Origin of the sequence: Streptomyces sp. NPDC088246 (assembly GCF_044741025.1) — a bacterium.
Lineage (GTDB): Bacteria > Actinomycetota > Actinomycetes > Streptomycetales > Streptomycetaceae > Streptomyces.
In genome coordinates this window covers 1-52,493 of sequence record NZ_JBIURV010000041.1, presented here as the reverse complement: position 1 = coordinate 52,493, position 52,493 = coordinate 1, and the positions used below count along the sequence as shown (strand labels likewise).

Below are 52,493 nucleotides of genomic sequence, written 5' to 3'. Positions count from 1 at the left end.
GGGGGGGGGGGGGGTTCCCCACGGGGCCGCCCCTCGGGGGGGGCCGGCCCCCCCCCCCCCCCCCCGGCCGCGGGGGGGGGGGGGGCCCCGGGGGGGGGGGGGGGCCCCCCCCCCCCCCGGGCGCCGTAGGTCACGTCAGTGGCACGGCAGCCGCCGAGTGCGGCTGCCGAGGCCCCCCATTCACGCCGGCTGGAGGACGTTCTCGTGTCGTTGATGTTGACCGTGGTCGAGGAGGGCGGTGACGCGTTCGACGTCCACCTCGACGCCGATCCCGACACGCCTGTGCGCGCTGTCGCGGAGGCGCTGGCCGGGGCGGGGGGCGTCCACCGGCCCCCGGAGGGCCTCGGCCTGTACGCCGGCGACCGGCTGCTGCCCGCCGATATGCGGCTGCGGGACGCGCCGCTGCACCACGCGGCCATCGTGGGCCTGGGCCGCCCGGCGGGCACCGTGTCGGCCGAACCGGACGGGCTGGTGGAGGTCCGTGCGGTCGGCGGGACCGGCGCGGGCACCGTGCACCGGCTCGACATGGGCGAGTACCGGATCGGGCTGGCCCACGACGGGACCGCCCAGGTGCTGCGCGCCGTACCGGACCGTCCGTTCGCCGTCCTGGCGGTGGGCCCCCAAGGACGCTGCCGTATCGCGCCCGACGCCTCCGCACCGGGCGGCGGCACCCTGCAACTGGACCGCGAGGACCTCGCCGAGGCGACCGCCTGGCCGGCCGGCGCACAGCTCCTCGTCGGAGACAGCCTGCTCGAACTCGCCCTCCCGCAGAAGCCGGACGCGGCCGTGCAGCCGTCGGAGGACGGCACCGGCTGGGACTACAACCGGCCGCCGCGGCTGCGGCCGGCCGAGAACGCCACCCGCTTCACCCTGCCCTCCCCGCCCGCCCCGCCCGCCGCCCGGCCGCTCCCGTGGATCACCGCGGCGGCCCCGCTGGTGATGGCGGGGGCCGGGGCGCTGATATTCGACCGTATGTCGATGCTGCTGTTCGGGCTGCTCTCCCCGGTCGCGATCCTCGGCAACTATCTGATGAGCCGGCGCACCGGGCGCCAGACCCACTCCGGCAGTGTCGCCGCCTACGAGGAGAAGAAGGCACGCATCGAGGGCGACGCGGCGAAGGCCCTGGCGGCCGAACGCACCGCCCGGCGCCGCGGTTTCCCGGACCCGGCCGAGGTCCTCCTGACCGCCGTCGGCCCCCGGCGCCGCCTGTGGGAACGCCGTACCTCCGACGCCGACTTCCTCGAACTGCGCATCGGAACCGCCGATCTGGCCTCCGACGTGGTGCTCCAGGACCCGACGAAGGACGAACACCGCCGCGAGGACCCGCGGACCGCGTACGACGTCCCGGTGACCGTTCCGCTGCGGGAGCACGACGTCCTGGGCATCGCCGGCGAGGGCCCGGCCGCGCGCGCCGTGGCGCGCTGGGCGGTCGCCCAGGCCGCTGTCCTGCACAGCCCCCGTGACCTCCAGATCCATCTGCTGACGACCGGCGAACGGGGCCGGGACGGCTGGTCCTGGCTGCGCTGGCTGCCGCATGTGCGCAAGAAGTCCGGCGACACCCCGGCCAGCATCGGCTACGGCACGGAGACCTGCGCCCGGCGGGTCGCCGAACTCACCGCGCTGATCGTCGAGCGCGCCGGACGGCAGGACCGGCGGAGCCGGCCCGCCGGGCCCGACGTGCTCGTCATCCTCGACGGAGCCCGCAGGCTGCGTTCGCTGCCCGGCGTGGCGCAGATCCTGCGCGACGGACCGGCCGTCGGCGTCCGCGCGGTCTGCCTGGACGCCGAGGAGCGGCTGCTGCCCGAGGAGTGCCACGCCGTCGTCGCCGAGGAGCCCGGCGGAACCGTACGGGTGGGACGCTCCGGGAGGGGCACCGTCGGGGGCATCCGGCCCGACGCGGTGTCCCTGGACTGGTGCCGTTCGCTGGCCCGCGCGATGGGCCCGCTGCGGGACCCGGGCGGGGCCGACGAGGAGGCCGCGGTGCTTCCCGGCTCCGCGCGACTGCTCGACGTCCTCGCCCTCGACCCGCCGCAGGCCGCCGGCATCCGGGCGCGCTGGACGGCCGGGGGCCGCTCGACCCGGGCGGCCGTCGGCGTCTCCCTGGACGGTCCGTTCTACCTGGACCTGCGGCGCGACGGCCCGCACGGGCTGGTCGCCGGCACCACCGGCTCCGGCAAGTCCGAACTCCTCCAGACGCTGGTCGCCTCGCTCGCGGTGGCGAACCGTCCGGACGCGATGACGTTCGTCCTGGTCGACTACAAGGGCGGCTCCGCGTTCAAGGACTGCGTCGACCTGCCGCACACCGTCGGCATGGTCACCGACCTCGACGCCCACCTCGTCGAACGGGCCCTGGTGTCGCTGACGGCGGAACTCACCCGGCGCGAGCACATCCTCGCCGCGGCCGGCGCCAAGGACATCGAGGACTACGTCGAACTGCTGGAGCGCAACCCGGCGGGCCGCGCGCCGATGCCCCGGCTGCTCATCGTCATCGACGAGTTCGCCTCGATGGTGCGCGACCTGCCGGACTTCGTGAAGGGTCTGGTCAACATCGCCCAGCGGGGCCGCAGCCTCGGCATCCACCTGATCCTGGCGACGCAGCGCCCCAGCGGCGTCGTCTCCTCGGAGATCCGCGCCAACACCAACCTGCGCATCGCGCTCCGGGTGACGGACGCCGGCGAGAGCCAGGACGTCCTCAACTCCGCCGAGGCCGCCGGGATCTCGCAGGGCACCCCCGGTCGTGCCTATGTGCGCCTGGGCCAGAACTCCCTCGTGCCGTTCCAGTCCGGACGGGTCGGAGGCCGTCGGCCCGGTGCCGCGGCGACCTCGCTGCCGGCACCCTGGGCGGTGACGGTCGGCTGGGAACGGCTCGGCGAGCCGCTCCCGGCGCGGCCCCGCGACGCGGCCGTACCCGCCGAGGTGGAGACCGACCTCACCGGGCTCGTCACGGCGATCCGCGAAGCGGACCGGGAGATGGGCATCCCCGCGCAGCACAGCCCCTGGCTCCCGCCGCTGCCCGAGGTCCTGGTCACCGGCGAACTGCCGGCGCCCCCGCCCTCGGACTACGACCTCGCGCCCGTCGCGTACGGCGTGGTGGACCTGCCCGCACAACAGGCCCGGCTGCCTCTGGTGATCGACCCGGCGACGCTCGGGCACCTGCACATCATCGGCTCGCCCCGGCAGGGCAGGTCGCAGACACTGCGCACCATCGCCGGCACCCTGGCCTCCGCCCATTCCCCGGACCGGCTGCACATGTACGGCATCGACTGCGGCAACGGCGCGCTGCTGCCCATCGAGGGGCTGCCGCACTGCGGGGCCATCACCCAGCGCACCCAGCCCGACCGGGTGGCCCGGCTGCTCGCCCGGCTGTCCGGGGAGCTGACCCGGCGCCAGGAGATGCTCGCCGCCCGCGGCAGCGCCGACCTTCCGGAGCTCCGCCGCGCCCTGCCGGAGGCCGAACGGCCGCCGCACATCGTGCTGTTCATCGACCGGTGGGAGGTCTTCGACAAGCAGCTCGGCGAGTACGACTCCGGGAACCTGCTGAGCTCCGTGCTGACCCTGCTCCGGGACGGCGCGAGCGTCGGCATCCACCTGGTGATGACCGGTGACCGGGCGCTGTTCTCCAGCCGGGTCAACGGCTCCACCGAGGACAAGCTCGTGCTGAAGCTGAACGAGAAGTCCGAGTACGGGATGATCGGCATCACCCAGCGCAACGTGCCCGACGAGATCCCGCCGGGCCGCGCGTTCCGTGCCGCCGACAAGGCGGAGGTGCAGATCGCGCTCCTCACGGACAACCCGGAAGGCCAGGCGCAGGCCGTGGCGCTCCAGCAGATCGCCGAGTACTGCCGCGAGCGGGCGGCCCAGCTGCCTGACTCCACCCGGCCGTTCCGCGTCGACACCCTGCCCGACCGGCTCACCTGGGAGGAGGCGATCCGGTACGTGCCGCAGCCGCTGCCGTCCGCACGGTGGGCCCTGTCCGGTGTCGGCGGCGACGAACTCATCGCGTCCGGGCCGGACTTCGCCATCACGTCGACCTTCCTCGTCGCCGGGCCCGCCCGCTCCGGCCGCAGCACCGTCCTGGCGACTCTGGCGCTGTCGCTGCTGTCGACCGGGATGCCGATCGTCGTCGGCGCGCCCTCCAGGTCGCAGCTGCGCCAACTCGCCGGACGGCCCGGTGTGCTCGCGGTCTTCGACGAGTCCGACATCGACCCCACCGCGCTGGAGGAGGCGCTGGCGTCCTCGCCGCAGGGGGCCGTGGTGATCCTGGACGACGCCGACCTGCTGCTGAAGACGAAGGCCGAGCCCGTCCTCACCCAGATCGCCAAGTCCGGTGCCGAGAACGGCCGGGGCCTGGTGATCTCCGGGCAGACCGACCGGCTCTCCTCCGGCTTCTCCGGCTGGCACACCGAGGCCCGCCGCAACCGGTGCGGTCTGCTGCTGAAGCCGCAGAACATGAGCGACGGCGAACTGATCGGCGTCAAGGTGCCCCGCAGCCGCCTGGGCGCGACCCGCCCGGGGCGGGCGATCCTGCACCTGGGCGACGGCGTGCTGCGCACCGTCCAGGTCCCGGAGACGGTGCTTCCGCCGGCCGGGAGCTGAGCGCCTGTGCGAGGGTTCCGACACCGGCTGTGAGGTCTCACGGCAGAGGGCTCCCGCCCCGGCGACGGCCGGGGCGGGAGCCCTCACGCATGACGGGACGCGGCCCGGCTCAGGTCGATCCCTCCACGTAGCTGGGGTCGTGCTTGATCGTGCTCGTCGTCCCGTTGGGGACGGCGCCGTTGATCGCCCAGGCGAGGCCGGCCAGTCCGATGAGGTTCGAGCTCTGGTCGATCCACCCCGCCGTCTTCGTCCAGATGTTGGTGATGCCCGGCAGCTGCTTCAGGATGTCCGGTGTCTTCCACACGCCACCGGGGATGTTCTTCAGCAGGTTCGCGACCAGGTCGCCCGGGTTCTTGAACCCGGTGAACGACTTGATGGTGGGGATCACGGTCTTGATGTTGATCTGGATCGCCTTGAGATCGCTCGTGACGGTCTTGAGGGTGTTCGCGATCCCGCCCAGATTGGCGATCTTGATCAGGCCGATGCCGCCGAGCACCAGCCCCAGGCCGCTGAGGACCATGTCGAGCACATCCCACTCGCCCGACTGAATACTGTCGACGATGTTCATGATGAAGGGGATGGCAGCGGTGACCAGACTGGCGATCGTCAGGATGAGCCCCAGGCCCTGCAATCCGGGGATGAGCATGGCGATGATGCCCAGGGCGGCGCTGATGAAGCCGAGCACCTTCTTGAAGATGTCTTTGATCTTCTCCCACAGGCTCTTGCCCGGGACCGCCTCGCTCGTCGCGTCGTCCAGGGCGCGGGCCGCCGTCGAGGCGTCCGTCTCGCGCAGCTCCCGCGCGTCCTCGGCGAGCATGCGGGCGGCGTCGAGATCCCGCTGGGCGCTGTCGGCGTCCCCCTGCGCCGCGGACTGGTCGTTCCGGGCATTCTCCATGGCCTGGCGCGCACTGCGCCGGGCCGCCTCGTCGTCCGGCGGGGGCGGGTCCGCCGCGTCCAGGCCGCTGATCACGGACCCCGCCGCGGCGGCGGCATCGGTGGCCCGCTGCAACCGCTCCTTGGCGTCCCGTCCGTCGACCAGGGCGTTGTCGGCCTTGCGCTGATGGTCCCCCAGCTGGTCGGCATAGGTGTCCAGCGCGCGGGCCGCCTTGTCGTACGAACTGTGCAGCTTCTCCACCTGATTGGCCAGGTCCCCGAGCTTGTGCCGGAGTTTGTCCATGGCCTTGCCCTCGCCGAGCTGGCTGTTCTTCAGGCCGCGGACGATGGGGAGCGCCTGGTCCGCGTCGCCGGCGACGGACCGGTACTGGCCCGCGAGCTTCCCGAGCATCTCCGCATCGCCCGGCGTCGGGTCGTCCGAGAACCCGAAGACCGTCTCCCAGTCGGACACCGCTGGCCGCGCCATTGCCGCGCCCTCACTTTCCGTTCTCGTCCGTGCCCTGCGGGCTCTGTGCGGCCGGCACAGCCGTGCCCTTGCTCTTGACTTCCACGAAGCGCAGCGTCCCCGCGATGGCGTCGAACACCTCGAAGAACTGGTCCTTGAGCTCCACATTGGGCGTGGAGCTGGAGACCAGCAGGTATTCCCGGCGGTCCGGGATCGGGAACAGCGTGTGCAGCAGCGCCGTACGCACCGGCGTGCCCTTGTAGTCGATGTCCTCGATCGAGGCGATCCGCCCGACCGGTCCGACGCCCGGAAGCTCCAGCAGATCCACCTCGCGCGGCGGGTACCCGCTGCTCTGCGGGTCCCCGGCCTGCATGCTCGCCCCGAACAGCACCTCGGCCAGATCCGCCGACTGGTCCTCCGGCACGGGCATCCGCAGCACGACGGACGTGGCGCTGAGCATCGCGTCCCCGCCGGGGAACCTGACCATCCCCGCCGCCTGGAGCGCCCCTCGGGCGTAGGCCTCGCGGGCGGTCCGGCGGGTGTCGCGGATCAGGCCGTCGAGCCGCTCGCGGGAGAGCTGCGGAACCCCCTTCGCCTGGTGCTCGATACGGCGGCGGATGGACGCGTCCCGGGTGCTCGGGTCGAGGTCCAGATACCACCAGGAGCCGGGGTAGCGCAGCTTGTAGTGCGCGGGCGCCCCCGTAGCCCGGTCCGTGACCGGATGCGTCATGACGCATGTCCCTTCTGCCAGCAGGCTTCTCGTCAGGTCTTCTTGGAGTCGTCCAGCGTCTTGACGGTCTCGTCGTCCGTCTGCGTGAAGGCGTCGGAGATCTTCTTCGTGTTCTCGGAGAAGACCTTCACGTTGTCCTGCACCTTCTCGTGGCCCTTGCCCCATGCGTCGTCGAAGTCGGCGAGGGAGTCGGCGAGCGTCGAATCGCCCACATCGTCCTTCGATCCGACGTCGCTGAGCCGCGCGGTGTTGTTGATCCGCTCCCCGATGTCCTCAAGTGACTTGACCGTCTCGTTCAGGTCCTCAAGGGGGACGCTGATGCGGGTCATCGGTTCCTCCTCTCCGGCCGCCGTCCGGTCCCGCCGCAGAAGGGCGGGACCGGACACAAGGGCACGTCAGCCGATGGAGCCGGACGTCTGGTCGTCGGTGTCGACGAACGCGTCGGCGACCTGCTTGATGAACTCGCTGACGCCCTGCAGGCCCTCGATCGCCTTATCGGTGCCGTTCTTGTACTCCTCCCAGAACGGACGGAACTTGGTCTCGGAGCCCGGCGTCGCGTAGGCCGCCTCGACCATCTCGTCCATCTTGGTGTTGGCCTCGTGGAGGCTCTGCTGCATCAGTTCCTTCTGGTGCTGCAGCCAGATCGACGCCTCCCGCATCTCTTCCGGGCTGATCTTGATGTTGCCGCCGGGCATGTCGGTTCCTTCTCTCGTTTCGGGTCGCCGCGGTCGCTGAGCCGCGCACACCGGGCTGTACGGGGCACCCGGCGGGGCGGTTCATGCCTGTTGCGGAACAGTGACGAAAGTGGCGGGCCGACGCCCTGATCAGGCCTGCGACCAGACCCCCATGGCCCGCAACAGCCCGTCCCGGCGCCGGAGTGACGTTCCCTCACCGAACCACGAGGGGCTGCGCGCCGATCTGCGGGCCGAGCGGGACCTGCTGAGCGGCGGGCTCGCCGAGGCCGGTTTCGAGGTCTACCGCCCGTCCGGGACGTACTTCGTCACCACCGACATCCGCCCCCTCGGCGAGAGCGACGGCTTCGCCTTCTGCCGGGCGCTGCCGGAGCGGTGCGGGGTCGTCGCCATCCCGAACGCGGTCTTCCACGACCACCGGGAGCAGGGCGCGCCGTTCGTACGGTTCGCCTTCTGCAAGCGTGACGACGTGCTGGCCGAGGCGGTGTCCCGGCTCAAGCGGCTGTAGCCCAAGGGCCGCCCCGCCGTGAAAAAACCCGGCCCGGGGCGGCGGTCATGGAGACCGCCGCCCCGGGCCGGGCTGTCACTGCCGTGCGGGACTCAGGCGTCCGGAGCGGCCTGCTCCGTGCCGTCCGTCTTCTCCTCGGCCGGCGTCAGGCCCAGACGCTCCTGCAGCCACTTGTCGAACTCGATCGAGGCGCGCACCCAGCTGACCGTCGACGAGACGAAGTGCTCCAGGCTGACGCCCGTACCGATGAGCATCTGCGCCTCACCGATGAGACGGACCGAGACCTCGGTCTCCTCCGAGCCCTCCTCGGGCTCGTGGGTGTGCGTGTAGACCTTGGGCCACAGGGTGCGGCGGTTCCAGTCGTCGATCGCGTCGAGGAGGACCGGACGCTGGTCCGCGGCGTGCGGGCGGTCGTAGAACGTACGGACCGAGAAGACCTGCTGCTCGTCCTCGCCGCGGAACATGAAGTACGTGCGGAAGTCCTCCCACGGCGCCGCGAGGTCGCCCTCGTCGTCGACGACGTACTTCAGCTCCATCTGCTCGAGGAGCTGCTTGACGAGGTCCTGGTCAGGGACAACGGGGCCCTCGGCTCCTGCCGCCTGCGGTTCGGGCTGGCCCCCGAAATTAGGAATCGAGGAAGGATCGATAGACATCGCTGGGTACTCCTGTGGATCGCACGTGGTTTCCTTCCGTCGACCCTAGCCGCGTTTGACGGCCAGTAGGTCTACGCCCTCCGGGGAATCGTCCCCGCATCGGCTTCCCGCGCCCGCGACCAGGCAACGGCGACAGGGATCGCACACAGCACTCCGAGGAGTCCGGACGCACCGATGGTGTCAGCCGACGACCCGGACAGCTCCGCTGCCAGGCCACCCAGGGCGACACCGATCCCCTGCATGGCGATCAGCCCCGACCTGGCGAGCCCCAGCGCCTGGCCACGCTGGCCGGCCGGGGTCAGGAGCACGAAGGTGGCTCCGGCGGTGATCTGATAGGCGGAGCACACCCCCGACGCCATCAACACGAGCACGGCCACACCTACGCCGGGACCGAGCCAGTAGATGAGCAGCGGCAGATTCGCGCCGACCGCCAACGGCCCGAGCAGGCGGCGCCGCCACTCGTCCCCGACCCGAGCCCGCCCCAGAAGAGCCGCACCCAGCACCATTCCCGCCGGATGCGCGGCGAGCAGGAGTCCCACCGAGGCGGCGCCCCCGCCGACCTCGTCCGCGAAGGGGGCGGCCAGCCCCTCCGGCAGGACGACGAACCCCGCGAGCCACCCCAGCGCGACCAGCGACCGCAGCCTGCGATCCGACCAGATCAGTGCGGCCGCACTCCCGACCTGAGCCCCGAGCCGCGGCTTCCGCTCGTCGGCACCTGCCGCGGGACGGGCCTTTACGCCGAACCTGACCAGGGTCGCCGAGAGAAGGAAAGTCACCGCGTTCACACCCAGGGACAGGTGACTGCCCAGCCATACGACCAGCACACCCCCACCGGCGAAACCGACCAGCTGTCCGGCCTGGTGAGTGATCAGCATGACTCGCTGGCCCCGCTCGTATCTCTGCTCGCCGAGCACGGTCGGCAGCAGTGCGCCCTGCGCAGCGCCGAAGGGTGCCTCGGCCAGCTGCGCCAGCACCAGCAGCCCGGCCAGCAGCGGCAACGGCGTCCCGGGCAGGGCCATCAGCGCGACCAGCACCGTCCGCACCAGGTCGCATCCGATCATGACCGTACGCCGGGGGAAACGGTCCGCCAGGCCAGACAGGAGCACCCCGGACAGCAGAGCGGGCAAGGTGGTCAGCGCATACGTTGCCGCGGTCCATCCGGGCGAGTCGGTGCGTTCGAACACCAGCAACGACAGGGCCACGCGTGCCAGCTGGTCGCCCAGGATCGACTGGGCATAAGCGGCCCAGAGGGTACGAAATTCGCTGAGGTGAATGAGATTGTCGCGTCTGGGCTTTTTCGGACCCGGACCTATCTCATCGCTTATCCGCTCGACCATGCGGGCACGCTACCGGCTGCCGAATTCGGTCTCTAATCCTCCTTGTGAGCAGGTCACGAAAGGCGGCCCGAGGTGTCCTGATTATTCGCGCGACCCCGGGCGGGCGCTGCGGGCGCCCGAGCGGGAGTCCCGTGTCAGGGGCGGGCGGTGCGGCCTGGGCGGAGCAGGGTGACGTGATCCCGCACCTCGACGCGGCGTGGGACGTTTGGCTCAATATCGATGTTGAACACCGGACCACCCATGACGACGGAGGATTTTCCGTTCTCCGGAAATCACCGCAATTCTTCCTCAATTGCACTGCGGCGCAGACGACGAGTCCCCGGCCGGGACGTGTGGTCTTCCGGCCGGGGACATGACGTCGAACAGGTCGTACGCCGTCCGCAGGGTCTACAAGGTCTTCCCCGAGGTCGCGGGGCCGACGAGCAGGCCGTCCCCGATCCGGTCCACCCGGACGGTGTCCCCGTCCTTGACCTCGCCCGCGAGGATCTCCTTCGCGAGCCGGTCGCCGATCGCCGTCTGGATGAGGCGGCGCAGCGGCCGTGCTCCATAGGCCGGGTCATTGCCCTCCTCGGCCAGCCAGGCCAGGGCCTCCGGCGTGACGTCCAGGGTGAGCCTGCGCTCGGCCAGACGCCCCGCGAGCCGGTCGATCTGAAGCTTCGCGATGTGCGAGAGCTCGTCGCCGGACAGGGCGGAGAAGACCACCAGGTCGTCGAGCCGGTTGAGGAACTCCGGCTTGAACGAGGCCCGTACGACCTCCAGGACCTGTTCCTTCTTCACCTCGGGCTCCGTCAGCGGGTCCATCAGGAACTGGCTGCCGAGGTTGGAGGTCAGGATCAGGATGGTGTTGCGGAAGTCCACCGTCCGGCCCTGTCCGTCGGTGAGCCGGCCGTCGTCGAGGACCTGGAGCAGGATGTCGAAGACCTCGGGGTGGGCCTTCTCGACCTCGTCCAGCAGGACGACGCTGTACGGGCGGCGGCGGACCGCCTCCGTGAGCTGGCCGCCCTCCTCGTAGCCGACGTAGCCGGGCGGGGCGCCGACGAGACGCGCCACGCTGTGCTTCTCGCTGTACTCGCTCATGTCGATGCGGACCATGGCCCGCTCGTCGTCGAACAGGAAGTCGGCGAGCGCCTTCGCGAGCTCCGTCTTGCCGACACCGGTCGGGCCGAGGAAGAGGAACGAGCCGGTGGGCCGGTCGGGGTCGGCGATTCCGGCGCGGGTACGGCGTACCGCGTCCGACACCGCCCGTACGGCCTCGGTCTGACCGATGAGGCGCTTGCCGAGCTCGTCCTCCATGCGGAGCAGCTTCTGGGTCTCGCCCTCCAGCAGCCGGCCGGCCGGGATGCCGGTCCACGATCCGACGACGTCGGCGATGTCGTCCGGGCCGACCTCCTCCTTCACCATCGTGTCCTTGGCGGCCTCCTGCTCGGCCTCGGACGCCTCCGCCAGCTCCCGCTCCAGGCCGGGGATCTCCCCGTACAGCAGCTTGGAAGCGGTGTCGAAGTCGCCGTCGCGCTGGGCGCGTTCGGCCTGGCCGTGCAGTTCGTCGAGGCGTTCCTTCAGTTCGCCGACGCGGTTGAGGCCCTGCTTCTCCTTCTCCCAGCGGGCGGTGAGGCCGCGCAGCTCCTCCTCCTTGTCGGCGAGGTCGCGGCGGAGCTTCTCCAGGCGCTGCCTGGAGCCGGGGTCGGTCTCGTTCTTGAGGGCCAGCTCCTCCATGTGGAGGCGGTCGACGGCGCGCTGGAGTTCGTCGATCTCGACGGGCGAGGAGTCGATCTCCATGCGCAGCCGGGACGCCGACTCGTCGACCAGGTCGATGGCCTTGTCGGGGAGGAAGCGGGAGGTGATGTAGCGGTCGGACAGGGTCGCGGCGGCCACCAGCGCGGAGTCCGCGATGGAGACCTTGTGGTGGGCCTCGTAACGGCCCTTGAGGCCGCGCAGGATCGCGATGGTGTCCTCGACGCTCGGCTCCGCCACCAGCACCTGCTGGAAGCGGCGTTCCAGGGCGGCGTCCTTCTCGATCCGCTCGCGGTACTCGTCGAGCGTCGTCGCGCCGACCATGCGGAGCTCGCCGCGGGCCAGCATCGGCTTGAGCATGTTGCCCGCGTCCATGGCGGAGTCGCCGCCGGCGCCCGCGCCGACGACGGTGTGCAGCTCGTCGATGAAGGTGATGATCTGCCCGTCGCTCTCCTTGATCTCGGAGAGGACGGTCTTCAGCCGTTCCTCGAACTCGCCGCGGTACTTGGCACCCGCGACCATCGCGCCGAGGTCGAGCGAGACGAGCCGCTTGTTCCGCAGGGACTCGGGGACGTCGCCCTTGACGATGCGCTGGGCGAGCCCCTCGACGACGGCCGTCTTGCCGACGCCGGGCTCGCCGATGAGTACGGGGTTGTTCTTCGTACGCCGCGACAGCACCTGGACGACACGCCGGATCTCCTGGTCACGTCCGATGACCGGGTCGAGCTTGCCTTCCCTGGCGGCGGCCGTGAAGTCCGTACCGAACTTCTCCAGGGCCTTGTACTGACCCTCCGGGTCGGGTGTGGTCACCCGGCGCCCTCCCCTGCTCTTCTCGAACGCGTCCAGCAGCCTCTTCGCACTGGCCCCCTGAGCGCTCAGGATCTCACCGGCGCGGCCGCCCTCGGCAGCGATCCCGATCAGCAGGTGCTCGGTGGAGAGGTAGTCGTCGCCGAGCTCCTTCGCGCGCTGCGCGGCGTCCGCGATGACGGCGAGCAGCTCGCGGTTGGGCTGCGGAGGGGCGACGGTCGACCCGGTGACGCTGGGCTCCGCGCCCAGGAGCCGCTCCGTCTCGGTGCGTACGGCGATCTGGTCGGCCTCGACGGCGGCGAGCAGGTCGATGATGTTCGCGTTGTCCTCGCCCGCGAGCAGCGCGAGCAGCAGATGCCCCGGGGTCAGATCGGGGTGTCCGTCCTTCACGGCCCTGCTGGTGGCCGCGTTGATGGCGTCCCGGCTCTTGTTGGTCAGCTCGGCGTCCACGTGCGCTCTCTCCTCCTTGCGGTGACTGATCTCTCCACAACACTGACTCAGTGAACGTGCATAAAGTTGAGTCTATTCCACTCAACCCCGATTCGGGACCGATCCACGGGCTCCAGCTCTCCTGTTCCGATGCTCCGAGTGAACCGGCCGGAGTGGACCTCCGCCACCGCAGGGGCGGTCGCGGTTCCGTGCTCCCTACCCTGTTCCCCATGGCAGTCGACGTGACGAATCCGAGCCCCGAGTACCTTGCGTTCTGGCGCGAGTACCACCTGTGCACCTTGACCACTCCCCGCTCCGACGGCACGCCGCATGTGGTGCCGGTGGGTGTGACGTACGACCCCGGGGCCGGGCTCGCCCGCATCATCACCAACAAGGGCAGCCAGAAGGTCACCAACATCCTGGCCGCGGGCCCGGACGGCGCCCGGGTCGCGGTCTGCCAGGTCGACCGGGGCCGCTGGGCAACACTGGAGGGCCGCGCCACGGTGCGCACCGAGGCGGACGTGATCGCTGACGCGGTAAGCCGCTACGCGGAACGCTACGAACGCACGCCGGCGCCCAACCCGGACCGCGTCGTCATCGAGATCGCCCTGGACCGGGCGCTCGGCAGGGCGTGAGGGAAACCGCGGACTTCCCGGGACTTCGCGGGCAGCACAACGGCGCCATCGTGTTCAGGTCACGATGGCGCCGTTGTGTGGGGGAGTGACTGAGCGACATATAACGACGGGGGATCGCTCAGGCACTGCGGGGGGTGGCGGAAATAGTCTCTGGCTCGAACAGCTGGTGGTCCCGCCGGTCGAGGTTGACGAAAATCATGTCGTACCGAATCGCGCAGCGAACGGGCTGCGGGGCTCCACGCGGCTTGCGGAGGCACCGGTAGGCACGTACTTCGTCGTCTTCTTCACGTGCGACAACAATGGGGTCGCCGAACAGAGTGACCATCAGCGAGTCGCCACAGCGGGGGATGGCAGTGACGAGATCGATGAAATGCCAGCCTGATCGGTAGGCCGTGGCCATTTCCCGCCGGAAGGTCCGGTCGTCCGGCGGGATGGTCATGCGCCCTGACGAGTCGGTTCGGACCAGGCGATGTCACCGGGCTCGGCTGCCGCGTCGACGCTCCATGCGATGTCGCCCGGCGCCGATGCCTGGGTGGACCAGGCAATGTCGCCCGGCGCAGACGCCTGGATGGACCACGCGATGTCACCCGGCACCGACGCCTGAGTGGACCAGGCAATGTCACCCGGCGCAGACGCCTGGATGGACCACGCGATGTCACCCGGCACCGACGCCTGAGTGGACCACGCGATGTCACCCGGCGCAGACGCCTGAGTGGACCAGGCAATGTCACCCGGCGAGGATGCTGCCTCGCTGCTCCAGGCGATGTCGCTGCCGCTCAGTACCCCGAGCCCCAGGGCCGCGACGAACGAGGCGGCAAGCGCCGAGCGAAGCATTCGCTTATACATAGTCGGCTTCGTCCTCACTTGTGGATTCTTCTCCCCCGCACCTAAGACGATGTCTCACCTGGGCACACGAACACCACCGAGTCGATGCATCATGTTCCTGCATGTTCAGGAACCTGGGGGGTGGAGAATATGGTCATAAGCGATACAAAGCCGACACATCCTCATGGGATCACCGAACTATGCGAAGCGGGAGTCCGTCTCTACGCCGGCGCTTTGCGCTCAGGACGTATCGCCCGAAGCGAGGTGGAACCGGCGCCCTGCCTCATGGACTTCGCCCTGCTGCACCCCGACCCCGACGACCCCGACTGGCTGCGGCCCGTCCCACCGTCCGCCGCTCTGGCGAAGCGCCTGCACCCCATAGAACGCGAGATCCAGGAGCGCCGACGGCATTCGGTCCTGCTTGCCGAGTCCTTCGAGCCGTTCATGGACATCAGCGCACAGGACCCGCCGACCACCCACGCGATCACCGTGCTGGAGGGCGTCAACCGGATCAACGCGGCGCTCGATCTTGCCACGGCGGAGTGCCGCTCCGAAGTCCTCACCGTCCAGCCCGGCGGTGGCCGTAGCGAAGACCGCCTCAGCGAAGCCCTGGAAAGGGGCCTCTCCGTGGTGGACCGCGGTGTCAGCATTCGCACTCTCTATCAGCACACCGTACGTCACAGCCCCGGCACCCTGGCCTACGCCGAGCGGATGGCCGACAGCAACGTGGAGATCCGGACGCTTGAGGAGCTCATAGAGCGACTCATCGTCTTCGACCGCACGGTCGCGTTCATACCCGCCCAGGACGACCGCCAAGTCGCCCTGGAACTACGCCATCCCGGGCTGGTCGAGTATCTCGTCAGGGTATTCGAGCAGCTCTGGACCCGTGCGGCTCCACTCCTGGAAGAGGTCAAGTACGACCCGACCCCCAAGGGAATCAGTGGCGTCCAGCGCTCCATCGCACAACTCCTCGTAGAAGGACATGTCGACGACTCGATCGCCCGGCGCCTCGGCATGAACGTCCGCACCTGCCGCGCGCACGTCGCCAAGCTGTCCGCCGTCCTCGGCAGCAACAGCCGGGCCCAACTCGGCTACCTGATAGCCCGGTCGGGGATTCTTGAACAGGATCCGTGCTGAACGGGCCGCAATCGCAATACGGGGGAGAGCGACCGCGGCCCCGCGCCGGTGTGTGCGTGAACCGGACATGACGAGCAGACCCTCAACGCGTCCAGCCGAACTCAACTCGGTGCCCTCATCGTCCAGTCGGGCATAACGAAACACGCCGCAACATGAACGGGACACCCGCGCCCGCACCCGGTAGGCGGGTCCATGTCCCCCGCCGCCCCGTCCCGCTCAGTCGTCGCCGATGGTCCGCACCGAGGTGAACAGATAAACGAACAACGGCAGCAGAAGGCCCGCGATACTCAACAGCTCTTCCACGGCGTTTGGTTCCGCGCCCATGAGCCGCGGACGCCGGGCCCGGGAACCACACCGCGCCTGTACGCGCCTTGACCCAGCCCTCGGAGGGCGAGTCGAGTGAGAGCCCGAGTACGTCGCCCCCGCCCATCCCGGCATCCGCCTTGCGCAGATCGACGCCGGGCCGAGGCACTCAACGCCTCCGGGCGGAGCCATCAGCTGACCCATGTCGTGGAATTCCGGCCAACCGGAGCTCGCCCTCTCACCCGTCGTCACCGCGTTCTCTCGATGGTCGGCTGCGCGGCCGGTGCGGCATCAGGTCGCGGACAGCCGCGTCACCTGCCCCCACGATCGGCAGCGGATGCGGCTGCGGCTGCTCACCTTCACCCGGCTGGGCCGGGAACTGGATCAGCCGGCCCTGCTGGACGGAGAAGTCTCCGGTAGAGGGGTGGCTCGACGCCTCGGGGCCTTGCGGGTCGGCCGCGCGGGCATGTTCTTCCCAGCCTCTGCGGTACCAGCGCACCTGATCCTCCTCGACCTCCTCATCGGTAAGGATGCGGACGCGATCAATACCCGCCTCCTGGACCTTGTGGCCGAGTTCGATCAATAAGGCACCCAGCAGCTTTGCCACACGCGCCTCTTCGGCCGGACCACTGCCGCCGCCCCCCTCGTTCTCCATTCGCGCACTCCCTCACGCCCCCCCACAGGGCTGCTGATCCCCTAACTACCTTCCGACAGGAACTGCGTCGCGACTTTCACAAACATCTCCCGCAGCTCAGGGGGCACCCCCATTCTCAGGGCGGCCTCCTCCGGCGTCAGACGCGGGGAGTCCTCTCCGCACGCCGCCCGGCGCCCGGCGGTGACCGGAAGATCGTCCTCGGACAGCCGCCCGGACCGAATCAGCATGTCCCGCAGCGGCACGCCAAGTACCCCTGCGAGGCGCCGCATTGTTTCCAGATCGGGCATGCTCTGCCGCTGCAGCAACCGGCTCACCGCAGCCCGGTGCACCCCCGCGTCGTCGGCCAGCTTCGACTTGCCACCTCCGCGCGGACTGTCGATGTCGTACCCCCGGCGGCGCATCAACCCCTCGACCCAGCCGGCAAACTCCTCCAGACCGTCCGCACGGCTGCGGACATCGTGTCCACGGTGGCTCTGGTCCTTGCGGGCACCTGCCCACGAGTTTGATCCCATCGTGTCGCTCTCCCCTCGTCGCGGGAACAGCGTACCGATCGCGCGCGCACCCATACGTGTGCGCGCTCGCGCGTAGTTGTGGAGATCCCGTCAATAGGCCTCAATCAGCCAGCACTTGAGACATGTCGGCCCTCCCCCTCGACAGACCGTAGTCGCTTGCGCACGCGCTCGCACCATGCAACTCTGATCACGCATTCGCAATTGTCGAACGTATGTTCCCATGAGCGGGGAGGGCTTGCACGTGCCTGCATCGACGACAGCGTTCATAACGACCTTGACCTTGGGTTTCTCTCACGCGAGCGATGAGCTCGACTGGCGCAGAGCGGCCGCCTGTGCACATCTTCCACAGCGCTTCGTGTTCACACGGTCCCTTTCCGAAGCCGAACCTGTATTGCGAGCCTGCAATCACTGCCCGATACAGCAGGAGTGCGAGGCTGTCGTAGACCCCGCGCACACCTGGTTCGACGGAGTCAGCGGCGGTCGCCTCTGGCGCAACGGCCGCGAGATAGCGAGGGCCGCGAGATGACCGCAGGCAGTGCACTGTGGATCTCCTCGCTGATACGGCGCTTTCCCGAACTTCTGCAGGAACTCACCCCCAGCACCGGCGGTGGCCTGCGGGAGCGGCGCGGCGGCGGACAGACCGCCGGGACGGTCGCCCCCATGCGGCTCTACGTGTCGGACGCCATCCGCGACATCACCGACGGAGTGGTGGAGTTGGAGGAAGCCGTACGGGACCGTCTCGGTCTGCGCCGCCTCGCCGCGGCACCCGTGCCCGTACGACTCCGGCGGATCGCCGAACTTCTGGAACAGATCGGTCTCCACCCGGACCTGGCGGCGCATGTGGAGGACGAGACCCGCCGGATGGCGAGGCGTTGCGCCCGGGCCCTCGGGGATCCCGAGCAACTGGTCCGGGTCGCGGGACGGTGCCCCGCCTGCGACTGCGTATCACTGCGGGCGTTTCCGGAGCGGGGGACGGTGATGTGTGTGAACCCTGCCTGCCGTCACACCTTGGAGGAGGCGTCCGCTTCGTGAGCGCGACACTGATCTCGGGGGACCTCGCCGCGACCGAGGTGGAGGTGTCGCCCGCGACCATCCGCAAGTGGGTCCAGCTGGGTCACCTCGTGGCGGCAGGGCGGCAGGGCCGGCGGCTGCTGTACCGGCTGGAGGACGTCTTCGCGGCCGAGCGGGCCGTGCACCGCAGGGAAGGGAGCGGCTGAGAGCGCACGGCAACTAGGGTTCGCAGGGGTTCACCAGGCACTGGTGAACCCCTCTCCTGTTGTCCAGCCACTCTCAACTTCCTTTGTATTTCGCTGAGTTGCGGGATCCCATGCCTTCGATCACACTTGGAGCAGCGGCAGAGCTGCGCCCCTTCACAGGGGCGACGGCCTGCCGCTTCGTGTTGCCCGGAATCCCACTCCCCTGGGTCGCGACCGGTCACGCACGGACACCCGCCCATCCGCCCCTCCCGAAGGGAGCGTCCATGTGAGCATTCTGAGCTTTCCCGACGTGGAACGGCTCGTCGTCGATTTCCTCAAGGACCGGACCGAACTGGCCGGCACCGTGGTCGACAACCGCCCGCCCACCGGGTTCGACGGCACCCAGAAGGCCGTCCTGATCTCCCGCGTCGGCGGTGCCTGGGTCGACGACCTCCATCTCGACCAGCCACTGATCGACCTGGAGGTGTACGGGCCGGACAAGACCACCGCGCACGGTGTCGCGCTCGCCGCCCGCGCCTGCGTCCTGGAGCTGATCGGCACGTCGTACGGCACGGCCGTGGTCACCGATGTCAGGGAGGCCGACGGGCCCCGCTGGCTGCCCGACTACAACCGGCCGGCCGGCCATCGCTATCTCGCCACGGTCCGGCTGTCGATCCGACCCGCCTGAGCACCACCGCTCAACCCACCGTACGAGCCCTGTCCACGCGGCAGGGCTCACTCATGTCCCACCGATCGAGGAGTACATATGTCTGGCTTCAAGAACAGCGAGGTCCGCATCGCGGGCGCCGGTTCCGTCTGGGTGGCCCCGGCGGGCACCACAGTGACCGACACCCTCGCGGCGTCGATGACAACTCCGTGGGTCAACCTCGGCTTCACGTCCTCGGACGGCGTGAAGTTCAACAAGAAGGACAAGAACGACCCGATCGACACCTGGCAGTCGACGGCACCGGCGCGCTTCATCCTGACCGACCGCGACGTGACGCTGAAGTTCCAGCTGCTCCAGATGAGCAAGGACACGTTCCAGTTCTACATGGGCACGGGCAGCACGTCGCTCGTCACAGCGGGAAGCACGGCCGAGGCGAATGCCAAGAAGCTCGAACTGACCGGTGCCCCCGGCGGCCAGGACCAGCGGGCGATCGCCATCGACTTCAAGGACAACAACGGCACCACCGATCTCCGGTACCGCCTCGTCGTCCCGTACGCAGCCGTGTCCGACGTCGAGGAACTCTCCCTGGCCCGGACCAGCGCCATCAAGCTCGGTGTCACTGTCACCGCGCTGTCCGGCGACAAGCCGAGCGACCCGATAGCCACCTGGCTGGTGAGCGACCAGGCGCTCGCCTAACCACTCCCACGGTGCCCGGCGTGCGTGTCTCGAAGCACGCCGGGCACCGCCCTCCTCACCACATGCGAACTGGAGCCCCACATGGCTGGATTCAACGTCAACGCCGCCCGCGCCCAGCGCCTCGAAGCGCTCGGCCGGGCCTGGACCTTCGACCTCGACTCGGACTCGTTCGAACTGCCGACCGAGCTGTCCCGGGCCACCGCCCGCGGGCTGCGCGACCTCGACGACAACGACGTCGACGGCCTGCTCCGACTCCTGCTCGGGGAGCAGCAGTTCACCCGCTTCGAGCGGCATGACATCACGATGCAGGACATCGCGGCGATCCTTGAGGCGTACGGCAAGGAGACCGGGCTCGGCCTGGGGGAAGACTGAGCCTCGGCGAGCTCGTCGAAGAGCACGCCGAGGCGCTTGAGGCGGATCTGCTCCGCCACTATGGCGTCGACCTGCTCGACTGGCACCGCGGCCGGCTCTCCTCCCGCCGACTCGCGGTGCTCGTCCAGCACCTGCCTCGCGACAGCGCCCTCGTCCGCGGGACCCACGGCGAGGCCGCCGAATGGTCGGTGACCGACCACCTCCTGGCGAACGCCGTCGACCACCTCACGGTGGCGAACTGGATGTTCGCCACCGTCAACCGCGACGAGGACTCCGAAGCCCTCGACTATCCGGAACCGACCCCCCGGCCCGGCACCACCTCGGACGCCGATTCCACCGCCCCGCAAGACACCATCGTCACGGAGAACGGCATGCCCACACCGGCAGAACTCAGCGCCTTCTTCTCCTGACCGCCCGACGCCCCCGTCTCCGTTGCGGGCGGAACCCAGTCCGGCACCGCCCGCGCTCAGCCCGTGGGCGTCCGCTTCTGCCAACGCGTCACAGCACGGCGAATGCGGCGGCCCGTGCGCCACTTGGTGAATGCGGACCAGTCCCTTGTCTTCACGATGACGAAATTGTCCGGGTCACCGGGCTCCGATCCGAGCGTGTCCACAGCACCGAGGTGGACCAGAGGTTTGACGGACGGCCCGGTTCCGATGAAGACCCAAAAGACTGGATACCTGGCGGCCCTCCGTACCGTTCGTATGAAGTCAGCGCCATCGTGCGGCGGGCCGGTCAGAATCACCATGGCCAGTGTGTGGCCGCTGAGCCCGCTGGAAGACTTGGCGATCCTGTTCAGTACGGGCGCCAGATCATCCGTACCGGAGAAGAGCCGACCGTCTCCCCTCAATCGCGCGAGGCCGTTGTCCTTCTCCTCCCCTCTCGACAACTCGTGGAATGTTTCGAGGGTCAGCCATTCATTCGCCCAATTTCCTGTCTTCCCAGCCTCTGGGACAGGTATACCCACCGGCCTATTGGTGAACATCCATACACCCACATTAGGCCCACCAAAATATCGCTCGGATAATTCAATAGCGAAACATGCCGCCCCCTTCTCCACAGCAGGAATCCCCACCGTCGTACCGAAGGCTGATATTCCGATCGCAACGTTCACAACGCACCCCGCCCCTGATCGCCTGACCGAAATTCGCTCCGAGTCTTCCACCTGACGGCGTCGTGCGCAATGGGCCACGATGAAGTCCCGCACCTGAAAGCGAGCCCGCCATGGCCGGCACCGGAAAGCCAGGACCCGATTCACCGCATGCCTGGGATTGGGACACCCCAGATTTCGCTCGCCTGTACTTCAGGAAGGAAGAAGCGAACACTCTGGTGATGAAGGTCGCAGCCCTGAACCATACAACGGACCTCATGAAGGTCGCATTGGCCGGCGTGGCCACGGGACTGACCGTGATCAAGGCAGACTTCTCCCTCTTCAAGGTCGACGAGAAGGGGTTCTCCATCCTGGGAAATCCTCGCTACACCTTCCCTTGGGCAGAAGAGGGGGACAACTGGTTCTGGAAGAAAGCCGTAGGAAAGAAGAAGATCCAGGAACTGAAGGAACTGGAAGAAGATGCGCTGAAAGAGAAGGAGGAGCACAAGGAGCTGAAGAAGAAACCGGAAGAGCTCCGGAAATACATGGACAAGACTTTCTACAGGATGTCGCGTGCGGGCGGACTGAACAAGCGCATCAACCTCGCCCAGAACTCGGCGGACCGGGCAAACAAGGAAATTGCGGGGCTGCAGGCACGCCTTCGCGCTGCCGGAGATTCGAGCAGGTCAACGGTGAGCGCACGCAATCAGAATTTCACAACCACGCGAGATTCCATCAATAAACTCAGCCAGGCGCTCGCAGGGATCTGATCCGTCCTTCCGCGCCGCAAGGGGTGCACATGAATCTCAAACAAGCTGTCACCCAAGCGAACTCTGCCCTCAGTGGTCTCAAGAGTTCCCTGGACAGGACAGGTAGCGGTCTCGACAGACTTCAGAAGAGCACAGGAGCCGGCACGGCTGCCCTGACCCGGGTGAAGAGCACGTCGGACCGCCTTTCCACGTCGATGAGCAAGATGAAGACCTCTGTTGCCCAGGGCAGCAAGACATTCGACGGCATCAAGACCGCCGCTCGCGGAACCGACACCGCGCTGGGCAGGTCAAGAACCACCACTGACAAGTTCAAGTCCTCCCTCGACAAGCTCAAGTCCTCCGCCGACAAGACCAAGAAGGCCCTCCAGGACGTCAAGAAGCAGGCCGACGCGGTCGAGAAGTCCGTCGGGAAGGCCGGCAAGAACGCCGACAAGGGCGGGAAGTCCATGGGGAACCTGGGCAAGGGGCTCAAGGGCGCGTCCCTCGCGCAGAAGGGGCTCAACCTCACGATGGCGGCCAGCCCCTTCGGGCTCGTCATGACCCTCCTCGCCCCACTCATCTCGCAGTTCGTCAACATGGACAAGGTCGCGGCCCTGGTCAGGAAGGGTCTCACCGCCGCGTGGAGCGGCATCCGCAGTGCCTCGTCCTCCGCCGCCAAGTTCCTCGGTCCGCTCTTCAAGGGCGTCGTCAACGCCTTCCTGCTCCCCACCCGGATGCTCGTCCGCGGGCTCAACGCCCTGATCGGCGGCCTCAACCACGTCAAGTTCAAGGTCCCCGACTGGGTTCCCGTCATCGGCGGCAAGGGCTTCGCGTTCAACCTCCCCCGCATCCCCGTACCGCAGCTCGCCGACGGCGGCATCGTCCAGGCCCGCTCCGGCGGCCGGCTCGCGATCGTCGGTGAAGGCGGCGAGGCCGAAGCCGTCATCCCGCTCTCCAAGCTGGAACGCATGCTCGGCCACCACCCCGGCGGCGGCGCCGCCCTCCACCGGCTCGCCCAAGCCGTCGAAAGGCTCGCCGAGCGGCCCGTCCACATCGAGGTGGACTCGCAGACCATCGCCCGCGCGGTCCTCGTCGGACAGCGCAAGCTCGCCCGGAGGTGAGGCACTCGTGGCCAGAAATCTGTGGATAGGCAAGCCGGGACTGCTGCGGGAAATCCCGCAGGCAGCCCGGAGCTGGGATCGCAGTGCCGAACTCAACGTCACCGAGTTCAAGTCGCTGGACGGACAGATCACCGCCATCGCGCCCGCCCGTACCGCACGCAGGCTGAAGTTCTCCTGGGAGTGGCTGGAGCCCGCCGACGCCGATCATCTGGTGCGGCTCGCGCGGCGCGTGAACGGCCCTGGAATGCTGGGCCGCAATGTGTACGCGGGGCGGACCGTCGCCGTGCTCGATCCCGCCTCCGTCAATCTGCTCGATCCCTATCAGGCCGCCGCTCAGAGCACCCACCCCAGCGGCGCCGATCACTGGTTCACCGTGCAAGGGGCGATCACCATCAGCCCGTTCACCGACGATGTCGTGCTGGGGAGCTGCGAGGACGCCGCCACCCGGATCGGCTGGCGGCACAGTGTCTGGCCCGGCTGGCCCGTGATGCCCGGCATGAAGGTCTCCTGGCTGCTCCCGCCCGACTGGATCGCCGGACTGTCCACGGCCCAGCTGGACTGGAAGGACGTGGACGGGGGGTACCTCGCGACCGAGTCCGCGCCCGGTTCGACGGTCACCGGTACGGCTCCCGAGGGCGCCGCCTTCGTCACCCCGGTCGGCGGCCCCGGCGCCACCGGAATGACCGGACTGGCCGGCGCCTGCCTGACCATCGGTGAGGCACCCGTGGCGCTGGCACTCGGCGAGGGCTGCCCGGCCATGGCGGTGACCGGCTGCACCGACGTCCCCTCACCCCGTCTCCCGTACCGGAACATCGGCATCGACCTCGTGGAGGTGGCAGGTGCAGCCCTCTGACGACCGGCTCGACGCGGCTCTCGCCGCGCCGGAACGTACCCCGGTCCACTCCACCCGCCTCGGCGGCAAGGAGTTCGGGGAGCAGGTCCAGTCCTGGAAGGTCGAGCGCGCCTACACCACCGACCTCCCGGAAGCCATGCGGGCCTTCAGCGGCAGCGCATCGGCCCAGTTCGAGGCCCAGATCGCCGGCCGGGACGGCGAAGCCGCCCCGCGCCTGTACTCGGCATGGGCCGACCGCTCGACCGGTGACGCCGTGCGCCCCAGCCAGTCCGTCGTCCACGCCGCCGGCGTCAACGGCCGTACGCTGCCCGCCTTCCGGGGCACCGTCCGCTCCCGTTCCGCGATGTCGGGCAGCGACACCGTCACCGTTCAGGCCCTGGACGGTGCGGAGCGCCTGCGCGGACCGGCTTCGCTGCCACGTCCGTACCACGGTGTCCTGACCGGCCGGCGCATCGCCTCGGAGGTCTGGTGCGTGGACGAGCTGTTGCGCCAGGGCGGCATCCACACCTGTCCACCGCCCCGGGCGCCGCTGGCCGACAGTCTCGACACCGACCCTTTCACCGTGCTGTACGCCTCCCTGCACGGCGGGGTCAACGCGACGTACGGACAGCCCGAGAGCGTCCCGTTGATCGGCGACTACGACTGGGTCCGCGATGGCGCCCCCTTCGAGATGGCGCTGATGCCGAAGGCGGCCGGGCTCACGGCCTCCTGGATGCCACGTTCCCGGTTCACCGTCCCGGGCAAGGTCTTCCTGATGGAGTGCTGGGTCAACACCGCCCTGGCCAGAGGCAGCAGGATCGAGATCAAGGCGGTGCTCGACCGCAGCGGTGGCGCCTTCGGCTATCTGAGCGGAGTCGTCGACATCGCAGCCGGAACCATCAGGATCACCTCCGGTACGCAGGGTGGCAGCTACTGGTATTTCGAGTGGACGTCCAGCAAGCTGGCCGCGCTGCGGGGAAAGTGGCACCTCGGTTTCGTCTTCGACACCAGGGCATCGGGAGCCACCGCGCTGCCGACCGTACAGCCGCGCCTGACGGGTCCGGACGGCTCGTACTTCACCGGGTCCGCCGCCACGTACTCCGATCCGTCGGGCGCCCAACCGCGCTCCGAGCTCTACCGCATCGACCTGACCACCGACATGGCGGTGGAATGTCTCCAGGTGACCGACCGGGTCTGGACCGACACCCCTGCCTTCCCCCGCGACGTGTGGGATCAGAAGGGTGCGTGGGTCAAGGGCGCGGTGCTCGACGATCCCGGGCTGCCGCTCTACAACATGCCCAAGGTGTCGGGATCGCAGTGGGACGTGATCACCGAGATCGCCCGCGCGAGCATGTCCACCGCCGAATTCGACGAACAGGGTGTCTTCCAGTGGCGGGGTCCCGCCCGCTTCGGCAAGGTGCCCACCCAGCCCGATCTCACGGTCACCACCCGCAGGGACATCTCCTCGCTCACCGTCAGCGAGGAGATCGACGCCTGCCGCAACCACTGCGAGCAGCCGTACCAGGACTGGGGCGGCATCAGCAGCGTCGCGGGGAGCACGGTCGACGACACGGTGGTACGGAAGATCGACCCCGGCACTTCGGTGGAGGTCTCCTACGCCGTCGCCGAGGACGAGTTCGACATCGGGCCACTCGTCGTCCTCGACGACTCGGTGGTGAGCGACTGGCACCGGGTGCGCTTCGGCACGCTGGCGACCGGTGGCACAGCGGTCAAGGGAGTCGTCACGGTCAGCTGCCGCCGCGAAGGCCCGACATACATCGCGCGCTTCACCAACACCGGTACCGCGCCCGTGTGGACGGTCACCAAGGACGGCAAGCCGTCGGTACGCATCACCTCGCAGAAGGCGACCGCCGAGCCGAAACAGCGCCAGGCGGCTTGGTGGAGTCCGCCGAGCCAGCAACACTACGGCAGGCAGCAGTACACGGCCGCCGCCTCCGAATGGGTGCAGAACGGAAGCGCGGCAAGCACCCTGGCACTGACCATGCTCAACGCCGGCCGCTATCCGGTACCCGTCCTCGGCGAGGTCGAGGTGCTGCACGATCCGCGCATTCAACTCGGCGATGCCGTAAGGGTGGTGGACACCACGGGCGCGCAGCTCGACACCCTGGCATGGGTGGTGGGCACACGCACCACGTTCACCGCCGGAAGCGCGCCGCAGCAGACCCTCACCCTGCGCGGCACCTCGTACAACGGAGTCCCTCTGGACACCGGGCTGAATCCCGACGGGGCACTCGATCCGGCATACGGCACACAGCGTACGTACGCCGTGGTCACCGCCCAGTACGGGACGCTCGCCGACCTCCGGGCCGGCGAGGCCGACTACCGGGCCCTGCTCCGTGTGCCGGTGGGTGCGGTATGAGCGAGCAGCCCACCGAACCGCCCGTGGAGTCCGGCGGCGGTCAGGTCCCGGCCGACGGCACGGCGCCCGTGCCGATCGACAGCCCCGCCGCACGTGCGGGTGACGAGTCCACCGGGACGGCATTCCTGCCGCCGTCCCTCGACGGCTAGAGCTCTCCACGCGGCCCTGACCAGTGTTGCCGACCACCAGGAGGTCAACCTCATGTCCCTGCTCACCCCCCTCGGGGGTCTGCCTTACCCGCAGGCCACCGACACAGCCAACGTCCCACTCCACATGCAGTCCCTGGCCGAGGCGGTCGACGGCCGCACCGTGCTGCGTTTCGCCGATGCCGCCACCCGTGACGCCAAGGTGACCGCGCCGGTCGCGGGCATGCTGGCCTGGCTCACGAGCCCCGGCCGGCTCTTCCACCACACCGGAACCCAGTGGCACCCGGTCGTGCCCGGCCCTGTCCACAAGGCCAACTCGACGACGGGGAACACCGCTTCCGCCACCTATGTGGAAACGCTGGCGGCCTCGACCGGCGACCCCACCGCTGTCACGTTCACCGCTCCCCCCTCCGGTTCCGTTCTCGTCCAGCTCGGGGCGCGCATCAGCAGCAACGGCGCGGCGTCCGGTCTGATGTCGGCCAACATTCGTACCGGCACCACGCTGACCCTGGCCGCGGCCGATACACGGGCGGCGATCGTCAGCGGTACGAACCAGAGTTCCGCCTCCACCCAGTTCCAGGTCAGCGGGCTCGCGGCCGGTGCCGTCTGCACCGCGACCGCCGCCTACAAGTCGTCCACCACCGCGAACACCGCGACGTTCGTCTACCGCTTCCTGACAGTGACCCCGCTGACCTGACCCGGCCCGCGCCGGCCTGACGCGAGGAGCCCGCCCGTGGCCGCACCCCTCTCCCCCGCCGCCCTCGTCCGCGCCCTGCGCAGCGAGGGCGTCCGCATCGCCGTGCACGGCGACTGGCAGACCCACAACCGCAACCACAAGGGCCCCTGGGGCCCGGTGCACGGCGTCATGCTGCACCACACCGCAGGCCGCGACAGCCTCGCACTCTGCCGCGCCGGCACACCGGACCTCCCCGGTCCGCTCTGCATCGGTCTGCTCGCCAAGGACGGGACCGTCCACCTCGTCGGATACGGACGTACCAACCACGCGGGCAGTGGCTCGGCAGCCGTCCTCGAAGCCGTACGCACCGAAGCGGCTCTGCCCAACCCCGGCCCGGACGCCGTGGACGGGAATGCCCGCTTCTACGGCTTCGAGATCGAGAACCTCGGCAACGGCCGTGACCCCTACCCCGCCGCTCAGCTCGACGCCGCCGAACGCCTGGCCGCCGCACTGTGCCGGGCGCACGGCTGGTCGGCGAGGAGCCTGATCGCCCACAAGGAGTGGACCCGGCGCAAGATCGACCCGTCGTTCTCGATGACCTCGATGCGGAACCGGATCGCGGCCCGCCTCGGTTCGCTGCCCGCCGAGCCTGCCCCTCCCCGCTACGAAACCTTCCCGGGCGCCGCCTTCTTCGCACCGGGCAGGAACAGCCCGCTGGTGACCGCGGTCGGCAGGCGGCTGGTCGCCGAGGGGTGCGGACGGTACGCGGTCGGGCCCGGACCGGTGTGGGGCGAGGCCGACCGGCGCTCGTACGCCGCCTGGCAGCGCAGGCTCGGCTACAGCGGCGGCTCGGCCGACGGCATCCCGGGACGCGCCAGCTGGGACCGGCTGCGCGTCCCCTGTATGTGAGGAGACCCGCGATGACGCAGTCCGAGGCCGAGAACATCGCTCTGGAACTGGAGCGGCTGCACCGCTCCGTCGACGTCGGATTCGCCACCACACGGGGCGACTTGGCACTGCTGCTGCAACGCGTCGATCAGACCGACAAAGCACTCGGGGAACACGAGGAACGCCTCGACACGCTTGAAAGGGCCCGCTGGCCGCTGCCCTCGCTGGCCGCGGTCACCTCGTGCGCCGCGCTGGCTCTCACGCTCTGGCAGTCCTCGGGGAAGTGACCTCCCCGGACGCCGGGGAGATTGCCCTCCCCTGCAAAGAAAGGATACGGAAAGGTCAGGGCCCGTCCCCCGTGCGCTTCACGGGAGACGGGCCCTTTTCCTCGTACGTACGGTGCGGGTACGCCGGACCCGCTCAGCCCTTCGGCCGCTTCGGCCGCCAGACCACCAACGCACTCGTCTGCTGCACATCCTGATACGGCACCAGATCGCGCCGGTACGAGGCATGCACCTGGGCCTCACGCTGCTGCATCGCCACCGCCGCGCCGTCCACCGCCGCCGAGAGCTCGGCAACGCGCTGCTGGAGGGCGGCGACCTGGTTCTCCAGTTCGATGATGCGCTTGATGCCGGCGAGGTTGATGCCCTCGTCCTGCGACAGCTGCTGCACGGTGCGCAGCAGCTCGATGTCGCGGGCCGAGTAACGCCTGCCGCGCCCGGCCGTACGGTCGGGGGAGACCAGGCCGAGGCGGTCGTACTGGCGCAGCGTCTGCGGATGCAGGCCCGAGAGCTGGGCCGCGATCGAGATCACGTACACCGGTGATTCATCGGTCAGTTCGTACGGATTGCGTCGTCGGCCGTCCACCTCAAGCTCCCTTCGCAGCCTGGAACAGCTCCGCCCGCGGGTCGTGGCCCGCGGTCGCCTTCCGGTAGGCCTCCAGCGCGTCCCTGGCCTCGGTGCTGAGGTCCTTGGGCACCGTCACCTCGACGGTGACCAGCAGGTCGCCCCGGGTGCCGTCCTTGCGTACGGCGCCCTTGCCGCGGGCACGCATCGTACGCCCGTTGGGGGTGCCGGCCGGCAGCTTCAGGGTGACCGGCGGACCGCCGAGCGTGGGCACCTTCACCTCGCCGCCGAGCGCCGCCTCCGTGAAGTCGACGGGCACGGTGACCGTGAGGTTGTCGCCCTTGCGGCCGAAGACCGGGTGGGCGTCGACATGGACCACGACGTAGAGATCGCCGGCCGGTCCACCGCGCTCGCCCGGGCCGCCCTTGCCGCGCAGCCGGATCCGCTGGCTGTCCGAGACGCCCGCCGGAATCCTGACCTGCATGGTCCGGGAGGACTTCGCCCGTCCGCTGCCCTTGCAGACATCGCAGGGGTCCTGGGCGATGAGGCCCCGTCCCTTGCAGTCCACGCAGGGGTCGGTGAGCGAGAAGCCGCCGCCGGTGCCGCGCGACACCTGGCCGGTGCCGAGACAGGTCGGGCAGACCCTGGGGGTGCCGTTCTTGTCACCGGTGCCGGAACACGCCTTGCAGGGCGCCTGGCTGGACATCCGCAACGGGACCGTGGCCCCTTCGACCGCCTCGATGAAGCTGAGCGTCACCTCGGACTCGATGTCCTGGCCGCGGCGCGGCTGCACCCGTGTCCCCGTACCGCCCCGGTTGAACAGGCCGCCGAAGACATCACCCAGGCCGCCGCCGCCGAAACCGCCGGCTCCGCCGCCCGCGCCCCCGCCCTGGGTGCCTCCGAAGAGGTCGCCCAGGTCGAAGTTGAAGTTGCCCCCGGCGCCTCCGGGTCCGGCCCTGAAGCCGCCGTTGCCGAAGAGGGCGCGCGCCTCGTCGTACTCCTTGCGCTTCTTGCTGTCGCCGAGGATGTCGTTCGCCTCGGAGATCTCCTTGAAGCGCTCCTCCGCCTTGTCATCGCCCTTGTTGGCGTCCGGGTGGAACTCGCGGGCGAGCTTCCGGTACGCCTTCTTGATCTCGGCGTCGGTGGCGTCCTTGGGGACGCCGAGGACCTTGTAGTAGTCCTTCTCGACGAAGTCCTTCGTGCTCATCGACGTCCCTCCTTCCGGACGATCGGCCATGCGGCCGGCCCGTTGGCCGGTCGCATGGCCGGGCGGTGGGCCACGAGGTGGTCAGACGGGATGTCAGACCTCCTCGGTGCCACCGCTCTCCTCGTCGGTTGCCTTCTCTTCCTTGGCTGCCGCGCCCGGCTGCGGTTCGGCCACCGCCACCCGCGCGGGGCGGATGGTGCGCTCGCCGATCCGATACCCCGGCTGCAGGATCGCCACGCAGGTCGTCTCGGTGACATCCGGCGCGTACGAGTGCATCAGGGCCTCGTGGATCGTCGGGTCGAAGGGCTCGCCCTCCTTGCCGAACTGCTGCAGGCCCAGCTTGGCGACGACCGTCTCCAGTGATTCGGCCACCGACTTGAACCCGCCCACGAGCTCGCCGTGCTCACGGGCCCGGCCGACGTCGTCGAGCACGGGCAGGAGCTCGGACAGGAGACCCGCGACTGCGATCTCCTTGACCGTGGCCCGGTCCCGCTCGACGCGGCGACGGTAGTTCTGGTATTCGGCCTGGAGCCGCTGGAGGTCGCCCGTGCGCTCGTTGAGCGCGGTGCGGACCTGGTCCAGCTGGGCCGTCAGACCGACTGTCTGTACTGCGTCCCCGGCCGGGGGCGCCTCCTCCTCGGATGAGGAAGGGGCGTCCTTCGGCTCAGCTCCGTCAGGGGTGGCGCCGGAGGGGACGTCGGGCTTCTCCTCGAAACCCGGAGTCTCCTCGGTCACACCGCACCGCCCTTCGCGTCCTTCTCGTCGTCCACGATCTCGGCGTCGACGACGTCGTCGTCGGCCTTGGCCTGCTGGGCGCCCGGCTGCGGGTCACCCTGCGGACCGCCCTCGGCCTGGGCGTTGGCGTACATCGCCTGGCCCAGCTTCTGGGAGACGGCCGCGACCTTCTCGGTGGCGGTACGGATCTCGGCGGTGTCCTCGCCCTTGAGCTTCTCCTTCAGCTCGGTGAGCGCGGTCTCCACCTCCGTCTTCACGTCACCGGGGACCTTGTCCTCGTTGTCCTTGAGGAACTTCTCCGTCTGGTAGACGAGCTGCTCGCCCTGGTTGCGGGACTCGGCGGCCTCGCGACGGCGGTGGTCCTCCTCCGCGTACTGCTCGGCCTCCTCACGCATCCGGTTGACCTCGTCCTTCGGCAGCGAGGAGCCGCCGGTGACGGTCATCTTCTGCTCCTTGCCGGTGCCGAGGTCCTTGGCGGCGACGTGCATGATGCCGTTCGCGTCGATGTCGAACGCGACCTCGATCTGCGGGACGCCACGCGGGGCCGGCGGCAGGCCGGTCAGCTCGAACATTCCGAGCTTCTTGTTGTACGCCGCGATCTCGCGCTCGCCCTGGTAGACCTGGATCTGCACGGACGGCTGGTTGTCCTCGGCCGTCGTGAAGATCTCGGAGCGCTTGGTCGGGATCGTGGTGTTGCGCTCGATGAGCTTCGTCATGATGCCGCCCTTGGTCTCGATACCGAGGGACAGCGGGGTGACGTCGAGCAGCAGGACGTCCTTGACCTCACCCTTGAGGACACCGGCCTGGAGCGAGGCGCCGATGGCGACGACCTCGTCCGGGTTCACACCCTTGTTGGCCTCCTGGCCACCGGTCAGCTCCTTGACGAGCTCGGCGACGGCCGGCATACGGGTGGAGCCACCGACGAGAACGACGTGGTCGATCTCGGAGAGCTGGATGCCCGCGTCCTTGATGACGTTGTGGAACGGGCTCTTGCAGCGGTCCAGGAGGTCGGCGGTGAGCTGCTGGAACTGCGAGCGCGTGAGCTTCTCGTCCAGGTGCAGCGGGCCCTCGGCGGACGCCGTGATGTAGGGCAGGTTGATCGAGGTCTCGGTCGAGGACGAGAGCTCGATCTTCGCCTTCTCCGCAGCCTCGCGCAGACGCTGGAGAGCCATCTTGTCCTTGGACAGGTCCACGCCGTGACCGTTGGCGAACTGCTTCACCAGGTAGTCGACGACGCGCTGGTCCCAGTCGTCACCACCGAGGTGGTTGTCACCGTTGGTGGCCTTCACCTCGACGACGCCGTCGCCGATCTCCAGCAGCGATACGTCGAAGGTGCCGCCACCGAGGTCGAAGACGAGGATCGTCTGGTCGTCCTTGTCGAGCCCGTACGCCAGCGCGGCGGCCGTCGGCTCGTTGACGATACGCAGGACGTTCAGGCCCGCGATCTCGCCGGCCTCCTTCGTCGCCTGACGCTCGGAGTCGTTGAAGTACGCGGGGACCGTGATGACCGCGTCGGTCACCTTCTCGCCCAGGTACGACTCGGCGTCCCGCTTCAGCTTCTGCAGGATGAAGGCGCTCATCTGCTGCGGGTTGAAGCTCTTGCCGTCCAGGTCGATCTTCCAGTCAGTGCCCATGTGGCGCTTGACGGAGCGGATGGTCCTGTCGACGTTGGTCACTGCCTGACGCTTGGCGACCTCGCCGACCAGCACCTCGCCGTTCTTCGCGAAGGCGACGACGGACGGCGTGGTCCTGGCGCCCTCTGCGTTGGTGATGACGGTGGGCTCGCCGCCTTCGAGAACGCTGACGACGGAGTTAGTCGTGCCCAGGTCGATGCCGACCGCACGTGCCATTTCAATTCCTCCAGCTTGACTACTTGAGTGGAACTGACTCAAGGATGCACGACAGGCGCCCCAGTGTCAACAGAGTTGAGTCCAGCCGACTCAACTATCGTGCACGCACCTCACGCGCACAAGGAAATCAAGGGCGACACCCGCCCGCCCCGCGGGCCACGCAGGCCGCCCCATCATCGCGTCATGGGATCGTTCTGTCACAAAATGCCGTGAGTCACGCAAAACCGGCACCAGATCCGCCCGACCCCCAGGCAGGTGCGAACGATGCAGAGGCAGAGACAGAGGCAGGGGCAGAGGCCGGGCCGCATGCCGGGCCGCGCACCGATCCATATGCCGGGCCGCGTGCCGATCCGTATGCGGGCACAGCCGCGGGAGTGGTCATGGGAGTGGCTACGGGAATGGAGGCAGGCGTGGCCGTCGGCCAAGCGCGTACTGGACCTGACCCTCGGTTCGGTCCTGCTGGCCCTGGCCGCCCCCCTGCTCGCCGCGGGCGCCCTCGCCCTCGCGGCGCGGCGGCTCCCCGGTGGCGTGCTGACCCGCTCACCCCGGATCGGCCTGGGCGGCCACCTCTTCGTACTGCACTCGCTGCGCACCCGGCGACTGCGGCTGGATCTGCTCTCCCGGCTGCCGCACGTCGTACGGGGAGACCTCTCCCTGGTCGGCCCGGAGCCCCTGGCACCGGACGACGAGCGGGCCCGGGCCCCCGGAGTCGAAACCCATACCCCCGAAACCGCCACCACCGCCGCCGCGAGACACTGGCGGCAGGAACTGAAACCGGGCCTCACCGGCCTGGCGCAGGTACGCTCCCGCTCCGGAATGCCGTGGGACGAGCCGGCCCTGCTCGACCAGCACTACGCCGAGCACCACTGGGTGGGACTCGACCTGGCCATCCTGGCGAGAGCCGTACACGCTCCGCTGCGCAGGGCGATCCGCGGACTCACCCGGCACGGCAAGGCACACCTGAGCGACACAGATCACCGCCGGTGCGGCTACAGCGCGGCGGAATAAGTGGATAGTGTCAGCACAGACTGATTAAGTTACTGCTTAGTAATCGCCAGTATTCGCTTGTAGACGCTGGATCCCACCCTCGCAGGCCCGAGGAGCCCCCAAATGCAACTCGCCGCGATCATCGTGTCGCTGGTGCTGACTGTGGTCGGCGTTGCGCTCATCGCCCGAGCCGTCGCGCAGATCTACCGGTTCGTCAAGCTCGGACAGCCGGTCCCGGCAGGCAGCCGCACCGACAACCCGAAACAGCGCACGATCACCCTGGTCAAGGAGTTCCTCGGCCATACCCGGATGAACCGGTGGGGGATCGTCGGCTTCGCGCACTGGTTCGTCGCCATCGGCTTCCTGACGCTGCCGCCGACGCTGCTCCAGGCGTACGGGCAGCTCTTCAAGGCCGACTGGGTCCTGCCGGTCATCGGCAACTGGCTGCCGTTCGAGATGTACACCGAGTTCATCGGCCTGATGACGACGGTCGGCATCCTCGTGCTGATCGCCATCCGGCTGCTGAACCTGCCGTCCCGGGCCGGCCGCAAGTCCCGTTTCGCGGGCTCCAAGGCCTGGCAGGCGTACTTCGTCGAGTACGTCATCCTCGGCATCGGTCTGGCGATCCTGACCCTGCGCGGCCTTGAGGGCGCGATCCACCACGTCGAGGGCTACGACGCCGCGTACTTCATCTCGTACCCCTTGGTCCTCGCGTTCAAGGGGCTCGCGCTCGGCACGCTGCAGAACCTCATCTACTTCACCGCGATGATGAAGATCGGCATCTCGCTGATCTGGATGATCACGGTCTCGCTGAACACGAACATGGGTGTTGCCTGGCACCGCTTCCTCGCCTTCCCCAACATCTGGTTCAAGCGGAACGCGGACGGCGCGGTCGCGCTCGGCGCGCTGCAGCCGATGACGTCGGGCGGCAAGGAGATCGACTTCGAGGACCCGGGCGAGGACGACGTCTTCGGTGTCTCCCAGGTCGAGCAGTTCTCCTGGAAGGGCATCCTCGACTTCTCCACGTGTACGGAGTGCGGTCGCTGCCAGTCGCAGTGCCCGGCCTGGAACACGGGCAAGCCGCTCTCCCCGAAGCTCCTGATCATGTCCCTGCGCGACCACGCGCACGCCAAGGCCCCGTATCTGCTGGCCGGTGGCGGCAAGGACATGGAGGGCAACGAGAAGGCGTCCGAGGAGCAGCTGAAGGACGTCCCGGCCGCGGCTCTCGCGGAGGCCGAGCGCCCGCTGATCGGCACGGCCGAGGAGAACGGCGTCATCGATCCGGACGTGCTCTGGTCCTGCACCACCTGCGGTGCGTGCGTGGAGCAGTGCCCGGTCGACATCGAGCACATCGACCACATCGTCGACATGCGCCGCTACCAGGTGATGATCGAGTCCGCGTTCCCGTCCGAGGCGGGCACGATGCTCAAGAACCTGGAGAAGAAGGGCAACCCCTGGGGGCTCGCCAAGAAGCAGCGCGTCGAGTGGACCAAGGAGGTCGACTTCGAGGTCCCGATCGTCGGCAAGGACGTCGAGGACCTGTCCGAGGTCGACTACCTGTACTGGGTCGGCTGCGCGGGCGCTCTCGAAGACCGGGCCAAGAAGACCACCAAGGCCTTCGCGGAGCTCCTCCACATCGCGGACGTCAAGTTCGCGATCATGGGCGGCGACGAGAAGTGCACCGGTGACTCGGCCCGCCGCCTGGGCAACGAGCCGCTGTTCCAGCAGCTCGGCCAGGAGAACGTCGCGATGCTGAACATGGCGTTCGGCGAGTCCCTCGACGAGGACGGCGGGGTCGACCCGGAGACGAAGAAGCCGAAGTCGTCGAAGAAGATCGTCGCGACCTGCCCGCACTGCTTCAACACCATCGCGAACGAGTACCCGCAGCTCGGCGGCGAGTACGAGGTCATCCACCACACCCAGCTGCTCCAGCACCTCATCGACGAGGGCAAGCTGATCCCGGTGACCCCGGTCGAGGGCCTGATCACGTACCACGACCCGTGCTACCTGGGCCGTCACAACAAGATCTACACCCCGCCGCGCGAGATCATCGCGAAGGTCCCGGGCCTCAGGAACGAGGAGATGCACCGCCACAAGGAGCGCGGCTTCTGCTGCGGTGCCGGTGGTGCCCGGATGTGGATGGAGGAGCGGATCGGCAAGCGCATCAACAACGAGCGCGTCGACGAAGCCCTCTCCCTCAACCCGGACATCGTCTCCACCGCCTGCCCGTTCTGCCTCGTCATGCTGACCGACTCGGTCAACGGCAAGAAGAACGACGGCAAGGCGAAGGAGTCGGTCCAGGTGGTCGACGTATCGCAGCTGCTGCTGGACTCCGTGAAGACCCCGGCCGACCCGGCCGGCGAGGCGGAGCCGGTGGACGCACCGGAGCCCGAGCCGGTGAAGTAGCCAGGGCTGTCGTGCGACAGAAGCGGCCGGACCTGCCTCGGGGGCAGGACCGGCCGCTTCTGTATTCCCGCACGGCTACGCATGGGGCCGACCCCCCAGGGTTCCCCTAGGGGATGTCACAGCTCGGCCGCAATGGCGGGCAGGTTCCCCAGGCCCTCTCACCGCACCCGCGCAGACCAGGTACGTTCGATGACGTGGCTGGATTCAGGATCGGACGCGGCCGGGACAACCGCACCCCGCAGCAAGCGCAACAGCAACCGCGGCAGCAGCCGTACGGCACACAGGCACCACCGCCGTACGCCCGGCAGCCATGGCCGCCGACGGGAGGCAACGGCGCCCCGCCCCCGTACAACAACGGCGGGCACGGTGGAAACAACGGGCCCGGCGAGCACAACGGCGGCTACGGCAACGGCTACAACAGTGGCGGCCACGGCGAGCCGGAGTATTTCGGCGACCCGTACCAGCAGCCCCACCACCCCCACGGGTCCCCCCAGCACGGCGACCCGTACGCCAACTCCCCCGGCCATACCCAGGCGTTCAGCATCGGCGAGGACCCCTACGGCGACGGCAACACCTACCGCGCCGGCCAGGCCCCCGCCCAGCCCGCGGGCCCGCGGCTGCCGTGGAAGGACCTGCTCACCGGCATCGTGCTGCGCCCGGGACCGACGTTCTGGCAGATGCGCGACTACCCGGTCTGGGGCCCGGCGCTCGTCGTCACGTTCCTTTACGGCCTGCTCGCCCTCTTCGGCTTCGACCAGGCCCGGGACGACGCGATCCACGCGACGATCTCCACAGCGGTCCCCTACGTCGTCATCACGGGCATCGGCTTCGTCATCGGCGGCCTGGTCCTGGGTGCGGTCACGCACACGCTCGCCCGCCAGCTCGGCGGCGACGGCTCCTGGCAGCCGACCGTGGGCCTCTCCATGCTGATCATGTCGATCACGGACGCCCCCCGCCTGATATTCGCGGTCTTCCTCGGCGGCGAGAACTCCCTGGTCCAGGTCCTCGGCTGGATCACCTGGCTGGCCTCGGCCGCGCTCTTCACCTCGATGGTGAGCAAGTCGCACGACCTGCCGTGGCCGAAGGCGCTGGGCGCATCCGCGATCCAGCTGATCGCGCTGCTGTCGATCATCAAGCTGGGCACGATCTGACGGCATCCGACCATCTGAGGAAGAGCCCCCGACACACCGCGTCGGGGGCTCTTCCTCGTGCGGGTGCGACTGCTCGCGGATGACCGTGCCGCGCATCTCGGCCACGTGTCCACTCGGCGGTCATGTACAGGCAGTCGTCCCACCCGGAGCAGGGCTCACCCATCGGCATCGGATTCCACGCCATGGCGGCGTGGCCGACGCCGCACGACCAACCACCGGCCGCAGGCCGCCGGCTCTACGCGTCGAGAACCTGCCCGCTACGCGGCACGACGGGCTTGTCCACGCTCCACGGGAAGTTGATCCAGCGATCGGTCTTCTTCCACACGTACTCGCACTTCACGAGCGAATGCGGCTTCTCGTAGATGACCGCACTGCGCACCTCGGCAACGTGATCGATACAAAAATCGCGCACCAGCTTCAGCGTCTTCCCGGTATCGGCGACGTCGTCGGCGATCAGAACCTTCTTGTCCGAGAAGTCGATCACATTCGGAACGGGCGCCAGCATGACCGGCATTTCCAGGGTGGTACCCACCCCGGTATAGAACTCCACATTCACCAGATGAATGTTCTTGCAGTCCAGGGCATAAGCGAGCCCACCCGCGACGAATACCCCGCCCCGCGCGATGCTCAGCACGACATCGGGCTCGAATCCGTCGTCGGCCACGGTCTGCGCCAGCTCACGCACGGCATGACCGAACCCCTCGTACGTCAGGTTCTCCCGCACATCAGCGTTCATCCCGGCATCACACCTGGGTCCGGTGGAAATTCATGAACGACCGCGACGCGGTCGGCCCGCGCTGGCCCTGATACCGCGATCCGTACCGCTCGGAGCCGTACGGGAACTCCGAAGGCGAACTCAGCCGGAACATACAGAGCTGCCCGATCTTCATCCCCGGCCACAGTTTGATCGGCAACGTGGCGAGATTCGACAGCTCCAGGGTCACGTGCCCGGAGAATCCGGGGTCGATGAATCCGGCGGTCGAATGCGTCACAAGACCGAGCCGCCCCAGCGAACTCTTGCCCTCCAGCCGCGACGCGAGATCGTCGGGCAGCGAGATGACCTCGTACGTCGAAGCGAGCACGAATTCACCGGGGTGCAGGATGAACGCCTCGTCCCCGTCCGGCTCGACCATGCGCGTCAGATCGGCCTGCTCGACGGCTGGATCAATATGTGGATAGCGGTGGTTCTCGAACACCCGGAAGTAGCGGTCGAGCCGCACATCGATGCTCGAGGGCTGCACCATCGACGCGTCGAATGGATCAATGCGTACACGTCCGGCGTCGATCTCGGCCCGGATGTCCTTATCTGAGAGAAGCACGCCCCGAGGATACGCAGAACGCGCGGGCCCGCCCCAATCCGGGACCGCCCCGCGCGCCTGTGACCACTCCTAGCGCTCCTCGAACACCACAGGCACGGCATGCCGAAGCCGCGCACAACGAGGACAGCGAATGAGCCGCCCGGGACCGATCCGCCCGGACCCGAGCTGCTGCATCGGGAACGAAGCGGTAGCGAAAACGTGCCCTTCGGCACAGCGGACGACGGTGCGCTCCATGGAGTCCATCAAGTCCCTTCCCCAACAAGCCTTGGACGAGAAAGCCACATTAGGGGATGAACGGGACGCCACTCCAGGCGGCACTCCGACCACCCACGCTACGCCCCCAACTCCCGCCCACGGCACCCGCATCCACCCTCCCTGGCAACGAAAAGGCCCCACGGCTCAAACGCCGGGGACCTGGCATGGGGTACAGTATGGAACCATGTGGAGCCGATCAAACGGCTCGCTTCGCGGGTGTAGTTTAATGGTAGAACATGAGCTTCCCAAGCTCAGAGCGCGAGTTCGATTCTCGTCACCCGCTCCATGAAAAAGCCCCAGGCCAGCGGCCGGGGGCTTCTTTGTTGTCTGGACCAGTTCAAGCGTCCCGCACCAGCTCTGCACCGGAGGGCTCCTCGCTAGTCTTCGCTCAGGCGGGGAGCAACAGCAGACTCGGCAGCGGCCTCGATCAGCAGGCGACCTCCTGGTCGCTCGCCGGAGTCGCGGCGGTCACACCTCGTCACCCCTGCCTCGCGGGCGTAAACCTGGCGACAAGACGTCAGCTCCTTCCCGCCGCAGCACCCGTCGGCAGGCCCATCAGTCCCGAAAGGTCTTGGTAAGGCGGCCGAAGAGTGAGATCGTGTTCGCATGCGCATTCAGTGAACGCGAGTTTGTCCGGGGGGATTTCGTGCCGTGGCTGTAACTGTGCCCGACTGGGCCGACACCTTACTTGACGTCATTGGTGTCAATTGGCCGAACGTCGATGAAGACGCGTATCGGGACATGGCTGACGCCCTCCGGGAGTTCGCAGAGGATGTGGAGGATGACGGCTACCTCGCCAATCAGCATGTACAACGTTTGCTGTCGTCTGGCTACGGCGAAGCTCTCGACGCGCTCGGCGGCCACTGGGGCAAGGTCAAGAACAAGCATGTGAAGGATCTGGCCGACGGCGCTCGCACGATCGCGGGTGCCCTGGACAACGCGGCAACGGCGATCGAAGCCATGAAGTATGCGGCTCTCGTCCATCTGGGGGTGCTGGCCGGTAAGGCGGGCATCTCCATGGCCCTGATACCGGTGACCGGCGGCCTGTCCATGCTCATCGGCGGGGGAGCGATCGCGGTGGCCCAGCAGGCCATCCGCCGGATCATCAAGGAGTGCCTGGAAGAGGTCGTCAGCTATATCGTCTCCGCTCTGACCGAACCGGCCGTCGCCGCGCTGGAGGGCATGGCCGCGGATCTGGCGGTACAGGTCGGCGCCACCATGCTCGGTCTGCAGGACGGCGTCGACATGAGCCAGGTGGGCCAGTCGGGCAAGGAGGGCTTCAACGAAGGTGTCGCGGGGGCCAAGGACTCGTTCCACCTCGCTTCAGCCGGTGGTCCCGGGGCCGCGCCCGGCAAGGGTGTGCACATCGAGCACTCGGAGCACGAGCGAGCCGGCACCAACCTGAGTCTGGTCAGCGTCGACGTTCACGGCAAAACCGCGGGCAGGCTGGCCAAGGCCGGGACGCATCATGGACGGACCCGGGGCAAGGACGACATCGCCAACGCCCTTGACCCCGTGATCGACAAGGCGATGAAAGCTCTCGGCAAGGCCAACAAGGCGGTGGGCGACCACCTCGGCGAGGGGCTACCGAAAGCGGTCAGGGAGATATCCGAGGCCCAGAAGAAGATCGATCTGGATATCAAGGACAGGCTCAACAAGGTACGCCGGGACGACGGAGAGACCGTCCCGCCCCCTGCCAAGGCACGCCGGGAGTCCGCTCACACCAAGGCGGACGCGCTGAAGAGTGCCGGGACGAGCCGCGCCGCAACAGCATCTCACTGGACAAGAAGACCTGCGAGAACGACCCGGTGGACGTCGCCACCGGCGAGATGACCCTGCCGCAGACGGATGTGGCCCTGCCCGGAGTCCTTCCGCTCGTCCTGCGCCGGACACATCTCTCCGACTACCGCTACGGCCAGTGGTTCGGCCGCAGCTGGGCCTCCACGCTGGACGAACGGATCGAGCTCGACCCGCTCGGCGCGGGTGCGGTGTGGTCACGGGACGACGGTTCGCTCCTCGTCTATCCGCGACTGCCGCTACCCGGGGACGACGACGGTGTCCTGCCCCTTGAAGGTGCCCGGCTTCCTCTGGTGCACGGCGGACACGACAACGGAGAGACCACCTATCTCATCACCGATCCGTACACAGGTCTGGCGCGCTCGTTCCGAGGCAGTCCGTACAACGCGTCGCCGGCCTACTGGCTTGGGGAGGTCGAGGACCGCAACCTCAACCGGATCTCCTTCTCACGCGCTGGTGACGGCAGCCCGACAACGGTCACTCACTCCGGCGGCTACCGGATCGATCTGGCCGTCCAGGACGCCCGGGTTCGGGAGATGTCCCTGCGTACGCCTGACGGACCGATCACCATCATGCGCTACGACTACGACCCTCTGGGCAACCTTGACGGAGTCGTCAACTCCTCAGGAATTCCCCTTCGTTTCACGTACGACGTGGATGCTCGGATCACGTCCTGGACCGACCGCAACGACTCCACGTTCCGCTATGTGTACGACGACGCGGGCCGGGTGGTCAGCACGATCGGCCCAGACGGCTATCTCTCCTCCACGTTCGCGTACGACACTCACCCGGAGACTGACGACCGCGCCACCCGGTACACGAACTCCCTCGGTGCGACCAAGGTGCACTACTTCAACTCCCGTCTCCAGGCGGTCGCTGAGACCGATGCGCTGGGCGGCGTCACCCGCCACAGTTTCGACCGCTACGACCGGCTACTCTCCCGGACCGATCCGCTCGGCCGCACTACCACCTACACCTACGACGAACGCGGAAACCCGGCACGGGTCGAACACCCTGACGGCAGCTCCGCCGAGATCGAGTACAACGAGCTGAACCAGCTCGCCGCAGTCACCGGACCCGACGGTGCAACGTCGCGGCAGGAGTACGACGACCAGGGCAACCCGACGCTCTTCACCCGGCCGAACGGCACGACGACCCGTCTCACTCATGGCCCAAACGGTCAGCTCACCGGAGTCGACGACTCCCTCGGCGCACTGGACCGGCTGCACTGCGACATGGCCGGCCTGCCGCTGGCGGTCCGCGGTCGGCTCGGCACGGTCACCCGCTACACCCGTGACGCGTTCGGGCGTGCGGTACGGATCACCGACCCACAGGGCCGCACGACCGCACTGGAATGGACCGTCGAGGGCAAGCTCGCCCGGCGGACGGATCCCGACGGCTCGCAGCAGTCCTGGACATACGACGGCGAGGGCAACTGCCTCGTCCACACCGACGCGGCGGGCGGCGAGACCCGCTACGAGCACACCCACTTCGACCTGGTCTCCGCCCGCACCACACCGGACGGAGCACGCCAGGAGTTCACCCACGACACCGAGCTGCGTCTGACCCGTGTCACCAACCCACAGGGCCTGACCTGGGACTACACCTACGACCCAGCCGGCCACACCAGCGCGGAGACCGACTACGACGGCCGCACACTCAGCTATGTTCACGACTCCTGCGGCCAACTCGTCTCCCGCACCAACGGCCTCGGACAGACCGTCCGCTACGAGCGCGACCTGACAGGCCGCGTCACCGCCAAGGACGCCGACGGCGCGGTCACCCATTTCACCTACGACATCCACGGCCGGCTCGCCTCAGCGACGGGACCCGACACCGAACTGTCGTACGTACGTGACAACTCGGGCAGGGTCCTGAGCGAGATCTGCGACGGTCGCGAACTGACCAACACATACGACGAGACCGGACGGCGCGTCCGCCGTGTCACCCCGTCCGGGGCGGTCAGCACATGGTCATTCCCAGCCGGCCTGCAGGCCGAGCTGAACGCCTCAGGCCATCAGGTCGTCTTCGCCTTCGACGAAACCGGCCGCGAGACAACCCGCCGGATCGGCAACGCACTGACCGTCGAGCACACCTACAACCCGGTAGGCCGCCTGACCGACCAGCACGTCCGCGCACCCGGCGACCGGACCCTCCAGCGCCGCTCGTACACTTACCGCGCCGACGGCCACCTCACCTCGGTCGACGAACTGACCAGCGGACACAAACAGCTGGAGGTGACCCGGGCGGGCCGGGTCACGGGCGTCACCGCGGACAACTGGTCGGAACGCTACGCGTACGACGAGTCCGGAAACCAGACCACCGCGACCTGGCCCGGCACGGACGACGCCACCGGACCGCGCGAGTACACCGGCACCCGCATCACCCGTGCGGGGCACGTCCGTTACGAACACGACGCGCAGGGGCGCGTGGTCCTGCGCCAGAAGGCCCGCCTCTCCCGCAAGCCCGACACCTGGCACTACGACTGGGACGCCGAGGACCGCCTGGTCTCCGTCACCACACCGGACGGGACCCGCTGGCGCTACCACTACGACGCCCTCGGCCGCCGCACGACGAAACAGCGCCTGTCGCCGGACGGGGCGTCGGTCGCCGAAGAGGTGACCTTCACCTGGGACGGCGACACCCTCTGCGAACAGACCACCTCCCTCGCGGGATCCCCGGACTCCGTCGCCCTCACCTGGGACCACGACGGGGTGAAGCCGGTCACCCAGGTGGAACGCCGGCTCCTTCACCGGGCGGAGGTCGACCGCCGCTTCTTCGCGATCACCACCGATCTCGTCGGTACACCCCGCGAACTCGTCGACGAACAGGGCGAGGTGGCATGGCACACCCGCGCCACCCTGTGGGGAGCCACCTCGTGGAACCGCCGCGCCGACGCCTACACCCCGCTGCGCTTCCCGGGACAGTACTTCGACCCGGAATCGGGCCTCCACTACAACCGCCACCGCCACTACGACCCCGAATCAGGCCGCTACCTCTCCCCTGACCCGCTCGGCCTGATCCCGGCCCCGAACGCGGTCACCTACGTCGACAACCCCACACGGTGGATCGACCCGCTAGGACTGGCGCAGTGCCCGCATCGTGGCGGGGAGGACCGCCACAGTGTGGTGCTGGGGGTCAACCGTCCTGGTGGGCATTCCAACAACCTCGCCGCGTACCTGCGCGATAATGGAGATCCCGGGGCCCACACATACAATGACAGCAACTACGGTGACGAAGAGCCCGGCGGTCCCGTATGGATGACCAACGTCGCCTCCGCCGTGAATGACCGCGAGACGACACTTTCTATAACCCTGGACGGAATGCCTAATCGGGCCGGAGATTCCGGAAATTGGAATACACCGGAAACCATTATCGAAGCATTCAGAGTAGCCGTAGAGCGTGGTGATAATTTCGGCCTGGGGAACAGAGACCGATGGCCCGACGCAGGTAACGGCACGGCATGGGAGATGAGTGTGGTGGCCCGTGCGGTTCGAGCCTACGAAACCGATGTGGCCGATGGTTACGCCACCCCGGACGGGCGCCCATGGGAAGAAATATCCTGGTACTCGGAAAATGAGCGAATCCACATCGATAAACCAGACATCATGGAATTGAATCCCGAGTACCTCCGACTCAAGAGAGAGCAAGCAAATGGCGGCTGAGACTGATGCCAGCGTCCCCGAATCAGTTGTCAGGGAGTGGCGAAGCGTACTGTCGGAACCATCAGGTGTGATCGATCCGACCCTTTCGCAAGCGGCTTATGCGAATCAAAAATTGCGTTCACTCTTCCCGCTCATCAGTCACGGATCTCTTCAGTTCAGCCGCTGCACGCGGTACCCGTGGTCCCGGGACGTCCCTTCCCTCTTCAGGCGGCGCGACGGGCGCTACTCCGTCATTCGCATGTGGGAGACGGGTGAGTCCGGCCTTCGCGAAGTAGGCGTGGCGGACACAGCATCGGAGGCAGTCGCGCTACTTGCCGCGACCCTGCCCGAAGACTGGGGGCCTGCAACCGAAGGCACGGCTGACGACCTGTGAGCCCAGCCTCCGTACGTCAATATGGGCAGTTCATGACGAGCAATGAGGAAACCCGGAACGGCGCTGAGATTGTGGCTGCGGAGTGGTCTGCTGTGCTGGCTTACGGCCCTGATCGCATCGATCTGGCCGTTCCCTAAACTGCTTACGCCACCCGCCGTTGCGGCAGCTCTACCCCATGGTCGGCCACGGCGTTCTGTACCTGGGCCGGTGCACCCAATGGCCGTGGACCCGGGACGTCGGTACGGCCTATCCCCTGGTCAAAGGTGGTTACCGAGTCCGTCGAGAGTCTGATGACACTCTCCTCGGCGAGGTCGACACCGTCGAAGAGACCTATGAGTTGATCGCCGCCAATCTTCCCGACGGCTGCGGCCCGGCGGTCGACGGCTCCCCGGACGACGTGTGATCGCAGCGCCTCACCACAACCCTCGTGGAGGTCAGCCACTCTCGCTCTCGGCGTCGCTTGAATCCTGGTTCTGGATCACTTTTGGTGCAGGGCTGACGGACGGTCACCGCCGATACTCGCGCCAGCATTCCGCGCATCAACCGGTCCCACTGGACCTCGGTCACCACCAGCTGACGGCGGTATCGCTTCAACTCGCTGGGTCGCCAAGGCCACAACAGCGACGGCCATCGGTGCGCACCGCGGGGGACATCCGCTTCATCCTCGCCGCTCGTGCCCCATCCGTGCCCAGCCGAACAGACAACAGCGGTGAACAACGGCACTGCGAGACCACACCAGGCGAGCCCTCAGAGCGGCGTATTACCAGGTCAGTCCCCCTGTTCCCTTCGGGTGCGCCTTGCCGGCGTGAAAACATGGCTGCGGCGCCTGCCCGCCGATGCCGGTAGCTCGTTGGGACGTTGAGCCCGTAGGTCAGTCTGGTGCCGGGGCCGCAGAGGGGCCACGCACTGTTGCCATCGAGCACTTGCGACGCGAGGTCGCTTGAGTTGAGCGGAAGTCACCGAGGAGGTTCGACTGATGTCGAAGGTGTAGGACCCAGGCCAGTGTGCACGGCCTGTCCCCGCCTCAGCGTGCGTCGCGGGCAACTGCGGGGTGCGAATCCTGAGGTCGAGGCCCAAGGATTCCCGTTCCATCCGGGAATTACAGGCTGGGGAAGAGCGGAAGGGTGAATGCAAATGAATCCTCGATGATGCCTCGTCATGCAAACTCCCGCAGATGGGTAGCGCCAGCGGGTGATAGGGACTGGCCGCTGGAAAGCGGCAGGCGCCGACCGGACAGTGCTCGCCGGTCGGGAGCACACCACCGTCCCCGGGGTTCAGAGGACACCCAACCCGGTCGTATCTCACTCATGCGGAACGCGACAACCCCGATGAGGTCCAGGCAGTGATTGCTTGGTAAGCCGACCGCAAGGAAGGCCCAATACCTCAGCGGGCGCAGGAGGATCCAACAAGCCAATTCCGGTGGCCGAAAGGAAGCAGGAAAACGGATACCGTATCGCCGACAACTCCGTCGGTGGTTTCCGTATAACTGGCCGGATAGGGGCCTGTGCCCCGACCTGAAAGGGTGCTGACGTGGATCTGGTGAGCCTGTGAAGCTCGACTGCCGATGACACCGGAACCGAAGGACAAGTTGGACACCATGACGACACGCGCGACGGGGACGGCGCCGTCCGACCCCGACGTGTCCGGGCCGACTCGGTGAACGGACCGGAGGACGGGACCACCGACTGGGCATCGATCGACTGGCGCCGGGTCGAGGACGACGTACGGCGTCTGCGGCAGCGCATCTTCACGGCATCGCAGGCAGGAGACTTGGCCAAGGTCAGGAATCTGCAGAAGCTGATGCTCCGCTCCCGCGCCAACACGCTCGCGACCAGCGAAGCCGGGTAAGCCGGCCTTTGCGAGTCCGGCGACTGCATCAGCGAGGCTGACTGGCGGGTTCCGCTTCTCTCCGACAAGTCTGACCACCGTCTCCACCACCTCGTGCGGCAACTCCCTGTACAGCCCGCACAGGTACGAATCCGGGTCGATCACTCGCACTCCACGCTCGGCCAAATCACCGGCAGGTAAGTCGGCAAGGTTCCACGTGATCAGCGCGTCGGCACCGGCCGCCACCGCTGCCGCCGAGTGATGCCGGTCGTCGGGGTCATCACCCGGCATTTCATCCACGAGGGGCCCGTATACCGCCGCCTCGATCTCGCAGTCGGGGAAGAAACGCCGGACGGCTTGGGCAACTGCGGCAGCCGACTTCGCCGAACGCTTTCCCTCCCGGACGATGACCCGCTCCCACTCCGCGAGCAGCCGTTCGGACCACCCGATCTCGTGGATAGCGTCCTCGGTGAGGGCCAGCATCACGTCCATGACCGAGAACGGAAACAGGACGTTGGTGTCCACAAAGACCCGCGCTGCCACGCTCCCCCTCTTCCTTCACTTCGACGGCTACCCGTAACGCCCGGATCAATAGGGCAGATCGACACCCTCCAAGACATCTGCGATCTGGCGCCGCCCCTCTCTGCGGCGCTCACGCTGCCGCTGGAACGCCAGCACGTCCGCAAGGCGGACCACCCGGTGGCTGCTGCCCGGCAGGTTCGTCGAGGGGATGTCGCCGGCATCAAGCAAGCGTGCGACGAACGGCCGAGACAGACCCAGAAGCTCAGCGGTCTCAGCGGGCGACAGCTGCACCTCGGACGCCAAGACCGTCACCGCATGCCCACGGGCAAGCTCACCGGCCGAGGTCAGAAGCAGGCGGACCAGTTCCCCAGGCAGCACGAGTTCGCTGCCATCCCGGGTGCGCACCAACACCTCGACCGCCTCCGGCGCCATCCGAGCAGTCGCCGCGAGCGCGCCCTGGTGCGAGGGATCCGGCTCCACCTTCTCGGCACGGGCAAGAACGCTGGAACGAGCCATGGTCGCCTCCAATCACTGACCCCACCGAACGATTCATCTGAAATAACTGTAACCGGGGGTTCGGCGCGGGCAATCCCAATGGAGACGGGATCTGCCGCGTCCCGCCGGAGCGACTTGCCCTGCTCACCGATCTGCGGGCCATCGACCCGTGGAGGCCCTCCGAACGGATACGTGAGCAGCACAGGCAAAGCTGACTGCCCCGGGCGCTCGGCGACCACCGGCGGGTGCTGGCGGTGCTGAGATTCTCGGAAGGAAACGGCTGGCCCCGGCCGGCGCCGGGGCGGCGAAAGGCTTGGCGTGCGGGGCCGACGGAACGGGGTAACGTCTTTGTCATGTTCTTCCAGACGCCGATTTACGAGTGCGAGTGTGATGGGCCCCTGCTGACGTCCCTCGACGTCGCCGTGCCCGCCCCCCACCGATAAATCCGTAAATCACTTCACATCAATCCGGGAGAACCCATGACCGTGAGCAAGAACATCAACAACCCCGTGGGTATGGGCGGCGGCCAGCGCAAGAGGCTGTCCCGCGCCGAACGGCAGAATAATGGTCCGCACCGCAACCTCGACCGCAAGGGTGCCGCCGACCGGAAGGCGGAGCTGGTGCGCAAGATGCGCGAGAAGGCAGGCGCAGCCGAGGGCGCAGGGCAGACGGGCGACGACACCTCACAGAGCTGACGCACCGCCGCCGCAGGGCGGCACCGCACGAGGCAGGGGCCCGGACCGCGACGCACGGTCCGGGCCCCTGCTGCCTGCCGTACCGGGGCTCTGCGGCCGTACCGGGCGCGGCCAGTCCCGCTCAGCTCTCGGCCCACCACCCGCGTCCAGCCGACCACCCGGGGGTGGGCGTGCCACTACGTGCCAGTCAGGGCGGTGAACAGCGGTCAGCAGAGGCCCGAACGAAGCCGCTGCGGCACGCCCCCAGGGGCGCGTTTCCCCAGCTCAGAGGTGGGTAAGCCTACGCGGTACCGGGTGATTCCCAAGCTCAGAGCGCGAGTTCGATTCTCGTCACCCGCTCCACATGAAAGCCCCAGGCCAGCGGCCCGGGGCTTCTTTGCTGTCTAGACCTCTTGCCGGACGGCGTGCCCTCCGCGTGCCCCATCTTGCGCAAATACGCAGCCCAGAGGGCACGCGCCGCACTACATGGGTCGACCCGTCGCACGCCCACCCCGCACCACGAGACGCACCCCAGGTGATCCGCGCCACACGCGAGTGTGGGGCGACAAGTTCGCATCCGCCAAGGACAGGTCGGGCCCACCTGTAGACCTACCGCCCGGGCGGCCCGACAATGGCGCGAAATGATCACGCACGGCAATTATGGCGTGACGTGTTGTCAGTGGTGAGTGTTTTCATGGGGCCGTTGTGCAGGGAGGCATGACTCAACTGGATGGGGGACACGGCCGTGCCCGTGATCGAGCAGTACGTGAAGTCGGACGGAACCGTGGTGAGGAGGCATACCCGTCTCCCAGCCGGCGCCCGCCGGGAGACTGCCCTCCTGGGAGCGGTCGTGGCCGGGGTGTTCATCCTTGGCAACGGCAACACCGTCATCACAGGCGCCGATACGCAACCGACGCAGTTCCGGTTACCGCGGCAGCAACCACAGCAACAGCAGCAGTCGCCGGTGGTCTACCCGATCAAGCGGCCCGAGTGGGACAAGCCTGCCGCGCGGCCAACGCCAACTGTCTCGTATCCGATCGTCTTTCCCAGCCCGAGGAGTGGACGATGAGCCGGCGTCCGGTCCGGCGTCGCCGGAGCAGTCGACCCCGTAAGCAGAAGGGATCCGATCTTCAGTTTCTGTTGATGATCGGCCTGGTCGGTGCGGTGGCGTCCAGCCTCATCGCGTCGGTGGCGTCCTGGGTGGCCGAACACCCGTGGGTCTTCGCGCTTCCGGCCATCGCGGCAGCGGGTATGGGCGCCGTCGGTGTGTACCTGCAGAGGAAGGAGGCCCGCCGGGATGCCATCCGAGCGCAGGGGCTCCGATACTCGGCAGAGCACTTGGATGGCCTGCACTACACCCAGTTCGAATACGCCGTACGAGACTTGATGTACCGAGACGGCTGCCGGGACGCGCAGCAAGTTGGCCGGGGCGGCGACCAGGGAGCAGACGTAAAGGCCACCGATCCCCACGGCCGCCGCTGGGTGATCCAGTGCAAGCATCGCAAAGACGGCGTGCGGGGATCAGCAGTCGGCTCGCCCGATCTTTTCGTCCTCAACGGCACAGGCCGCCAAGTACACGGCGGCGACGTTTTGGTCATGCTCACCAACAGCCGCTTCTCCAAGCCTGCCCTCGAATTCGCCGAGTCCCAGAGCCTCCACCTCGTCGACCGCCAACTCCTCGCCCAGTGGGCCAGCGGTTCGCGCCCTCTGTGGGAGCTACTCCGGTCTGTACCGCCTCCCCGCAAGCCCACCTCGCTCTCCTGATCCAGGACGCCGAGGTGCTGGAGGTGGCTACCTCCGACGAGCACCCGGAGCGTGGGCGGACCAGGGCTGCGTATCTGCGCGCGCAGGAGGTCCTGGGCGTAATCACGACTACGCCAGCTGGCCTCACGCTGCTGGTGCAGCACGGGCAGACGGCATATCAAGCAGTGTTCGGCGGCTAAAGAGCAGCGAAGGGGCTCCTCCGATCAATCGGCTCGGAGCCCCGGCCTGCTAGGCGTGAACCGCATCTGGCAGTACTCGGCGAAGCGCGCTACCCACGGCCGGGCCGGCTTCTGATACCTGGAATAGGTCAGCGCTGCTCAGATAGCGGTAGCTCTGCGGCGGATGGAAAGTTCCCGCCGCACGCAGCGCGCTGAGCGACACCGGCTCGTCGAAGGACATGGGGTCCTCCAAGGTCAGCCCGCTCGCCTGGACGGCCCCGTCCATGTAGGCGTCGTACTCGTGCCGAGTGATTCCTGTCTGAGTACGATGCGCCGACCAGACCTCCTTGGGCGAGGCCACATGGATCGAGGCGATACGCGCCATGCCCACCAGGGCCATGGTGGGCGCGGTCGCGTAGAGCAGGACTGGCGTTCCGGGGGGCGCGGCGACGCGTTGGCGGCGGACCTCCACCGTCTTGCTGCCGGCCAGAATCGCGTTGGCGAAGCGCGGGTGGACGGACAGCAGCATCGCGCGTTCCGGATCGTTCACGTCGTTTGGTTTCCCTCTTGGTAAACAGCCTGGAACAGCTCGTTGCTGATCTTGGACAACGAGATCAGTGAGCCCGGCGACCACGGTATCCCTCGCTCCCTGGCCAGCGAGGTCAATCGTCGCAGCGTCACCGGCTTCGGGAAGATCTCGGTATCCGAGAACCGCAGCGCCATGGCACGGCCGGAGGCGTCAGTGGCCTCTTGGACCTCAGCCCGACCATATACGCCCAGGTGTTCGAATTTCGAGAAGAGGGTGTCGGGTGTGTCGATAAGCACCTCGTCAAGTCGCGAACTGCCCACCACCATCTGGCCCTCGCCGGGAGAACGGCCCTCGCTGACGTACCAGAGCAGCCGAGCAGGGACGCTCTCCCCGCGGCGACCCGAAGAGCGGTAGTACACGTGCTCTCTGCTGATGCCGAGGGTTTCACTCCGCGGAATGAGCATGGCAGGGACGTTGAAGAGCTCTGTCGACCCACGCGGCTTGATGGGCACCAGGAAGGACGGCAGCTCGGAGTCGATCACCTTCGCCGGCCACCACGCCCGCTCCACCACCGAGGCCACTTCTGCGGGCATGCCGGCCTGGAGCGTGGTGGTATCCACGATTAGTTCGCGAGCGAGGTCGCCGGCCACTGCCCCTACCTCAGCGGCCGTCCCACAAACGCTCACGAGGAGGGCGACGAGTCCGCCACCGTGTTCGAAGAACCCGTCTTCTCCAGCTGCGGACCGGGCCGCTTCGGATGGATACGGATCACTGATGCGGATGACCTCAGCACCGCGGTCCCGGCCGAGACGCTTAAGCAGGAAGAGGAGCTGCCGGGCCAGTGTCTCTTCCAGCGGATGGCCGGCCGTGCGGAGTACGGGGACGACCAAGGTTCGCCCATCCAACGCCCATGCGTAGAGCGCGACCGGGCGTCCCTGACCATCCCGGAGCAGCTCGCGACGCCAGGCGACCACGCCCTTGTTCAACGCCCGCAGGCGCTCGGCAAATGCGGAGCCGTCGTCGCCACCTGACTGGTGGAAGAAGGCGACCAGTTCCTCCTCTGCGCCCGGTGCCACCTCGCCGGACCGGAACTCTGTCCCCATCAGATCGGCCGGGCGGTACACCTGGGCCTGCCGCAGCTCGTCTACGTGCAGCGTCACGGTGGAAGGCGAGACAACGTGGACGCGGGCGACCTCCCAGGCCACGTCGGTCAGGCGGGACAACAGCGAATCACGAGTGGCCAGGACTTGTAGACCGGCGCAGGAGGTCTCGGCCACATACCGCAAGCGGAGCCTGAGCTCAGCGTCAACGGTCAGTTCGGGGATCGTCCGAGTAGCGGCTTGGAGCAGCTCACGGCTTCGCCTGTCCACGTCGCCCGGCACAGGGGAAAGCTTGCGCAGGCCGGTCAGGGCAGCCTGCTGGTGTTGACGCTCTGCCGTGTTCGTGAGGTCCCTGATCTGGTGGACCAGCTGGGGCGTGTAGGCAAGCTCCACGAGGTCCGCCATCCAGCCGGCTTCCAATGCGCGGGACTCCTCCGCACCGGCTGAGTCGGTAAGACCACGCAGATCAGCGAACACGCCATGGTCAACCGTCACCACCAGAAGCGCGTCGCTCTCCATCTCCGTGAACAGGTCCGGATGGCCGAGGTCCAGCCACCAACCGTCCAGGACCTCGCCGTCACGGCCACGTCCTCGGACCTCGCCATCCGGGACGAGGCCCAGACTCCGCCACATCCCACTCAGGTTGTAGTCCCGCCGGCACTTGGCCTTGATCCCCAGCCGTTGCGGATACCTCTCCCTGATGCCTTCCACCAGCTTCCGGGCGATTCCCCGGCCGCGCTGTTCCTCCGCTACACACAGGTGCGCAAGTCGGATACGGGCGCTCCTCTTCGGCAGTCCGAACAGCGCGTAGCCGAGCACCTCGTCCCCTTCGACGGCGGTTAGAAGGCCCCCGTCCTCCGCCGCTTTGCGGTAGGCAGGAGGCGTCAGGAGCCCCAGCGTCTTGGTGTAGCGATCACCAGGGCTACCGCCTTGTCGATCAACTCGTCCTGCGCAGGCGAAACGGAAGCCAACTTGATCACCACTACTCCCCCTCCAGTTGTGGGGGGGGGGGGGGGGCCCCCCACCCCCCCCCCCCCAAAAAAAAAAAAAAAGCAAAAAAAAAAATATGCGTGTAATGGGGGTGGGGGGGGGCCCGGGGGTGGGGGGGGGGGAGCGCCGGGCTGGGGGTGG

The 52,493-nt window shown here is 68.0% G+C and carries 48 protein-coding genes, 1 tRNA gene and 3 pseudogenes; 30 read left to right on the top strand and 22 right to left on the bottom strand.

Annotated features, from left to right (window positions below; genetic code table 11):
• Positions 1 to 213 precede the first annotated feature (213 nt).
• Positions 214 to 4,596 (top strand): FtsK/SpoIIIE domain-containing protein, encoded by a 4,383-nt coding sequence (locus ACIPEK_RS36430; protein WP_402005306.1) that lies wholly within the window; start codon positions 214 to 216, stop codon positions 4,594 to 4,596.
• Between the two features lie 109 nt (positions 4,597 to 4,705).
• Here ACIPEK_RS36430 and ACIPEK_RS36425 read toward each other — a convergent pair whose 3' ends face one another.
• The 4 genes from ACIPEK_RS36425 to ACIPEK_RS36410 form a co-directional block, all read right to left on the bottom strand.
• Positions 4,706 to 5,956 (bottom strand): hypothetical protein, encoded by a 1,251-nt coding sequence (locus ACIPEK_RS36425; protein WP_402005297.1) that lies wholly within the window; start codon positions 5,954 to 5,956, stop codon positions 4,706 to 4,708.
• Between the two features lie 10 nt (positions 5,957 to 5,966).
• Positions 5,967 to 6,665, bottom strand: a complete 699-nt coding sequence (locus ACIPEK_RS36420) for a hypothetical protein (RefSeq protein WP_402005294.1) — start codon at positions 6,663 to 6,665, stop codon at positions 5,967 to 5,969.
• Positions 6,666 to 6,697: 32 nt separating this feature from the next.
• Entirely contained in the window at positions 6,698 to 6,994 is a 297-nt protein-coding gene (locus tag ACIPEK_RS36415) for a hypothetical protein (protein ID WP_327274357.1), read from the bottom strand.
• A 66-nt stretch (positions 6,995 to 7,060) separates the two neighbouring features.
• The gene (locus ACIPEK_RS36410; protein ID WP_402005291.1) at positions 7,061 to 7,360 is read right to left on the bottom strand and encodes a WXG100 family type VII secretion target; all 300 of its coding nucleotides are present in this window, start codon (positions 7,358 to 7,360) and stop codon (positions 7,061 to 7,063) included.
• A gap of 205 nt (positions 7,361 to 7,565) precedes the next feature.
• Here ACIPEK_RS36410 and ACIPEK_RS36405 point away from each other — a divergent pair.
• A pseudogene (locus ACIPEK_RS36405) lies at positions 7,566 to 7,865 on the top strand (aminotransferase class I/II-fold pyridoxal phosphate-dependent enzyme); the annotation flags it as partial.
• Between the two features lie 92 nt (positions 7,866 to 7,957).
• Here ACIPEK_RS36405 and ACIPEK_RS36400 read toward each other — a convergent pair.
• From ACIPEK_RS36400 to clpB, 3 genes are all read right to left on the bottom strand, one after another.
• Positions 7,958 to 8,518, bottom strand: coding sequence for a YbjN domain-containing protein (locus tag ACIPEK_RS36400; protein WP_327274355.1), 561 nt, complete (start codon positions 8,516 to 8,518; stop codon positions 7,958 to 7,960).
• A 71-nt stretch (positions 8,519 to 8,589) separates the two neighbouring features.
• Positions 8,590 to 9,855, bottom strand: coding sequence for an MFS transporter (locus tag ACIPEK_RS36395; protein WP_402005288.1), 1,266 nt, complete (start codon positions 9,853 to 9,855; stop codon positions 8,590 to 8,592).
• A gap of 387 nt (positions 9,856 to 10,242) precedes the next feature.
• A complete protein-coding gene (gene clpB, locus ACIPEK_RS36390; protein WP_402005285.1) occupies positions 10,243 to 12,843 on the bottom strand; it encodes an ATP-dependent chaperone ClpB in 2,601 nt (866 codons plus the stop codon).
• Positions 12,844 to 13,052: 209 nt separating this feature from the next.
• Here clpB and ACIPEK_RS36385 point away from each other — a divergent pair, with 209 nt between their 5' ends.
• A complete protein-coding gene (locus ACIPEK_RS36385) occupies positions 13,053 to 13,457 on the top strand; it encodes a pyridoxamine 5'-phosphate oxidase family protein (protein WP_402005282.1) in 405 nt (134 codons plus the stop codon).
• A gap of 118 nt (positions 13,458 to 13,575) precedes the next feature.
• Here ACIPEK_RS36385 and ACIPEK_RS36380 read toward each other — a convergent pair whose 3' ends face one another.
• Entirely contained in the window at positions 13,576 to 13,896 is a 321-nt protein-coding gene (locus ACIPEK_RS36380; protein WP_093899390.1) for a (2Fe-2S)-binding protein, read from the bottom strand.
• Positions 13,893 to 14,303, bottom strand: a complete 411-nt coding sequence (locus tag ACIPEK_RS36375) for a 5'-nucleotidase (protein ID WP_402005279.1) — start codon at positions 14,301 to 14,303, stop codon at positions 13,893 to 13,895. The genes ACIPEK_RS36380 and ACIPEK_RS36375 overlap by 4 nt, the downstream gene beginning before the upstream one ends.
• Before the next feature lie 264 nt (positions 14,304 to 14,567).
• Between ACIPEK_RS36375 and ACIPEK_RS36370 the strand changes: the two genes are divergently transcribed.
• Entirely contained in the window at positions 14,568 to 15,419 is an 852-nt protein-coding gene (locus tag ACIPEK_RS36370; RefSeq protein ID WP_402005276.1) for a helix-turn-helix transcriptional regulator, read from the top strand.
• A gap of 541 nt (positions 15,420 to 15,960) precedes the next feature.
• Here ACIPEK_RS36370 and ACIPEK_RS36365 read toward each other — a convergent pair.
• The gene (locus ACIPEK_RS36365; protein ID WP_402005274.1) at positions 15,961 to 16,329 is read right to left on the bottom strand and encodes a hypothetical protein; all 369 of its coding nucleotides are present in this window, start codon (positions 16,327 to 16,329) and stop codon (positions 15,961 to 15,963) included.
• A gap of 89 nt (positions 16,330 to 16,418) precedes the next feature.
• Positions 16,419 to 16,778, bottom strand: coding sequence for a helix-turn-helix domain-containing protein (locus ACIPEK_RS36360; RefSeq protein ID WP_402005303.1), 360 nt, complete (start codon positions 16,776 to 16,778; stop codon positions 16,419 to 16,421).
• 633 nt (positions 16,779 to 17,411) lie between these two features.
• Between ACIPEK_RS36360 and ACIPEK_RS36355 the strand changes: the two genes are divergently transcribed.
• The 6 genes from ACIPEK_RS36355 to ACIPEK_RS36330 all read left to right on the top strand — a co-directional run bounded on the left by ACIPEK_RS36355 (position 17,412) and on the right by ACIPEK_RS36330 (position 20,230).
• Positions 17,412 to 17,921 carry a hypothetical protein gene (locus ACIPEK_RS36355; protein WP_402005271.1) on the top strand — a complete coding sequence of 170 codons (510 nt, stop codon included), beginning with the start codon at positions 17,412 to 17,414 and terminating at the stop codon, positions 17,919 to 17,921.
• Positions 17,918 to 18,106, top strand: a complete 189-nt coding sequence (locus tag ACIPEK_RS36350) for a helix-turn-helix domain-containing protein (RefSeq protein WP_402005268.1) — start codon at positions 17,918 to 17,920, stop codon at positions 18,104 to 18,106. Before ACIPEK_RS36355 ends, ACIPEK_RS36350 begins: the two co-directional genes overlap by 4 nt.
• A gap of 265 nt (positions 18,107 to 18,371) precedes the next feature.
• Positions 18,372 to 18,773, top strand: a complete 402-nt coding sequence (locus tag ACIPEK_RS36345) for a hypothetical protein (protein WP_402005265.1) — start codon at positions 18,372 to 18,374, stop codon at positions 18,771 to 18,773.
• A 78-nt stretch (positions 18,774 to 18,851) separates the two neighbouring features.
• Positions 18,852 to 19,448 (top strand): phage tail protein, encoded by a 597-nt coding sequence (locus tag ACIPEK_RS36340; protein WP_402005262.1) that lies wholly within the window; start codon positions 18,852 to 18,854, stop codon positions 19,446 to 19,448.
• A gap of 81 nt (positions 19,449 to 19,529) precedes the next feature.
• Entirely contained in the window at positions 19,530 to 19,820 is a 291-nt protein-coding gene (locus ACIPEK_RS36335) for a hypothetical protein (RefSeq protein ID WP_402005259.1), read from the top strand.
• Between the two features lie 116 nt (positions 19,821 to 19,936).
• The gene (locus ACIPEK_RS36330) at positions 19,937 to 20,230 is read left to right on the top strand and encodes a hypothetical protein (protein WP_328512641.1); all 294 of its coding nucleotides are present in this window, start codon (positions 19,937 to 19,939) and stop codon (positions 20,228 to 20,230) included.
• A gap of 56 nt (positions 20,231 to 20,286) precedes the next feature.
• Here ACIPEK_RS36330 and ACIPEK_RS36325 read toward each other — a convergent pair whose 3' ends face one another.
• Entirely contained in the window at positions 20,287 to 20,805 is a 519-nt protein-coding gene (locus ACIPEK_RS36325; protein ID WP_402005256.1) for a hypothetical protein, read from the bottom strand.
• Between the two features lie 239 nt (positions 20,806 to 21,044).
• Here ACIPEK_RS36325 and ACIPEK_RS36320 point away from each other — a divergent pair, with 239 nt between their 5' ends.
• From ACIPEK_RS36320 to ACIPEK_RS36285, 8 genes are all read left to right on the top strand, one after another.
• A complete protein-coding gene (locus ACIPEK_RS36320; protein WP_402005253.1) occupies positions 21,045 to 21,680 on the top strand; it encodes a hypothetical protein in 636 nt (211 codons plus the stop codon).
• Between the two features lie 203 nt (positions 21,681 to 21,883).
• The gene (locus tag ACIPEK_RS36315) at positions 21,884 to 22,780 is read left to right on the top strand and encodes a hypothetical protein (RefSeq protein ID WP_402005250.1); all 897 of its coding nucleotides are present in this window, start codon (positions 21,884 to 21,886) and stop codon (positions 22,778 to 22,780) included.
• Between the two features lie 7 nt (positions 22,781 to 22,787).
• Entirely contained in the window at positions 22,788 to 23,633 is an 846-nt protein-coding gene (locus tag ACIPEK_RS36310) for a hypothetical protein (RefSeq protein WP_402005247.1), read from the top strand.
• Complete coding sequence (locus ACIPEK_RS36305; RefSeq protein ID WP_402005244.1) at positions 23,620 to 25,992, top strand: hypothetical protein; 2,373 nt, start codon at positions 23,620 to 23,622, stop codon at positions 25,990 to 25,992. Before ACIPEK_RS36310 ends, ACIPEK_RS36305 begins: the two co-directional genes overlap by 14 nt.
• A complete protein-coding gene (locus ACIPEK_RS36300; RefSeq protein WP_402005241.1) occupies positions 25,989 to 26,141 on the top strand; it encodes a hypothetical protein in 153 nt (50 codons plus the stop codon). Before ACIPEK_RS36305 ends, ACIPEK_RS36300 begins: the two co-directional genes overlap by 4 nt.
• Before the next feature lie 52 nt (positions 26,142 to 26,193).
• Complete coding sequence (locus tag ACIPEK_RS36295; protein WP_402005239.1) at positions 26,194 to 26,835, top strand: hypothetical protein; 642 nt, start codon at positions 26,194 to 26,196, stop codon at positions 26,833 to 26,835.
• Positions 26,836 to 26,871: 36 nt separating this feature from the next.
• The gene (locus tag ACIPEK_RS36290; RefSeq protein ID WP_402005236.1) at positions 26,872 to 27,723 is read left to right on the top strand and encodes a peptidoglycan-binding protein; all 852 of its coding nucleotides are present in this window, start codon (positions 26,872 to 26,874) and stop codon (positions 27,721 to 27,723) included.
• Positions 27,724 to 27,734: 11 nt separating this feature from the next.
• Positions 27,735 to 27,989 (top strand): hypothetical protein, encoded by a 255-nt coding sequence (locus ACIPEK_RS36285; protein ID WP_402005233.1) that lies wholly within the window; start codon positions 27,735 to 27,737, stop codon positions 27,987 to 27,989.
• A 133-nt stretch (positions 27,990 to 28,122) separates the two neighbouring features.
• Here ACIPEK_RS36285 and ACIPEK_RS36280 read toward each other — a convergent pair whose 3' ends face one another.
• From ACIPEK_RS36280 to dnaK, 4 genes are all read right to left on the bottom strand, one after another.
• Entirely contained in the window at positions 28,123 to 28,569 is a 447-nt protein-coding gene (locus ACIPEK_RS36280; RefSeq protein ID WP_383076966.1) for a heat shock protein transcriptional repressor HspR, read from the bottom strand.
• Between the two features lies 1 nt (position 28,570).
• The gene (dnaJ, locus tag ACIPEK_RS36275) at positions 28,571 to 29,755 is read right to left on the bottom strand and encodes a molecular chaperone DnaJ (protein WP_093899394.1); all 1,185 of its coding nucleotides are present in this window, start codon (positions 29,753 to 29,755) and stop codon (positions 28,571 to 28,573) included.
• 93 nt (positions 29,756 to 29,848) lie between these two features.
• Positions 29,849 to 30,490 (bottom strand): nucleotide exchange factor GrpE, encoded by a 642-nt coding sequence (gene grpE, locus ACIPEK_RS36270; protein WP_402005228.1) that lies wholly within the window; start codon positions 30,488 to 30,490, stop codon positions 29,849 to 29,851.
• Positions 30,487 to 32,340, bottom strand: a complete 1,854-nt coding sequence (dnaK, locus tag ACIPEK_RS36265; protein WP_327274346.1) for a molecular chaperone DnaK — start codon at positions 32,338 to 32,340, stop codon at positions 30,487 to 30,489. The genes grpE and dnaK overlap by 4 nt, the downstream gene beginning before the upstream one ends.
• A gap of 342 nt (positions 32,341 to 32,682) precedes the next feature.
• Between dnaK and ACIPEK_RS36260 the strand changes: the two genes are divergently transcribed.
• The 3 genes from ACIPEK_RS36260 (at position 32,683) to ACIPEK_RS36250 (ending at position 36,884) form a co-directional block, all read left to right on the top strand.
• Positions 32,683 to 33,348: a sugar transferase gene (locus ACIPEK_RS36260; protein WP_402005225.1), complete on the top strand. Its 666-nt coding sequence runs from the start codon at positions 32,683 to 32,685 to the stop codon at positions 33,346 to 33,348.
• Positions 33,349 to 33,450: 102 nt separating this feature from the next.
• Entirely contained in the window at positions 33,451 to 35,733 is a 2,283-nt protein-coding gene (locus ACIPEK_RS36255; RefSeq protein WP_402005222.1) for a (Fe-S)-binding protein, read from the top strand.
• A 194-nt stretch (positions 35,734 to 35,927) separates the two neighbouring features.
• Complete coding sequence (locus ACIPEK_RS36250; protein ID WP_402005219.1) at positions 35,928 to 36,884, top strand: Yip1 family protein; 957 nt, start codon at positions 35,928 to 35,930, stop codon at positions 36,882 to 36,884.
• A 235-nt stretch (positions 36,885 to 37,119) separates the two neighbouring features.
• Here the strand turns inward: ACIPEK_RS36250 and ACIPEK_RS36245 are convergent, their stop codons facing one another.
• Both ACIPEK_RS36245 and dcd read right to left on the bottom strand, forming a co-directional pair.
• Entirely contained in the window at positions 37,120 to 37,620 is a 501-nt protein-coding gene (locus ACIPEK_RS36245; RefSeq protein ID WP_402005216.1) for a phosphoribosyltransferase, read from the bottom strand.
• A gap of 7 nt (positions 37,621 to 37,627) precedes the next feature.
• Positions 37,628 to 38,203: a dCTP deaminase gene (dcd, locus tag ACIPEK_RS36240; RefSeq protein ID WP_072487843.1), complete on the bottom strand. Its 576-nt coding sequence runs from the start codon at positions 38,201 to 38,203 to the stop codon at positions 37,628 to 37,630.
• Between the two features lie 467 nt (positions 38,204 to 38,670).
• Between dcd and ACIPEK_RS36235 the strand changes: the two genes are divergently transcribed.
• The 6 genes and pseudogenes from ACIPEK_RS36235 to ACIPEK_RS36210 form a co-directional block, all read left to right on the top strand.
• Positions 38,671 to 38,744, top strand: a tRNA-Gly gene (locus tag ACIPEK_RS36235).
• A gap of 377 nt (positions 38,745 to 39,121) precedes the next feature.
• Positions 39,122 to 40,291: a hypothetical protein gene (locus ACIPEK_RS36230; protein WP_402005213.1), complete on the top strand. Its 1,170-nt coding sequence runs from the start codon at positions 39,122 to 39,124 to the stop codon at positions 40,289 to 40,291.
• Positions 40,267 to 43,920 carry an RHS repeat-associated core domain-containing protein gene (locus tag ACIPEK_RS36225; RefSeq protein ID WP_402005210.1) on the top strand — a complete coding sequence of 1,218 codons (3,654 nt, stop codon included), beginning with the start codon at positions 40,267 to 40,269 and terminating at the stop codon, positions 43,918 to 43,920. Before ACIPEK_RS36230 ends, ACIPEK_RS36225 begins: the two co-directional genes overlap by 25 nt.
• Positions 43,910 to 44,293, top strand: coding sequence for a DUF6193 family natural product biosynthesis protein (locus ACIPEK_RS36220; protein ID WP_399432417.1), 384 nt, complete (start codon positions 43,910 to 43,912; stop codon positions 44,291 to 44,293). The genes ACIPEK_RS36225 and ACIPEK_RS36220 overlap by 11 nt, the downstream gene beginning before the upstream one ends.
• Before the next feature lie 157 nt (positions 44,294 to 44,450).
• Positions 44,451 to 44,696: a DUF6193 family natural product biosynthesis protein gene (locus ACIPEK_RS36215; RefSeq protein ID WP_402005206.1), complete on the top strand. Its 246-nt coding sequence runs from the start codon at positions 44,451 to 44,453 to the stop codon at positions 44,694 to 44,696.
• A gap of 1,253 nt (positions 44,697 to 45,949) precedes the next feature.
• Positions 45,950 to 46,126, top strand: a pseudogene (locus ACIPEK_RS36210) (reverse transcriptase N-terminal domain-containing protein); the annotation flags it as partial.
• A gap of 213 nt (positions 46,127 to 46,339) precedes the next feature.
• On the opposite strand, the pseudogene ACIPEK_RS36205 reads toward ACIPEK_RS36210, so the two are convergent.
• Together ACIPEK_RS36205 and ACIPEK_RS36200 are read right to left on the bottom strand one after the other, a co-directional pair.
• A pseudogene (locus tag ACIPEK_RS36205) lies at positions 46,340 to 46,645 on the bottom strand (PIN domain-containing protein); the annotation flags it as partial.
• A gap of 63 nt (positions 46,646 to 46,708) precedes the next feature.
• Positions 46,709 to 47,158, bottom strand: a complete 450-nt coding sequence (locus tag ACIPEK_RS36200) for a helix-turn-helix domain-containing protein (protein ID WP_402005203.1) — start codon at positions 47,156 to 47,158, stop codon at positions 46,709 to 46,711.
• Positions 47,159 to 47,616: 458 nt separating this feature from the next.
• Here ACIPEK_RS36200 and ACIPEK_RS36195 point away from each other — a divergent pair, with 458 nt between their 5' ends.
• The 3 genes from ACIPEK_RS36195 to ACIPEK_RS36185 all read left to right on the top strand — a co-directional run bounded on the left by ACIPEK_RS36195 (position 47,617) and on the right by ACIPEK_RS36185 (position 49,575).
• Complete coding sequence (locus ACIPEK_RS36195) at positions 47,617 to 47,832, top strand: DUF6243 family protein (RefSeq protein WP_266360141.1); 216 nt, start codon at positions 47,617 to 47,619, stop codon at positions 47,830 to 47,832.
• 730 nt (positions 47,833 to 48,562) lie between these two features.
• Positions 48,563 to 48,880, top strand: coding sequence for a hypothetical protein (locus tag ACIPEK_RS36190; protein ID WP_402005200.1), 318 nt, complete (start codon positions 48,563 to 48,565; stop codon positions 48,878 to 48,880).
• Positions 48,877 to 49,575 carry a restriction endonuclease gene (locus ACIPEK_RS36185; RefSeq protein WP_402005197.1) on the top strand — a complete coding sequence of 233 codons (699 nt, stop codon included), beginning with the start codon at positions 48,877 to 48,879 and terminating at the stop codon, positions 49,573 to 49,575. Before ACIPEK_RS36190 ends, ACIPEK_RS36185 begins: the two co-directional genes overlap by 4 nt.
• 228 nt (positions 49,576 to 49,803) lie before the next feature.
• Here ACIPEK_RS36185 and ACIPEK_RS36180 read toward each other — a convergent pair whose 3' ends face one another.
• Both ACIPEK_RS36180 and ACIPEK_RS36175 read right to left on the bottom strand, forming a co-directional pair.
• Positions 49,804 to 50,283, bottom strand: coding sequence for an ASCH domain-containing protein (locus tag ACIPEK_RS36180; protein ID WP_402005194.1), 480 nt, complete (start codon positions 50,281 to 50,283; stop codon positions 49,804 to 49,806).
• Entirely contained in the window at positions 50,280 to 52,181 is a 1,902-nt protein-coding gene (locus tag ACIPEK_RS36175; RefSeq protein WP_402005300.1) for an N-acetyltransferase, read from the bottom strand. Before ACIPEK_RS36175 ends, ACIPEK_RS36180 begins: the two co-directional genes overlap by 4 nt.
• Positions 52,182 to 52,493: the final 312 nt, after the last annotated feature.

Coding starts and splice junctions, on each gene's coding strand:
- ACIPEK_RS36430 (WP_402005306.1), top strand. CDS start 214: ATGTTGACCGTGGTCGAGGAGGGCGGTGACGCGTTCGACGTCCACCTC.
- ACIPEK_RS36425 (WP_402005297.1), bottom strand. CDS start 5,956: ATGGCGCGGCCAGCGGTGTCCGACTGGGAGACGGTCTTCGGGTTCTCG.
- ACIPEK_RS36420 (WP_402005294.1), bottom strand. CDS start 6,665: ATGACGCATCCGGTCACGGACCGGGCTACGGGGGCGCCCGCGCACTAC.
- ACIPEK_RS36415 (WP_327274357.1), bottom strand. CDS start 6,994: ATGACCCGCATCAGCGTCCCCCTTGAGGACCTGAACGAGACGGTCAAG.
- ACIPEK_RS36410 (WP_402005291.1), bottom strand. CDS start 7,360: ATGCCCGGCGGCAACATCAAGATCAGCCCGGAAGAGATGCGGGAGGCG.
- ACIPEK_RS36400 (WP_327274355.1), bottom strand. CDS start 8,518: ATGTCTATCGATCCTTCCTCGATTCCTAATTTCGGGGGCCAGCCCGAA.
- ACIPEK_RS36395 (WP_402005288.1), bottom strand. CDS start 9,855: ATGGTCGAGCGGATAAGCGATGAGATAGGTCCGGGTCCGAAAAAGCCC.
- ACIPEK_RS36385 (WP_402005282.1), top strand. CDS start 13,053: ATGGCAGTCGACGTGACGAATCCGAGCCCCGAGTACCTTGCGTTCTGG.
- ACIPEK_RS36380 (WP_093899390.1), bottom strand. CDS start 13,896: ATGACCATCCCGCCGGACGACCGGACCTTCCGGCGGGAAATGGCCACG.
- ACIPEK_RS36375 (WP_402005279.1), bottom strand. CDS start 14,303: ATGTATAAGCGAATGCTTCGCTCGGCGCTTGCCGCCTCGTTCGTCGCG.
- ACIPEK_RS36370 (WP_402005276.1), top strand. CDS start 14,568: ATGGACTTCGCCCTGCTGCACCCCGACCCCGACGACCCCGACTGGCTG.
- ACIPEK_RS36360 (WP_402005303.1), bottom strand. CDS start 16,778: ATGCGCCGCCGGGGGTACGACATCGACAGTCCGCGCGGAGGTGGCAAG.
- ACIPEK_RS36355 (WP_402005271.1), top strand. CDS start 17,412: ATGACCGCAGGCAGTGCACTGTGGATCTCCTCGCTGATACGGCGCTTT.
- ACIPEK_RS36340 (WP_402005262.1), top strand. CDS start 18,852: ATGTCTGGCTTCAAGAACAGCGAGGTCCGCATCGCGGGCGCCGGTTCC.
- ACIPEK_RS36335 (WP_402005259.1), top strand. CDS start 19,530: ATGGCTGGATTCAACGTCAACGCCGCCCGCGCCCAGCGCCTCGAAGCG.
- ACIPEK_RS36325 (WP_402005256.1), bottom strand. CDS start 20,805: ATGTTCACCAATAGGCCGGTGGGTATACCTGTCCCAGAGGCTGGGAAG.
- ACIPEK_RS36320 (WP_402005253.1), top strand. CDS start 21,045: ATGGCCGGCACCGGAAAGCCAGGACCCGATTCACCGCATGCCTGGGAT.
- ACIPEK_RS36315 (WP_402005250.1), top strand. CDS start 21,884: ATGAAGACCTCTGTTGCCCAGGGCAGCAAGACATTCGACGGCATCAAG.
- ACIPEK_RS36300 (WP_402005241.1), top strand. CDS start 25,989: ATGAGCGAGCAGCCCACCGAACCGCCCGTGGAGTCCGGCGGCGGTCAG.
- ACIPEK_RS36295 (WP_402005239.1), top strand. CDS start 26,194: ATGTCCCTGCTCACCCCCCTCGGGGGTCTGCCTTACCCGCAGGCCACC.
- ACIPEK_RS36285 (WP_402005233.1), top strand. CDS start 27,735: ATGACGCAGTCCGAGGCCGAGAACATCGCTCTGGAACTGGAGCGGCTG.
- dnaJ (WP_093899394.1), bottom strand. CDS start 29,755: ATGAGCACGAAGGACTTCGTCGAGAAGGACTACTACAAGGTCCTCGGC.
- dnaK (WP_327274346.1), bottom strand. CDS start 32,340: ATGGCACGTGCGGTCGGCATCGACCTGGGCACGACTAACTCCGTCGTC.
- ACIPEK_RS36255 (WP_402005222.1), top strand. CDS start 33,451: ATGCAACTCGCCGCGATCATCGTGTCGCTGGTGCTGACTGTGGTCGGC.
- ACIPEK_RS36245 (WP_402005216.1), bottom strand. CDS start 37,620: ATGAACGCTGATGTGCGGGAGAACCTGACGTACGAGGGGTTCGGTCAT.
- ACIPEK_RS36220 (WP_399432417.1), top strand. CDS start 43,910: ATGGCGGCTGAGACTGATGCCAGCGTCCCCGAATCAGTTGTCAGGGAG.
- ACIPEK_RS36200 (WP_402005203.1), bottom strand. CDS start 47,158: ATGGCTCGTTCCAGCGTTCTTGCCCGTGCCGAGAAGGTGGAGCCGGAT.
- ACIPEK_RS36195 (WP_266360141.1), top strand. CDS start 47,617: ATGACCGTGAGCAAGAACATCAACAACCCCGTGGGTATGGGCGGCGGC.
- ACIPEK_RS36185 (WP_402005197.1), top strand. CDS start 48,877: ATGAGCCGGCGTCCGGTCCGGCGTCGCCGGAGCAGTCGACCCCGTAAG.